Origin of the sequence: Exiguobacterium sp. s168 (assembly GCF_018619035.1) — a bacterium.
Taxonomy (GTDB): Bacteria; Bacillota; Bacilli; order Exiguobacteriales; family Exiguobacteriaceae; genus Exiguobacterium_A; species Exiguobacterium_A acetylicum.
Window position 1 is genome coordinate 1 of record NZ_JACSNE010000024.1, and the last position, 54,476, is coordinate 54,476.

Here is a 54,476-nt window from a genome sequence, read left to right on the forward strand (position 1 = left end):
GTCATTTTATCGGGTGACCACTCAATCATCATAAAAGAGGGCTTTTTTTAATTCAAGGCCTCAGAAATCTTCCTAACAGGAATGCTCCTCACTTAATCTATTATAAAGCGTTCGCCTTACCATCATGATGGTCAAATACGTAGACTCAACACTAGATGTAGGGATAGTCATTGATTTTATAGTTTTTTGATTTTAAGCGTTTAGATTTGTTCCTGCGGAAGCTATAATACATCCGATTAAGAAGCTAAAAAAGCCACCATTAATATCCTACATTAACTCTTGTATACCTTCTCTTCTCCTTTCTCACTTATTGTATCAAAGTTTTGTACGACCAAGGGGGTGAATTCTTCCTGCTTTATGAAATTGCTTTTTATCTATATCCCTATTAACAAAGAAGAAATACAAAACGCCTTTTTCTTGTTGTATCCATTAACATGTTAAGATGTCCCCACGTTGATTTTATTCACTATTCTACAAACAGATCTTTCAACCATCCGACAATATTTTAAGAAAGTCTTCTTCAAAATGCTTGACTCCATCTTCATCCACTAAAAAGAAGATGTGATTCTTAGGGGGATCATCGCTAAGTGATACATGAATCCACTTGTTTCATTTACTTTTCATTATTAGGGTATTCTAGGTAATTTGTTGGATCGACTATCGTTAGAACGTAGTATCCGGTTTATTTTCTTAATAGCCTTCTTCGTCTGAAATATCTCCCGAATCAATATCGATCCCCCGCCTATTCATGCATTGAACTTAGATGTCCCAAAGTCATTGAGTTAATGTTCCTGTGACTATACATCACTGATACTATTTAAGATATGACGCAAATAGACATTTTTATCAAGCTACCGTAATTCTTACCAATAGTCCTCATAACTTAAAGCGTTATAACAATGGGATCCGCATGTTCAGAGTTGATTTATCTGTTAAATTTTTCTCGTATGTCGTATTTTTTATACATTTCCCCTTTTCTTATCCAACTTAGTTTTATGAAATGACGGTTTGTCAAATTAAGCGCAACACTCCTTCGGAAAAGACCTCATATGCAGTCTTTCCAATCCAAACACTTTCTTGGTCGATTGTTGATTCTAGAAAGTGCGTGATTTAATTCTGTCTTGTTGATCATTCCGAAGTTGGTTCCCTTTGGGAAGAACTCACGGAGAAGACCATTGGCATTCTCATTGCTGCCACGTTGCCATGAAGAATAGGGATCCGTGAAGTACATTGGGATACCAAGAGAGTCCTGTATCCGTTCGTGACAGCTGATCGAGCGGGCATCGCTGCGATTCTTGAACTCATGGAACGCATTCCAGCGACTGACTTCCGCGGAACGATCAAGCTCGCTTTTTCAATCGAAGAAGAAATCGGTTGTCGTGGTGCAGAATTGATGGACGCGTCCTTTTTAGAGGACGTCGACGCAGCAATCGTCTTTGATCGCCGCGGTACACGCGACATCGTTACAGGGTGTCACGTCGAGTTTGATTTTTGTGAGACAGCTTTTGGTGCATGTTTTGAGCAAGCCGGTATGTTGAGTGATATGCCGAATTGGCGAACGACACGGTACGGAGGAAGCAGTGATACGAAACTATTCGCACTACGAGCTATTCCAGCTGTCAACTTGTCCGTTGGTTATCTGCACGAGCATACGGATTTTGAACAGGTTGATTTCGCGGCGACGCTCGAAACCGTCCGTTTGGTCGAAACATTACTTCATCACCGATTGCTCGAGCGCTATTTCGCTGAGCAGACAAAAAATCCAACTCTAGGCGGATATACCGAGTAATGGATTCCAAATATAGTAAAAAGGAGAGGTGAGAGGAGACGATTCAATGTGGATCATTCTGGGTTTACTGGCGATTGGATTTACGGCACTGAATATTATCTTTTATGTGATCGGTAAGGACTATCGTTTTCTGATGGTGCTCGGACTAAGTTTGACGGCACTGACGCTGTGCGCGGAATACCGACTCGTTGCGGAATTCGTGGCACGGGAGGACTGGGCAGCGTTACAGGACGTCGTACCGGGCATGGAGCGGGCACTGTGGGTATTGACGTTCATCTCGATCGGATTAAATGTATTGCCGCTACTGTTAGACTACCGAAAGAATCGATCTCGTTAACGAACCGAAGAGGAGCTGAATCCTGATGAGCTATACATTTTCACCGCTGACACAACGACAGGCGGAACAGGTCGCCTACGAGTGGCAATATGACGGGGCGTTTGCATTTTATGATATGCCGAATGACGAAGAAGATTTAGTAGAATTTCTCGATCCAGCAAAGCGGACGGAACATTATTTTGCTGTGTTGGATGGGGAAGAATTGGTTGGCTATTATGTATTTGAACCAAACGCAGACGTCGTTGACGTCGGGCTTGGCATGCGGCCGGACTTGACCGGGCGAGGAAATAGTACGGCATTTTTAGAAGCCGGTCTTGCGTTCATCATGGACCGGTATGCACCTAAACAAATCGAATTAGCTGTCGCGACATTCAACGAGCGGGCGATTCGCTTGTATACGAAAAGTGGCTTCCTTCCAGTAGAACGGTTCCAACAGGCGACGAACGGTGGAAGCTATGAATTTTTGAAAATGCGTTTATCGATAGGAGTGATATCATGACAATCGAACAACGATTATTCGAGGCAGCGACGAATTTGATCAATAGCAGATATCCGAATGGATGGGGTGGGGCAGCAGCGATGGCGACCGATGACGGTCAAATCTTGACGAGCGTGGCGCCAGAAGTATTGAACGCTTCGACCGAGTTATGCATAGAAACCGGAGCGATTCTTGAGGCACACAAACTCAATTGCCGCATCACGCATACGATGTGTGTCGTTCGGGATGACGAACAAGCATCTTTTAAAATTTTGACGCCGTGTGGAGTCTGTCAGGAACGATTGAATTATTTTGGACCGGACGTCCTAGCGGCAGTGACGAACTCTGAACAAACCATTCTGTTTAAATCACTCCAAGAGCTTCAACCCTATCATTGGTCACACGCTTATTCGACTGAAACGTAAATGATAAGAGGAAACGTATGTAATGAGAAGGAGATGATCAGATGGTACGTTGTACGAATTGCCAGTATAAGTTCAAAACAAAAGAAGTGCTTGCTGTCGGATTTGCGAAACATGGGAAAGCATGTCCGAACTGCGGCGTGAAGCAATACATCTCGAAAGACTCGCAACATTACTTATCGCTCGGATACGTCAGTCTCTTGTTCGTCTTGATCCTACCGTTCGTCATCAAACTGAGCGACAAAGAAGAGACGATCTGGTAAAGCATTACGCGCATGCCTGAAAACGACAGGGTGCGCGTTTTGTCTTATACTCGGGGCAAAGGAGCTGGGAAACATGCAAACCGTATACGATGCAACCGTACAAAACGCAGCGGGCGAGACTGTTTCATTAGGTGACTATGCTGGACGAGTCCTCGTGATCGTCAACACGGCAAGCAAATGTGGGCTCGTCAAACAACTTGGCGAACTGCAGGCATTGTACGATAAATATGACGAGCAGGGAGTCACGGTGCTTGGCTTTCCGTGCGATCAATTCAATCAGCAGGAGTTCGCGAGTCAGGAAGAGACGATGCAGTTCTGTCAGCTGAACTATGGCGTGACGTTTCCGATGTTTCAGAAGATCGACGTCAATGGACCGGACGAGCATCCGCTTTATACGTTCTTGAAGAAAGAACAGTCCGGCTTGCTGTCGTCGAAAATCAAATGGAACTACACGAAGTTTTTAATCGATCGCCAAGGACGTGTCGTACGTCGGTTCAGTCCGGTCGATTCCGTCCAGTCAGTTGAAAGAACGCTATCTTTGTATTTATAATCATAGTAACCGTCCGGCGCGAGCCGTTGGGCGGGACGAACGAATACCCTACCTTTGGCGAGGTAGGGCTTTTTTATGTCATTCAGCGTTGAACGAATCAAATGAATACGTGACAATCGCATCACTTCGTTTATGTCCGAGGTCGATCAAGACTGGTGGCCGGGGAGACAAGACATGAAAATCCTGTTCGAACGCCCGGAGCCAGTAATGGATCCAGTCTTTTGTAGGATCGAGTCCCATCATTTCACGTGCGAACGTCAGTAGCTTTGAATCGGTCAGCGTCAGAAGTGGAATCGGATTGATCTCGACATCTTCTTTTAGTTCATAGAGGTCCGGTGAACGAAGCAGAATCGCATCCGCTTCGAAGGTCAATCGGAAGTAATTGCAACTGTAGTCACCAACGATGACCATCGTCTCCTCCGTATGCCCACGGAAATGAAATATCAATCTGTTACCATTTGCGACATCCATCAAGAACTGATCGAGTCCGATGTTGTAATCCTCGCGAAACTGCAGTTTTTCAAGCGTGATTTCTTGCATGATTTAGCCTCCTGTCCGAGTTTGTCGCTCTTCTATCAAAACGGTTTGGCGCGTTGCTAGGCGAGACGAACTGATTAATAAGACGATACCGAGTAACAATAACGAGATCCCGAACCAAGCCGTGCCACTTAACTGTTCGCCGAGGACGAACACACCGAGCAAAGCAGCCGTCAATGGTTCACCGAGCGAGAGCGTGACGGCAGTCGACGACGGTACGTTCGATAGCCCTTTTGCGAATAACCAGTAAGCAAGCCCGGTCGCAACGACGCCGAGATGGAGGCTGATTCCGGCACCACGTGACGTGAACAGCCAGGAGAGATCGAATAAGAAGAGTAAAGGTGACAACAGAACAGCGCTCGTCGTGAAAATGACGGCAACGACCGACAGCGGCGCGTGTGTCTTGACGAGGTCTCGACTGACGAATGTATACCCGGCAAACGATAGTCCGGCACCTAGTGCGAGGACGATTCCGATTGGATCAATTGCGACCGTTCCTTGATTGTTCAGAAGCAACAGACAACCGGTGATCGATAATCCGGTTGAAGCCCACCACAGCAACGCCGGACGTTTTTTTAGGAACAGCCACTCGATACATCCGGAAAAAATCGGCGCGCTACCGATCGCGACGACGGTACCGACGGCGACACCCGTCATTAAAACAGCCGAGAAGAACAAGGGCTGGTAAGCTGCCATGCTGACGGCAGCAAGTAAAATCGTCCGCAGTGGCCAGTCGCGTAACGTCAGCGTTCCTTTGAAGAGAACGAGACAGAGTAAGAACAGTCCGCCGACAGCCAGACGAACGGCACCAATTGCAATCGGGTGTGCATCTTCTGGCGCAAAGGCTTGTGAGGTCCCCGTCGTACCCCAAAAGATCGCAGCAAGTAATATGAGCAACATCGATGATGATTTAGACATGAGTCACCTCTTCGAATGCAATTTTTTTAATGATATTAGAACGAGAATACCACAGAAAGAGTAAAATGGAATACACCAAATAATTGAAAAAATGGTATGGTGTATAGGGTAAAATCGTATTATTCACGAATGTGAAGGTGAAAAGGATGGGGACCCATGAAACAAATGAACCAAATCGAAGCAATACTTGACGTCTTAACACAAAAAATCAATCACGGATCGACCTTCATTCAGCGGCGATACGACACAGGAGTCGCTCAATTCAATCTGAATGATCCGGTGACGGAACAGGCGATTCAGTCGTTTGAAAAACAGTTCAAGTTAACGTTACCAAGTGAATATAAGACATTCCTTCGTTTACATGACGGAGCGGAGTTGTTCATGATTCAAGGTCTTGGCATCGAACTCTATCCGCTTGAAAAAGTCATTGAATTGACGATCCAGGCTAAAGAGGACGACCTGATCCATGAAGACTACGATCATTTCTTGATGATTGGCGAAATGAACGAAGGATACGTCTTGATCCATACGGAAGATGCGAAGACGGAGGAGACGCCGTATATGCACTGGATGTTTCATGAGTTGTCGACAGAGGAAACTGACCCAATCGGACAGAACTTCGGCACGTTTCTTGAATATGCGATCATTGCGCAAGGGGATATGTTCTGGGAGTTCAAGGACTTCTCGATTGCAACAGATGCTTATTATGTAGAGGACTACAATTCCGAAGAGGAAGTGAGCAAACCTCGACCAATTCGTTTCGTCGACTCGGTTCGCGTTGAAATCGAGTATCCGATTGCGAAGAAAAATGCTTGTTTCTCGGTTAAGATTTTCGAAGGAAAACAAGAAAAAGAACGTCTTGGCAGTAGCTACGACTCGGATTCGTGTTTTGAAAAAGTGATGCAATCGGTTCGGGAATATCTAATGGCAGAGAGATTTCAGTATTCATCGATCATGGTCTTTCAAAAAGAACACCGATTTTGGCAGAACGATGACGAGACGGGTGACTCGTTGATTCGCAACCATAATCCGCAACGTCAAGGACTGAGCTTCGATGGATATCGTGCTTTCGTCGAGGAGCCACCTCGCCCACTCCCAGGGTGGGAATGATTCAGAAATTTCTTCACACAGAACGGAGTTTTACAGATGAAAAAATGGTTGTTATTCCCCATGATACTTTGTTTGAGCGGTTGTATGATTCAACCGCAAAGTGGGAGTGAGACGAATGAGACATCCTTCAAAGGGACTACGAAAGAGGGACTCGTCTTTGAATACAAATTGACGAACACAGGAGACCATGCATTTGATGTCGTAGCTCGCTCTGGGCATTTGTTGAATGTCATCGTTCGTGAGAGCAAATCAAGGACTGTCGTCTTCGATTCAAGAAAGCAACAGAGTAAAACAAGCCAACAAAAGAAACGCGTCAAAGCATCAGAAACCGTCGTTCTCAAACAAACGGTACAAGGCGGGACAATCGAACCGGGTACATACGATATCGAATATCTCGTTGAGGAGAAAGAACAGTACAGCGACAGTTCTAGTTCAGTAGAGGATATGGAAGAGAAATTAAAATGATTTACGCCTCTGGTGAATGACTTCTTTAATAAATATCTTAGAACCTCATACAGGTTTCAGTACGAATGATGTTATTAGTAACATGAGACGTACAAAAGTGGTCCATGTGAAGCTGGTTTTTATCCGTTAGGCATCTAACGGATGAAAATCAGCTTTTTTGTTTATTAATGATGCTTCGCGACACTGTTCTATCAACTGACGATCAATCAATCCTACGGACCACGCATCCCGTTACTCGTCGCGACGATTGGACGGGAGCGAATGTCTGCGTTACTGGACTTTGTGAATGAGGAAATTACAACAAGCAGGAAATCAAGGGACCAAGCCTGAAATGAAGGACAAAACCTTATTTTTATATATAGAAATTTAATTTCAAAATTAAATAAATAATATTGAATTAAAATTTCTTAATTGTATAATAAAGGGAGGGAAGAGAAAGGGTGAAGCAGATGTTAGATCAATTAGCAACGGAACGTCGGAATGAACAGACGATGCGACTCGATGAAATGACTGTCGAGGATGTCTTACGGGTGATGAACGCTGAGGATCAAACGGTCGCGACGGTCATTCGGGAACAAATTCCCGTCATCGCGGACGTCGTCAAACACGTCATTGCATCATTCAAAAATGGAGGACGCTTGATTTACATCGGTGCTGGTACGAGCGGGCGGCTCGGGATTCTCGATGCGGCAGAATGTGTGCCGACGTTCGGTGTCTCACCAGACATGGTCGTCGGTTTGATTGCTGGCGGCGAACGCGCGTTAATCAAAGCGGTCGAGGGTGCAGAGGATAGTCGGACGCTTGCCGTCGACGATTTGAAAGCGCTCCAGCTAGAAGCACGTGATACGGTGATCGGCATCGCAGCAAGCGGACGGACGCCATATGTCATCGGTGGGCTTGATTACGCGAAGGAAATCGGAGCGGTGACAGCAGCGATTTCTTGTAACACCAATGCGGTCATCAGTCGGCATGCACGCTATGCAATCGAAGTCGAAACAGGTCCGGAAGTCTTGACGGGGTCAACAAGACTAAAGGCTGGAACGGCGCAAAAGCTCGTCTTGAACATGATTTCGACAGCGGCGATGATCGGTGTCGGTAAGGTCTATCAAAATTTGATGGTCGACGTCCAGTCAACGAACGAAAAGCTCGAGATCCGGGCGAAGCGGATGATCAGTGAGGCAACAGGAGTCGATGCTGTAACGGCGGAACGCGTCTTCCATGAAGCGCACGGACACGTCAAGACGGCAATCGTCATGATTCTTGCAAATGTTCCGTATACGGAAGCCGTCGAACGATTACAGCAAGCGAACGGATTCGTCCGAGACGCACTCTAAGGGGGAAACACGATGAAGAAGGAAGAAGTGCTGGCACACGCGATTCTCGAGCGCGTCGGTGGAAAAGATAATCTCCGGCAGCTTGCGCACTGTATGACGCGGGTTCGTTTATCGCTAAAGGATCCGACGCAAGCCAATATCGATGCGTTAAAGCGGATTGATGGGGTCATGGGGGTCATTGATGACGAGACGTTACAAATCGTCGTCGGTCCGGGAACGGTCAATCGGGTAGCCGACCACTTAAGTCGTGAGACGGGACTCGCGATCGGGGAAGAGTCCGTTGATCCAAACTTGACGCCAGAAGAACGAGCCACCGTCGAACGGCAAAAAGTAAAAGCGAAACAACAGTCACCGTTCAAACGCTTCTTGCGCCGAATCGGGAACATCTTCATCCCGCTCATTCCGGGACTCGTTGCTTCGGGAATCATCAACGGCGGTGCGAACTTCGCGAAAAATGCGGGTGTCGATGCAACGCAGACATGGATGCAGATTTTACTCTTGATCGGTGGGACGGTCTTTGCATATCTCGCAATCCTTGTCGGTTGGAATACGGCGAAGGAGTTCGGCGGAACACCGGTGCTCGGGGCGATTGCCGGTGGGATTCTATTCAACCCCGTGCTTGCGGACATCACGATTTACGGGGAACCGCTCGTTCCAGGCAGGGGCGGTTTGTTTGGTGTCATCTTCGCGGCGTGGTTGATGACGTATCTTGAGAAACACATCCGTCGCTTCATGTTCGCATCGATCGACATCATCTTCACGCCACTGTTGACGGTGCTGATCGTCGGATTCGCCTCGCTTTATGCGATCATGCCGGTTGCCGGACTGCTGTCAGACGGCATCATGAAAGCAATCAATGCCGTGCTTGAGGTCGGTGGACCACTTGCCGGGGCAGTACTGGCCGGCTTCTTCCTACCACTCGTCATGGTCGGTCTCCATCACGGACTGACACCGATCCATCTCGAGTTCTTGAACACGATTGGAAATACGCCACTCTTACCGATTCTTGCGATGGCAGGAGCGGGTCAAGTCGGGGCGGCAATGGCGATTTTCGTCAAGACGCGCAATCCGCGCCTGCGTAACATCATCAAAGGTGCGATTCCGGTCGGATTCCTCGGAATCGGTGAACCGTTGTTATACGGTGTTACGTTGCCGCTCGGTCGTCCGTTCGTAACGGCATGTCTCGGCGCAGCAGTTGGTGGTGCCTTCCAAGCAACGATGAAGACGACGGCGCTTGGCGTCGGCGTATCCGGTTTATCATTGACACCGTTGATCGACAACGGGATGTACTTGACGTACATCGGTGGTCTCATCATCTCATACGCGGCAGGATTCCTGTTCACGTACTGGTTCGGTTTTAAAGAAGAGATGGCAGACGGTATTTAAGGTGTTGACCAGCAGTTGAATCCTTCCCAAAAGAAGGAATCAGCTGCTTTTTCTCTAAGTAGAGAAGTGAAGGAGTGAGTCGATGAAAGGATTATCAATCTATTTAAGTGAACCGATCACAGACGAGACGAGCGAGTGGCTACAGCGGATGCGTGTTGTTGGTTTTACGTCGCTCTTTACATCGCTACATATTCCCGAGGACGATTCTTCACTGTACGTCGAACGCTTGCAAGCACTCGGTCGCTTAGCACGTGAGCTCGGTTTCGAACTCGTGGCGGACATCGCACCAGCGTCGCTCGCGACGCTCGGCAAGACATGGGAGACTGCAGCGACGTTAACGGACTGGGGTGTGACGGGACTCCGTCTTGATTACGGTATCAGTCCGCAGCAAATCGCGACGTTATCGAACCAAATGATGGTTGCGCTGAACGCCAGTACGTTAACAGCAGACGAATTGACGGAGATGAAGGCACATGGTCTGCGAATCGATCAAACGGAAGCGTGGCATAATTTTTATCCGCGACCGGAAACGGGACTCGACCGGATATGGTTTGAGGAAAAGAATGCCTGGTTGCAGACGCAAGGATTACGGGTTCAAGCGTTCATACCGGGTGACGAGACACTCCGTGGACCGTTGTTTGAGACGTTACCGACACTTGAAGAACACCGAAATGCGGCACCGTTCGCCAGTTACATCGACTTACAATCGACCGTTGATCGAATTCTTGTTGGGGATCCACGATTGACGGAGGCGACGATCCGGCAATTCGAAGCAGAGCAAGACGGAATCATCGTACTGCGGGCACTCGCGAACGGACAGCAAGCACAACGGGAGACGGAAACGAATCGGTTTGATCCGGCGCGGGATGTCATTCGATCCGTCGAGTCGCGGATGAAGCCGTCGACGATCGATCTAACACCGCAAGATCCGTCTGCCCGTCCGCTTGGAACGATCACGATCGATAATGAAAAATACGGACGATACGCGGGCGAGGTTCAAATCACGAAACGTAATTTGTCGGCAGATGAGCGAGTCAACGTCATCGGACGCGTGATTGAGGCTGATCAACCATTGATCGCACGGCTTGGTCCAGGAAGTAAGTTCCGTATCGAATGGGTGACGCCATGAAGCAGCTCGTTGCGGAACGACTCGCCTATCTGTACCGAGGAGAGCTGTTCACGGTCGTCACGATTTTACCGCTCAGCTGGGTTGGTAATCGTGTCTTTCCACGACTGCAGTTATTTGAGCTCAGTGCATTTTGGATGTCACTGTTTTTGTTTGAGCTGTTGTTGATTCAAGGAGCTTGGTATTGGTATAGCAAGTCAAGGCGTCTGAAGAAGGAAGGAACGTCGATCACCCCGAAACCCGTCGTCCGACGATTACGTCACTGTCGTGTCATCAATATAGGTTTGCTCGTCCTGACAGCGTGTGCGTTCGGAATCGATTGGATGCGTTTCCGATCTGAGCTTCCCGTCTCCGGAACACAACTTGCCTTGTTATTATATGTCTGTGCGATTCTTGAATATATCAATTATTTCCATATCCAACTTATGTACGATAACCGGTCAGATGTGCAATACTTAATACGGAACAGACGTTTGAAACGATCAGCATTGAATAAGGATATGCAACGACTTCGTAAAGTAGTCTAAGGGTTCATAGAAAATAGGAGGGATTGTATGCTCGATATGCTCATTCGTGGCTATCGAAAGTTACGGAAGTTAAGAGGACGTTAATAAGTTTTGCAAAATGGATGGTATGGAGTGTGATGAAAAGTGAAACGAATTGGTTTACTCATCATGTTAAGTCTATTGATTGGAAGTGCGATGCCACTCGATGGACAGGCGAAATCGACGTCAAAGAAGGAAACGATTTGTATTGATCCAGGTCATCAAAAAAAGCAAAACTTAGCAAAAGAACCGGTCGCTCCACGTTCGAAGGTCATGAAAGTGAAAGTGAGCGCGGGGACGAGCGGAGTAAAGACGAAAATTCCAGAGTATAAACTGAATTTACAAGTCGGATTGAAATTAAAAGCTGCATTAGTGAAAAAGGGATATCGGGTACATATGACGCGAACGACACACGATGTCAACATCAGTAATGCAGAGCGTGCAAAATATTGTAATGCGAAGAAAGCTGCCTTAACCGTTCGGATTCATGCAGACGGAAGCACGGATCGAAAGGTAGAAGGAATCTCCGTCTTATATCCAGATGATCAAGTGACGAAGGCGATCAATAAGACGAGTAAAAAACAAGCAACCATCATGTTGAAGCACTTAATTGAATCAACGAAGGCGAAAAAGAGTTACGGAACTGGACTTGTTCCACGAAAAGATTTGACGGGTTTCAATTGGTCGAAGACTCCTGTTGTGTTGATTGAAATGGGCTTTATGTCAAATCCAACAGAAGATCAAAAATTAGCATCTGATAGTTATCAAAAAAAGCTCGTGAACGGGATGGTAAAAGGGATTGATGCGTCGCTAAAATAAAGAGGCAATAAATCATCGATGATTAAAAAGGGGGAAAATTCGATGAAGAATACAAGTTGGTTAAATCCACCGACACGTATCGAACAGGAAACACCATTACGCTTCATGACGGATCCGGATACGGATTTTTGGTGCAATACCCATTATCAGTTCAACCGTCTGACGGGGCATGCACTGTTGCAGGATTCTCCGGAAGGGGAGTTCAAATGCCGGATCGAAGTAAAGTTAAATCCGAATGCGACATATGATCAAGCGGGGATTTTGCTTTATGTGAACGACGATCACTGGGTGAAGGTCTCGGCTGAGTTCATTCCGGATGGTCCATCGCATCTTGGTGCCGTCGTGACGAGCTTTGGGTACTCGGACTGGTCGTGCCGGGATGTCGACGATACGCTGTTTGATGCACCGCTTGTCTTTGAACTCCACTATCTCAATCAAGATGTCACGTTGTATCACGTAACAGGAGAGCACAAAGAGCAACTCCGGATCGCACACTTACATGACGTGACCGATTTGAAGATTGGACCGTATGCGTGTAGTCCGGATGTAGAAGCGGCAGGGTGTGAAGTGGAAGTACTAGATTTCTCATTAGAGACAATCGTTAAATAAAACGCCATAGCAAATGGACCGATGTCAGGCATCGGTCCATTTTTTGATCGTAACTAGAGACTAATCAAAACTTAGCTGCTTGTTCTGGCATCTGTCCTGTATATGACGATTGTGGTCTGAAGATCCGGTTGTCTTGCGATTGTTCGAGGATGTGTGCCGTCCAGCCAATGATACGGCTAGAGGTGAACGTCGGTGTGAACAGTTCTTTCGGAATGTCGAGTCCTTTTAAGACGGCCGCCGCGAAGAATTCAACGTTCGTATACAGTTTTCTACCCGGTTTGTATTCTTCGAGCAAATCAATCGCCGTTTGCTCCATTTGTGTAATCAGGTTGAACCAATCGCTCTCTTGCGCGAGATCTTTTGAAACGACTTTTAAGGCTTCTGAACGCGGATCGCGTGTTTTGTAGACACGGTGACCAAAGCCCATCAGTTTTTCGCCTTTTTCTAACTTGTTCCGGATCCAAGGTTCGATGTTATCGATCGTTCCGATTTCATCAATCATCTCAATGACTTCTGACGGGGCGCCACCATGAAGCGGTCCTTTCATGGAACCAATCGCAGCACAGACGCCAGAAATGATTTCCGATTCCGTCGAGACGACGACACGGGAAGCGAACGTCGAAGCATTCATACCGTGTTCAATTGTTAAGATCAGATACGCCGTCAATGCTTTTATCTCGACGTCACTCGGTAATTGTCCTTTGATCATATAGATGTAATTCGCGACATGATCGAGTTCCGGATTTGGTTCGATGAAGTCAGCACCTTGATTTTTTTGATATTTATAGGCAATGATTGTTGGTAAGAGTGCTGTTACGTGCATCGCTTGATCAATTGTCGGTGGCCAAGCGAAAGCGGGTGTACCAAGTGCCGAGATTGCTGTTCGCATCGTACTCATGACATCCATCTCGTTCGGCAATGTATCGAGAATCGTTTTAACGTAAGAAGGAAGTTCACGGTAGCTCGTCATCTGTTCTTTGAACGTGACCAATTCCGATTCAGTTGGGAATTCACCATTCCAGATGAAATACACGACTTCTTCGAATGAATAGGATAATGCGAGTTCCTTTGCCCAGTGTCCGCGATAAATAAGGTGACCTAACGTTCCATCGACTAAACCGATTTGTGTTTCAGCGGCAATGACGCCTTCGAGTCCTTTTTTGTATTCCATCTTCAACACTCCTTTTCTGATACCTATAGTCAGTATGACTTACAACGACACCAAATCACCAGTTATTTGAATACGTTTCCAAAATTATTCTGAGGTGTTCTATAATCAAAGAAGAAATTATAATGGTTTAATAGAAAATTGTATCTACTATGACGTACATAGTTGAAGAAGGAGTACAGATGAATAAAGCAATGATCATTCGCTTATTGGGATTTTTCTTTGTATTAAATGTTTTTTTAATGATTGATTTGTTCTTTTCGGTGAGCCGAACGATTCTTGAGCCACTGGCATTAGTCGTTGCTTCATTGACCATGTTCATTCCTGTGAAACGGCTCAAGCCACTAGAAGAACAAACGCTGTCGGTTTTCAAATCGAGTATCGCTATCATAATAGGGATGCTCTTGATGAGCGGATTATTCTTACCCATTGTATTCATCTTTGGATGAATAACTATGTTAAATTGCATTACATTTGATAGAGATTTAACTATTGATCCGAAAATTTCACCAGGCGTTATTTAGGAATACGACGTGGAATAGACGTATTTTTGGCTGAGATGCCTGATTTGTTCGACTATGTGAGATTCTAAAGGACTGGTGGAGTCAATGATGTGATCTGCGTAAAAACGGAGTGATTTATGGCTTCCGATCATGACCGCATACTGTGCTCCTTTGAATAGCTCGATATCATTTGCGTCATTCCCGAAAGCAATGTATCCCTCGTTCTCGATACCGAGTGTTTGTAAAGCAGTCCGTTTATTGATGCTGGTTGGACTGATGTCCAATACCTGTTCCGATCCATGGTGGTGTACGATGACATCTATTCGTAGCAGCTCGTTTTCTAAGGCTTTCAGATTATTGGCACTCAAAATGAGCATTTTTATGATGCGATCATGGTGAGCTAGCGGAACGTTTTGTGCCGTCTTAGCCGGATCTAGATTGTTCAGTATAGGATGGTCTTGAGGTCCGTTATATGTATAATCCCAATCACTATCGATTAAATATGTGGCTTTGTGCTTGTCGAGTAATTCCGTGATAAGGGAAAGCTCACGATCGTCGAACGATTTCGACTGAATGATCGTTTGTTCCGATGCGACCAACGATCCGTTTCCGCCGATTAAGATATGGTCGTGGAATGAAGGATGAATGACGGGTAGCATGTCACGGATAGGACGTGCCGAAGCAAAAATTACACGGTGCCCGTCGTCCTCGACTGCGTGAAGCGCCTGTACGATGTCTTGAGACATCGGTTCTCCTTTGAAACATATTGTTCCATCGAGATCAAATACAAAATTCATAAACAACCCTCCAAAAGTCAGTTGATGCACTTATCATAACAAATATTTACAGATAAAATACCAATTCTTTATTTTGAGAAAACAAAAAGACTCCAGTCAATGCTGAAGTCTAATCATTGGTATTTTATGCTAAAAACGTATCTCGCTGGTCCTGACGTTTATCAATCATGATCTGTGCTGCCGGAATGTTAGCAGTCTGCAACACATCAATTGTGTCTCGGGGAAATTCATCACTACCAACGATGTAGAACAACCCTTCCTTGTCCGCTGTCATCGCTTTGACAGCATCGTAGTAAGCGGAGCGACTCTCGACAAAAGCGGGGCTAAACTGCTCGTGCGAAGGAAGCTGAGTTTTGAATAGTTCAGTGCGCGCCGAGTCGACATTCAACGAGTGCATGTGCGGAATACCACTTCTGTCAGCCTGATGTTGCAGGATGATTGGTCGAAACGTTGCCAGACCGACGCCGGCTGACAGTAAGTACACCGAACGATTTTCCCGGCGTAGTGGAATGTTCGAGTGCGTCTTAAACAAAGCAATCTTCTCACCCATTTTCAACTGCCGAAGTGTCTCCTTAAAGACGGAACATTCCGGTTTAATCCGCGTCGTGATGCCGATCGTTCCTTCATGAGGGAGTGTCGAGATCGACATATGCCGAATCAGACTGCGGTTCGGCTTTTCGCCTGCATTAAAACCTTCTAGCGCCATATGCGTATGGGCGCCTTCCTCCCAAATAAAATCATCTGGGCGTTTTAAATGAAACGTATAGGTGTGTTCGCCTTCTTGCGTTACCTGTTCTAGTGGTAGCCAATCGATCTGCATCATTCATTCCTCATTTCTATATAAAGTATCAATACACAGCAATCGGACCATATGGCCCTTCGATGATCTCAAGTCGTGTCTCGAAAATCTCGGATAATAGCGCTTCATCCATGACTTCGGCGACCGTTCCGAAAGCGGCAATTTGTCCGTCCTTCATCGCACAGATGTGATCGGCATATTTCGCGGCAAAATTGATGTCGTGCAAGACGGTGATGATCGTTCGTCCGAACGTATCAGCGACGTGTCGCAGGTACCCCATCATCTGGACTGAGCGAGCGATATCAAGGTTATTAAGTGGTTCGTCGAGTAAGACGTATTCCGTTTCCTGACAGAGTACCATCGCAACATACGCCCGTTGCCGCTGACCGCCCGATAATTCATCGAGATAGCGATTCTCAAGCGACGTCAGCTCGAGAAAATCGATGTATTTCGAGATGATTGTTTCGTCGTCCGCTGTCAGGCGACCTTGTGAGTAGGGGAACCGTCCGAAGCCGACGAGCTGCCGGACCGTCAGCCGCGTTACGAAATGGTTTTCCTGTCGCAAGATCGTGATGATCTTTGCTAAGTCTTTCGATTTACTACTTGTCACATCCATCCCGGCGACTTCAATCTGCCCGGCATCGAGATCAAGCAACCGGCCGATCATCATCAACGTTGTCGACTTGCCGGCACCGTTTGGACCAATCAATGCCGTGAACCCGCCTTTTGGAATCGTTAAATCAATTGGACCGATTCGGACGTCGTCCGTATACGATTTTTTTACTTGTTCGAGTGATATCATAGGGACCTCTTTCTAAGCAACACGACAAGGAAAATCAGACCGCCGAACAGTTCGATGATGACGGAGACGACGCTTGGCGTGTTGAAAATGTGATACATGAAGAAATAAGCACTTGTTAAAACGAAGAAACCAATTGCGAATGCCATCGGGAAAACGTATTTGTGATCGTACGTCGCAGCGACCTGATAACTGAGAGTCGCGATCAAGAAACCGAAGAACGTCAATGGTCCGATCAATGCCGTCGACATTGACATCAGGAGTGAAATCAGGATCAAGAAGTAGATGACACTGCCGCGATGATTGACACCGAACGATGTCGCGACGTCTTTTCCAAGCGCGACGACGTTCAGTCGTCTTGACGAGAAGTAGAGCAACAGACCAACGATGAGGACGACCGGAATGACAATCGGGAAGTAAGATGCGTCGGCATTCGTGACCGAACCGAATAATCGTGCTTGTAAGATATCGAATTCGGACGGTGCAAGCATCTTTCGCATGAATGACGATAGCGAGTTCAGACCAGTGCCGAGAATGATTCCGACGAGCAACATCAGCTGCAGGTTCGCGTATTTTCCGGACAACAACCATCCGTATAATAAGAGGCTCATCGCGAGCATGATTGCGACCTGTGTCAAAAAGGCGCTCGTGCCGGTAAAGCCGACGAGTGCTCCCGCACCGAAGAAAAAGATCATCGATGTCTGGATCGTCGAGTAGAGAGCATCAAAACCAAGCAGGGACGGTGTGATGATCCGGTTACTCGTGACCGAATGAAAGGCGACGGTCGCAAGACTTTGGCAAATTGCCGCGATCGCCATCGTGATGACGGCGGTGATCCGGCGTTCGACGACCGGCCAAAAGGACGGAGAATCAAACGGAACCGGGTTATTGTAGAGCAAGAGACCGATCGTACTGAGCACTCCGCCGCTGAGGAACAGGATGAGGAGAATCCAGTAGCGGCGCTCGAGTCGTTTCGACTGAAACGCAGACGCCCGGCGATTGGTTTCACGTGTAACGCTCGGTTGAATTCGTGTATGTTCCTGTTGTTTAATCACGGTACTCACCTGACACCTCCAGTCTTCCGTCGACGTAACAGAATGATGATGAAGACGGCTGCTCCGACCGTTCCGAGAATCAAGGAGACCGGCAGTTCAAACGGACGGATGATCGTGCGTGAAATCAGATCACTGATTAAAATCGTCGCCATCCCAATCAGACAGACCCACGGCAGATTACTACGGAGATTGTCACCGCGAAACATCGAGACGATGTTCGGAACGATCAAGCCAAGGAACGGTAGGTTGCCGATGACGGTCGCGACGACACCGACTGATAGGGCAATCAGCCCGGTCGCGATCAGCATCAGTCGATTGTAGTTGACGCCAAGGCTCGTCGCAATGTCTTCGCCGAGTCCGACGAGCGTCAAGCGACTCGCGAGAAAGAAGATACAGACCGTGACACCGATGATGATCCAGAGGTATTCGTAGCGACCGATCTGGACGGACGCGAACGAGCCGACGAACCAGCCTTCGATCGCTTGGCTGGCACGGAAGAACAACCCGAGAAACGTCGATATCGCGGAGATGACGGCTCCGAGCATCAGTCCGATGATTGGAACAATCAACGATGACCGCAATCGGACCGAACGGAGAAACCAGAAGAAGACCATCGTTCCGATGAATGCAAAAAGAATAGCACCGCTCATCCGCATCATCAACGATGGTGCCGGAACGAGTAAGTAAACGGCTAACAGTCCGAGTCCCGCCCATTCGATCGTTCCCGTCGTCGTCGGTTCAACGAGCCGGTTTTGCGTGATCAGTTGCATGACGAGTCCAGCCATTGCCATCGCAGCACCCGTCAGCATCAAGGCAAGTGTCCGCGGAACACGTGTGATCCAGAACATATCGAAATCGTTCGCGGCACTCCGCAGTTCGTAGACACCCGTGAAGAGAGACGCGGTTGCGAGCGCTAAGACGAGACATAAAGTAAAGACGAACGGCTTCGTCCAAACGACAGAAAAGGAAGGTCGAGCGGGTGGCTCAACTCTTCCATTCATTTGTTGCTGTGCGTGTGCCATTACTTCTCGAGCGCTTTCGCGATGTCAGTGAAGAATTCCGAGTACGTCTGGATCGATTCATTCAAGTACGTATCTTTTGGTGCGTAGACGATATTGTCGTCTTTGATTGCTTTTGTTTTCTGCAGGGCAGGCGCGCGGTCGATGACGTCTTGCGCCGGCACGGCACCTTCAGCGTTTCCAAGTGGTGCGTCGCGGTCAAGGACGAGTAACCAGTCCGGGTTACTTTGAGCAATCGCTTCGACCGAGACTTCGTCCCCTTGGTCGTTGCCCGATTTTTGTTTGACTTCGAGGGCTGGTTTCCAGTCGAACAGATCATACATCGGTCCGAAGACACGTCCACTCATCGGAGCCGAGAATCCGATATCGCCGCCTGAGACGATGACCGACATGACGCTGTCCTGTCCGTTATACGATTTTTTAACGTCTTTGATCGATTGCTCAAGCGTCGTGACGAGCTGATCCGCTTCTTGTTTCTTATCGAAGATTTGTCCGAGTGTTTCAGTCGTATCTTCAAGTCCTTTGACGAGTAACTCACCTGGCGTACCGGAGTCTTCCGGTAAAGCGATGTCAAGATCGATGACAGCGGCGTTCGGGACGAGTTTTTTGATGTCTTCGTAATGATCAGCGAAACGCTGGCCGACGATGACGACGTCTGGATTGACACCAGCAATCGCTTCGAGATTCGGTTCGAAGTGCATGCCGACATCGACGATATCCTTATCTTTCGCATACGGTGACTCAGCCGGAAGTAGTCCGACTGGTGCTGCTGCGAGTTCGACGTCCCATGCGGCAAGCGTCTCGAATGTCCGGTTGTCGAGTGCGACGACCTTCTTCGGATCAACCGGGACGTTGACCGTTCCATGTGCGTCCTTGATTTTGACCGTCTTCGGTGCTTCCGCGTCCTTCTTCGTGTCTGCTTCTCCTGCGTTCCCGCATGCCGCCAGTAAGACAGCAAGCGAACTCACGACGAGTGGTGTTTTCCATTTCCCCATGATGATTCAGCTCCTCTTGTTTAATTTGATAAAGCATAAATCACGGATTAAGTAGCAGATGGATTATGTAGTTCTATCTGAGTCATCTGTTCTCAATAAGTGATAATGATTATCATTGTCATGTTCATTGAGAATGATAGCAGACGATTTTAGAAGACGCAATGCTCATTTCCAGTCAAATGGCTGTCCGAATTTTTACCTTCTATAAACTATACGAAAATAAAAAAATGATAATCTTTCTCATTTAGGACTAGAAATAGGACCATCGAACGTTTTTACAAAAACAGGTTTAAACGATAGTCAAAAGAGAAAGTGGTAATAAATGTAACCTTTTTGTTTTTCAAATCAGAGACGCTACAGAAGATGACTTCGAAATGAGGTGCTGTATGAATCAACCATTTGAAGACTTGAAGATGTATCAAAATTTTGATGAATTGGCGGATGATGTTCTCGATTTCGCAAAAGAGATTCTACCGGACCAGATGCTGTATTTATCAGCAATCGAAGCAGGACAACAACGGATGTTGAAGATCGCGAACGATAAAGCAGATATCCCGATGGTGGAAGGCATGCAGATTGAACTGAACCAATCGTTATGTAAGCTGATTGATTTCGAGACGAGACAGCCGGTCGTGCTCGAAGATATTCCGAATGCGGAACAACTGGGCGACTGGCGAAAGGGTTTGGAGGAGGCTCACGTCCGCTCCTACTTGGGTATTCCAATCGTCTTGACGAGCGGGGAGACGTTCGGCACATTATGTGCAATCAATAATCGGGTCAGCTTGTATGAACAGAAGAATGTTCAGCTATTGCAACGGATCGTCCGACTCTTCTTGTACTATTTGGAGCTTGAGCGTCATGCTTGGAAGGACGCGTTGACAGGACTGCATAATCGACGGTACTTAACGAAGCAGTTCGAGGAGCATCCCGGGCAAACTGGGGCCGTCTTCTTCCTTGATCTCGATGGCTTTAAGCAGGTCAATGACGTCTATGGACACGAGACCGGGGACATCGTCCTGCAAGAAGTCGCACAACGCTTGCGACAGTTCGTCCGCGAACAAGATGATGCGATGGCCGTACGTCTAGGCGGTGATGAATTCATCCTCCATTTCGGTCATTCGGATTCAAGGGCAGGGTGGGAACGACTCGCAGAGCGGATCGTCACTGCGTTAAGTGAGTGGGAAACGGACTACCGCGTGTCGACGAGTATCGGGATCGTGATGTATGACACTGCGTTCCGTCCAGAGTTGCATGCCTTATTACAACAGGCGGATGTTGCGTTATATGCCGCTAAGTCGTCTGGGAAGAATACGTATCAGTTCTATGAGATGGCGAAGAAATGAACGGAATATCAAAAGACCTGACGCTTCTGAATCCCTTCAGAAACGATCAGGTCTTTTAGTTGCCATGAAGACGGTAGACGATCCGAATGATGTACTTTTTTGGAAGCTCAGGGTATTTGAGGCATAACGTCTCGACGCATGTCACGGGATCTTCATTCTCTAACAAGCGGATGGCGTCCTTTACGACTGGATCATGTGGTTCGGTGACTTCGGAAGCTTTAACAGTGGAGTCGCTCGATTGATGAATCAGATAAAACAATAGCGTATGTACAGATACGAGCACGACTTTTGTCGCAAGCGAGATTGTAATGGACTCCACGTAGAGATCCATCCAGAGTAAGACGCTCAAACTGACGGAACCGTTCACGACAGCAAACAGTATGTTCGAGAAACGACGCTTAAACAGTCCGCCAAGCGCACGCATCATCCCGTCAAAGACGACGCTGACGACCAGGCTAGCGAGATAGAAACATACGAGAAACACCAGACAACCAACGAACGAATCGTAGGACACATCTCCGACGTAGAAAATCAGTCCATCGATCATCAGTAAAGGGAGCACTAAGAGCAGACTGAGCAACACAAGCGAGACGGAGGAAACCAGTCGTGACATCCTATCATCCTTTCCGTGCAATTGATTTCGTTAAACAAGAAACGCAGCATACAAACTAGGGTACCGCTTAACACAGCTGATTACAATTATTGACATAAAAGAGGCGTACACAGAACGTTGCTCAGTTCAACGTGGAAATCCTGTCAAAAAGCGTCTTTTCGTCCAGTTAACATCTGGATTATCCATTGACAATCCTTCCCTTTCCCTCTTACAATTGAAAATGATTATCAATACAAGTTGGGAGTTCTGTCTACCATGAACGTTAACCGTAAAAAATTACTGATTTCTACCGTCTCGATCCTGTCTTTGACATCATTATTGATCGGCTGCTCGAATCCGGGCGAGTCGACAGGAGAGCGAAAAGATAAAGATACATTGACGCTCGCGTGGCCACGCGACGTCGGAACGATGAACCCGCACGTCTACAACCCATCACAACTGTTCGCGCAGTCGATGATCTATGAGCCACTCGTCCACTACGGTGAAGGTGGAAAGCTCGAGCCTTACTTAGCCTCATCTTGGAAGATCTCACAGGACGGAAAGACGTATACGTTTACGCTTCGTGACGGCGTCAAGTTCTCGGACGGTTCGACGTTCGACGCAGCAATCGTCAAAAAGAACTTCGATGCGATCCTCAAACAAAAAGCCTTACATAGCTGGCTTGGCTTCATCACGAAAATCGAGAAGACGGAAGCCGTTGATGCGAAGACATTCCGCTTAACATTATCTGAATCCTATTACCCGACGATTCAAGAGCTCGCGGTCGTCCGCCCGGTCCGTTTCCTCGGAGAAGCGGGATTCCCGGAAAACGGCGATACGTCGAAGGGTGTCAAAAAGGAAGTCGGGACAGGTCCATGGATGCTCGACGAATACAAACCGGATCAGTATGCGACGTTTAAGGTCAATAAAAACTACTGGGGTCCGAAACCGAACATCGATCACATTAAGGTCGACATCATCCCGGATGCGGAGACACGTGTCTTAGCACTCGAAAAAGGACAAGTTGATCTGATTTACGGTGAAGGGGCGATCAGCATCGATGCCTTCAACCAGTTGAAGACGGATAAATCCTACAAGACAGAGATGTCCGAACCAGTCGCGACGCGTCTTCTCGTCTTGAATACGAAAAATAAGCGTCTGTCTGACGAACGCGTCCGCCAGGCGCTCCAGCACGGGTTTGATAGAGCCGCTCTTGTCGAAGGCATCACGTCGGGTATAGAAGCACCAGCTGACTACCTGTTGCCACCGAACATGCCGTACACGTCGAACCTGAAAGTGAAGCAACGGGATTATGACGTCACGGAAGCGAATCGTCTTCTTGACGAAGCAGGTTGGAAACTGCCGAAAGGTGAAAAAGTCCGCGTCAAGGACGGTCAACCGCTGCAAATCGGGATGATGTATGATGCGGCCGAGCAGGTCCAAAAGGCGATGGCCGAAACGTTGCAGTCGGAATGGTCGAAAATCGGCGTCGAGCTGAAGACGGAAGCTGTCGAATTACCGGATCAAGTCCAGCGCTTCAAGGACAACCGATTTGACATCAACTTCTACAGCAACTTCGGTGCACCGTATGATCCGCATACGTTCGTGAACCTGATTGATACGGATGGCTTCGGCTTCAAAGAAGCGATTTCGGCTTATCCGAATAAAGAACAACTGTTGCAAGAGATCAAAGATGTCTTGAAGACGACAGACGAGACGAAGCGTCAGAAGATGTACGCCGACATTCTGCCATCACTCCAAGATCAAGGGGCATTGATTCCGATTTCGTACTTGAAGAAGATGGCGGTCTATCAGTCGGACGTGACGAACTTCCAGTTCCCGGCGAACCGGGATGAGAGTCCATTTGCCCGAATCGGAATTAAGTAAAGGAGGGATGACATGGGGGTCTTCCTCGTCAAACGCATATTATCCGTCATCCCGATTTTGTTACTTGCTGTCTTGATTCTGACAGGGTTGATTCATTTGTCACCAGTTGATCCGGCACAGGCCTATCTATCCGCTGCCCATATCCAACCGACGGATGAACTGCTCGCTGCCAAACGAGCAGAATTCGGACTCGATCAACCGTTCTACAAACAATACTTCGATGCCGTCATCCGCTTGGCGCAGCTCGATTTCGGCACATCGTATCTTTCCGGCAAACCGGTCCTAGAAGATGTCTTGCTTCGCTTACCACCGACGGTCGAGCTAGCAGTGACGAGTCTGCTGCTCGCACTCGTCGTCAGTATCCCGCTCGGGTTCCTTGCTGGGATCAAGAAGAATGGCTTCTTTGACCAACTCAGTCGGGGGATCGCATTCATCGGTGCCTCGATCCCGTCGTTTTGGCTCGGGTATCTGTTCATCTTCTTCTTTGCCGTCCAGCTGGATTGGTTTCCAGTCGGTGGAACGGGAAGTGTGATGCACTTGATCTTACCGGCATTGACGCTCGCCTTTCCGTTGATTGCCCTTTATACACGATTGCTCCGTGGCAGTGTGATTGAAGCATTGAACGAACCGTATGTCTTGTTTGCCCGGACACGTGGATTAAAGGAAGGACGGATTCTTGGGAAACACGTTCTTCGGATGGCGATTCCGCCGATGATCACGGGTCTTGGAATGAACCTCGGAAAGTTGCTGACGGGAACGATCATCGTCGAGACCGTCTTCTCGTGGCCAGGCTTCGGTCGCTACTTCATCGAAGCGATCTTTGACCGGGACATGCCGGTCATCCAAGGATACGTCTTTCTCGCGGCCCTCGTCTTCATCGGTAGCAGTTTGCTCGTCGACATCATTCAAGCTGTGCTCGATCCACGCCTAGCGAAAAAAGGAGGGACGGTATGAATACTCCACTTCCAGCAACGATGATCCGGTCGCGGTATACGCCGCTTCTTTATCTCTGTGCCCTCGTCTTAATCGGTATGGCAGGCATTGCGTTGTTCGCGCCATGGATCGCGCCGCATGATCCGAATCTCGTCGACTTGACGCAAAAGCTCCATGGTCCGTCGTCAGCCTATCCGCTCGGAACCGACCAGCTCGGACGCTGTCTCTTATCGCGCTTGATTTACGGCGCGCGGATTTCACTCGGCTGTGCCGTGTTGATTTTCATCGCCTCACTTGCGATTGGACTGTTCGTCGGAACACTTGCCGGTTACCGTGGTGGCTGGGTCGACCAACTCTTGATGCGTCTGTGTGATGGTGTAATGGCATTTCCGAGTCTGATTCTCGTCCTCGGTCTCGTCGGTATCTTCGGTCCAGGTCTCAAGCAGGTCATCATCGCCTTGATGCTCGTCCAGTGGGTCTACTACGCGCGGATGTTCCGCGGAATGGTCATGACGCTGAAGACGGAAGCGTTCATCGCCGCTGCTCGCGTCAATGGTTCGTCTTCGTGGAAGATCATTCGGACGCACATCCTGCCGAACATCTTACCGCCGCTGCTCGTCATCGGAACGCTTGAGATGGGCTGGGCGATCATGGATATCTCGGCGATGTCGTTCCTCGGGCTTGGTGTTCAGTCACCAACTGCCGAGTGGGGAGCGATGATTCACGAAGGAAAATCGTACATCCGGACGAATCCGGAATTGATGATTTATCCGGGACTTGCAATCATGCTTGTCATCATCAGCTTTAACCTAGTAGGAGAACAGTTAGCAGAACGATTCGGTGTGTCAAAAACGATGAAATGAGAGGAGGTGCCCGTATCGAACCGATCTTAGCTGTCGACGGTCTGACCGTCCATACGAAACAACAAGTAACATTGATCGAAGATGTGACGTTCTCAATTCAAGCTGGACAGATTCTTGGTCTTGTCGGAGAGAGTGGTTGCGGAAAAACGGTGACGAGTCTCGCCTTGATGCGTCTACTCAATCCACAGACGACAGACGTCACCGGCGATATTCGACTGAACGGAACATCAATCCAATCCTTATCAGAACGCGCTGTGCGAACGATTCGGGGCGGTGAGATCGCCTTCATCATGCAAAATCCGATGAGTGCCTTCACACCGGTCTACTCGATCGGGCACCAGATGATCGAGACGATTCAGACCCATAGGCGTTGTTCAAAACGTGAAGCGAAACAACAAGCGATGACGGCACTCGAAGAAGTCAATCTGACGGATGCCGCCCGGTTGCTCAAAGCTTATCCGTTCGAGCTGAGTGGCGGGATGTTGCAACGGATCATGATCGCCTTAGCTGTTGCCCTGCGCCCAAGCGTTTTGATTGCCGACGAACCGACGACGGCACTCGATGTCTTCAATCAGAAGACAGTTCTTGAGTTACTCGAACGGATGCGCGCGACCTATGGAACGGCGATGTTACTCATCTCACACGATCTCGGTGTGATCGCCGAACTCGCAGACGATGTTCTCGTCATGCAGCAAGGACGGATCGTTGAGCAAGCAGATGTCTTTGATTTGTTCGATCGACCGCAACATCCGTATACACAGTCCCTTCTTGCACAGCATCTAGGAAGGGAGGCGTTCGGATGAGTTTACTACAGATCGATCAAGTCTCACACGTCTATAAACGCCGGTTTCGACCAGCACAGACCGTCTTACATGATGTGTCGTTGACGCTTGAAGCGGGACGTTGTCTCGGACTACTTGGGTCGAGTGGTGCCGGGAAAAGTACGCTCGGACGACTGTTGCTTGGGCTCGAACGCCCGTCAAGCGGTACGATTTGGTTCAACGGTATCGACCGGCATGCGACAAAACGACCGTTTCAAGGAGATGTCCAAGTCGTCTTCCAAGACTCGTTTGCTGCTGTCAATCCAAAGCTGACGGCTGCCGATATTATCGCCGAACCGCTTGATAACTTCATTCGTTTAAAGGGTGAAGCACGGCAACAGCGTCTCGTCACGCTTATTGAACAAGTCGGACTTAAGGCATCGGATTTGACGAAATATCCGGCGCAGTTCAGTGGCGGGCAACTGCAGCGGATCGCGATTGCGCGAGCGATTGCTGCTGAACCACGTCTGATCGTGTTAGACGAAGCAGTCAGTAGCCTCGACATGGTCAACAAACGATTGATTCTCGCACTGTTAGCTGACTTGAAGCGGCTGCACGGTCTAACATATGTCTTCATCACCCATGACATTAAAGCTGCCGAACAACTGTGTGACAGCTTTGCGATTTTGGAGCAGGGACGTCTCGTCGGGCATTACCCGAGTTTAGCAGCGTTCGATGCTGCGACGGATCCTGCCGTCGAACGGATGCGCCAAGCAAAACTTGCCGTGCATCCAAGGCAACGAACGATTCGAAAGACACAAGCAAACAAAGGATAACGGACGGCTGAACGGCTCCGTTATCCTTTTTTGTTGTAAAAGAGGATCAATAAGCCGTTTTTCGGAACCGAAGAGCTGACCAGCCGAGTATGAGAAGAATCCAAACGAGACAAGAAGCGACACCAATCAGATGGGACGAAGAAAAAAACGACGTGTGCGATGGGAGCGACAGTAGCGCGCCAGGCGTGAAAAATAATACGTCTGGCATTAGCGAAGGTAGTGCGACGAGTATCAAGGAAACGACGAGCGACAGGATGCCGATCGGAACAGCGCGTCGCAAGAAAGTGCTGATCAGTAGTGTCAGACTGACGACGAATAACGTCCAAAGACTAAAATCGAGGATGATACGTAGTGCAAGCATCGGTGAGAGAAATCCGAACCAATAGACGGTCAAACAGTAGGACGTGAGGGCGCCAATCAGCATCCCGAATAAACTAATCATCCCGTGACTGAACCATTTCGACAGGAGATAGACATTCCGAGAGACAGGGCGCGTCAGAATGAAATCCTGCATACCGGTTTGTCGGTCTGAAGCGAGCAGTCCCATGAAGCTCATGATCAGGACGATCAAGCCAAGCTGATTGAATTGCCCATGGATTGTTGCGCTGAAGACATCAAGTGGTTGTGGAGCAGGACGATTCGGATCAACGATGATTCCGTCCGCGTTTCCGACGTGTGCGAGCAAGACATCCATATACATCAACAGCAACGGTTGTGTCACCCCGAGGGCAATGAAGAACAGCGGTAACCAAACGATCTTCCATTCTTTCCATGCTTCCAACCACTCGGTCCATGTCAGCGTATAAAAGGTCCTCATACGTCTGCCACCATGTCGAGGAATCGTTCCTCGAGTCCGATCGGTTGATAGGCAATCGAAGAAATCGACCATCCCTGTTGAATCAGAGTGATCGCTAACTGTGAGAGATCAAGCGGCTGCTGTGCGGAGAACTGATAGCAGCACGGGTTGATTCGATCAATCTCGACTCGTGGAAATCGTGTCCCAGAAAAAGACGGGGCAGCTGTAAGCGTCTCGACTTGAATCCGATATTGATCCACGTTGCGTTGATTATCGAGCGGCCCCAGCAATTTTCCGTGTTTAATGACGAGGAAGCGATCGCAACACGTCTTTGCGTCTTCTAAGAGGTGCGTTGAGACGATGATCGTCATCCGTTTTTTTAAGCGAAGAATCAACTGATTGATATCATGTCGACCACTCGGATCTAGGGCGGAAGCCGGTTCGTCGAGAATCAAAAATATCGGTTCATGTAAGATGGCTTGGGCGATTCCGAGACGTTGGCGCATCCCGCCGGACAAGCGTTCGATGACTTCTGCTTGTTGATCGTGGAGTCCAACTTCATTTAGAACGTCCGGAATCCGCTTATTTAACGTTGCGCGATCGAGACCTGACAAGCGACCGAAAAAACGTAATGATTGTTCGCACGTCATCCAAGGCTTAAAGTCGGTCTGTTGTGATAAGTAGCCGATCGATTGCTGGTGTTGACGGATGGAGCGCGAAGACATCGTGATGGAACCACGGTCACTCTCGATCATGCCGCTCAGACATTTCAGGAGTGTCGTCTTTCCGGCACCATTCGGACCAATCAGTCCAAGACATTCATGTTCGTGAATCGTAAAGGAAATATCGTCTAGGATAAGACGTCGTTGAAGTGAAAGCTGGAGATGAGAAATCTGAATCATGTTGTCATCCTCCTTCCGAGGACGAAGTAGAGAATCGAGCCAATCGGCTGGACGAGGAGAATGATCAATAACCAAGTAGTCGGTGTCGCGATCCGGTCCTTCCGTCTAAACCAATCGATACAGGCGCAGCTGAGTAGAATCAGGTTGATGGAGATGTAAATCAATAATAGGGGCAGGAATTGTTCCCAGTCGATTTGTGATAAGGCAGAGAAATCTGTGTTCATGAAAAACCCTCCTTTTCTATTACCATTATCAATAATGAAAATAGAAAAGTCAATGCCATAGACGAATCATCGTTAGTTCTCAATCAGTTAGAGCTATGATAAACTTCTCTTATCAAAATTTCCCAAATGAGATTTGAATCAAATAGTTTAAATGAAAGACGAACTATCAAACGAATCATGATTTTAAGGAGGCTTATATGCAGATTTATCAATTCAAAAAAGAGGTTGGTAAGAAGATCACGAAATTTGATTCGAACTTTGTGATGTCGCGAATCATGCAAACTGAAAAAGTGACGCACATCGGATGCATCCATTTAGAGAAGGATGGCGTGGTCGGTTATCACCAGGCTGTCGTGCCGCAACTTCTATTAATTGTAGAGGGTGAGGGCTTTGTAAGAGGGGAAACGGATGACTACATAAATGTTCAGTGTGGGGAAGCCGTGTTTTGGAAACAAGGAGAATGGCACGAAACGAAGACGGATACGTGTTTAACAGCAATCGTGATTGAAAGTGAAGAACTCGATACATCATCTCTCGTTTCCGTATGACGAAACTAAGCTTGATACATAAAGAGGCTGACTCAAAAAAAGAATGATTCGCTTTCTCACGCGAGACACAAGCCAGTTTTCCTGCTTCATTCAAGCAGGAAAGCGGGTCTTGTTTGTCTCTGACAGCGCAAAAATGCGCTTTTCCTGTAGAAGTGGTGTGTAAAGCATCATTCTTTTTATCTTTGTAGAGACTAAAGTTTACGTCAGCCTCTACTCTGATTCCGTACACCATTTTTCTAATTCTTCGAGGCATAGATGTAACCGGGCAGTTATCATTTCTCGATTCCCCATCTGTTGCGTTGTTTTATGAGTGAGTTGAGGCTGATGTAGAATGTCGTAGTGCTCATACGCTTCTTGCGATATCCATAATGTATATTCATCCAGTAATCGTTGAATTTGAGTGGTGCGTTCGTCTCCAACCACGTTAGAGCAATAACCGCTTATGAATCCGTCAGCGATTTTGTTAAGAACATAACTTTTTTCTTTATACGCTTGATTTATGTATCGTGGTGCATTTGAAAAGGCTGGTAGCAGAAATTTGTAACAAAAAACAAAGTAAGCTGCATATTTCAAATCAAAGTCCAATCTTGGAAACGGGTCAATGATTGCAATGTGTTCATCACTTAAAATTAAATTTTCTGGGGTTACGTCTTGATTGACGAGAGAGATGTTTTGAACCTGAGTTCGTCTATTCTCAATTAAAACATGAATATGTTTACCGACTTTTTCTTTATCAAAGCAAAGACTAGAATGAATGAGCGTATTCAAGGCGGTCAAGACGTGTTCATTTTCTTCCTGCCATAATTCATCTATGTTTCTTAAATCGCTACCGTATAGAGTCTTCCCGTTCCAGTGCAGTTCTCCGAAGCCTGCAATAGAGCTTTTATGGTTATGTATCTTGTGATAAATTCGCCCTAATTTCGTACCGTAAGAATGGGCTTTATTCTGATCGAGTAACAATAAATCTGTTCCACGACCCATGAACGTTTCTACTGTAAATACTGTGTCATCTTCAATAAAATACTGATAAAAGTCAGGACAGATATTTTGCTCACTTGTATTGGCATGTAAATAGTAAGCTTTCGTTGACTCATACTCTGTAGTCAGCTCTTGTTTATCAATCTGTTGCAACTCCCCATAAGCCTCATTCTTTTTTAGTCGGATCACAAGGTCTTGATCCTCTGACCTAGTTACTCTATAAACAGAGTGCCAAGCTCCTTCACCAATCTTTAGTAGCTGTTCTTCTTTTAGGTTCTTGAGATTCCATTTCGTGAATGTGTTGTTCAACGTATCCATTACCGTTGCATCAAGGTCTTCTTTGGTCCGTTTCATGTTCTCCATTTCGCTCCCTAATAAAGTTGTGTCTACGGCAAGATGACGAGTGAGACGGTCCGTTCAGTTGCCTGGTCTTCTGTCTCCAAGTGATGATATTTTTCGAGCAGTGTCCGCATATCCTGTTGAAAATCCTTAAAGGTTTCATCTGTCAGTTGCAGTTTGGCGATCGAGAACGTCGAGTGGTCCTGACCTTTCGTTTGAACGGTCTGTTCGAAGTAGGTTTGGTACTGCTGTAAGACGTACATGAAGTAGAACGAGACGAAATTCACTTTTTCGTCGTACGTTGCACTATTCCAGTCCGCTTCACTGATTTGATAACCGCTCGTGTTCAAGGCATAGATTTTTTCCTCGACTTTTCCGACACGCTGAACGGCGACGACTTTTAATAACTGATCGCCCATCATCGCATTAACTTGCCGGTATAAGGTGGATTGCGGTACATCCGTTAAGCGTTGATTCAGTTGCATGATGGATAAGCCGTCTTCGCGATCGATCAATTCGAGCGCAATCTTAAACCGGACATGATTTTTGAATAAGTTGAAGTTCACGACGTGTTTCACTCCTTCGTTCAATCGATTCTAAAACTATCTTATCATGTTTTTGGAAACATTCTTAAAAATGATAATGTAAAAAGAGGGGATTTAGTGCATCCCTTGAATGATTTATATTAGAGTATGTTTAGAAAGGAGTCGTCATATGAAAAATACAAGTTATCGCTACGGTACATATGCCCTCATTACAAGTTTTTTCTTATTCTTCATCGTTCAACTATTCCAAGCGTATATTGAACTATCACCAGAATTTCTTGGAGAAAACCTTGGAGAGTATGGTTTATCGTTTTTCCCGATAAGTGCATTAATCGTTGGACTTGTCTTACTTATCCACGGTTGGTGGACTGAAGATGAGAAAAAGCAACGTGAAAAGCTAGCTGCACAAAGCCAGGAACAATCGAATGAATCGGTGTGACATCATACCGTTGATACAGAAGACCGGCAACGCATTTTCGTTGCCGGTCTTTATCGTTTCATGTGTTCAATTGTTTAAAACGCTTAATCGCGAACGGTCCGATCGGTTCAATCGTCGATCGTTCCATGATCAATTCACTGAGTACTTTTCCGACTAGGCTGCTGAACTTGAACCCGTGACCGGAAAAGCCGGCGGCGATCGCGATATGCGGATAGTCCGGATGTAAATCGATGATGAAGTCCTCGTCTGGCGTCATCGTATAGAGGCACGGTTTGCCGTGAGTTAAAGTATTGATCGAGGGTATGAACGTATTTGTGAACTGTTGTAAATCAGCCAGATCATCTGTCTCTTGACCGAATGGACGGCGTGGTTGATTCGGATCAACGGGAATGCCACCGTCGTGGCGTCCGATTTTTAGACCGGCTTGAGCGATACTTGGAAAACCGTAATAATAACCGGCGGGTGTATCAAAGGCGAAGGCAGGGAACACCGCGTCATTGAATACCTCTTCCGCTGCTTCGAACCAGGCGAACGTCTTGCGGACCGGGCGGAGCGGTAAGGAGAGTCCAGTTTGTTCGAGCAACGGACCAGACCAGGCACCGGCTGCGACGATCAATGCATCAGCTGAATAGGTGTCTGTTCCGACGGTTACGTCCACACCATGAGCGTGGGCGGTAAGCGTCGTTACTTTCGCATTCGTCCGGATGTCGACACCGTTCGCGACAGCAAGATCGCGGTATGCTTCAATACAATCCTCGCACTTCAACACACCGGACGTCGGTTCAAAACAACCGATATAATCATCGGGCATCGTTAAGCCGGACCAGCGCGTTCTCATTTCGTCAGCTGTCAGGACCTCAAGCGGTAAATCATACTGCGCTGCACTTCTGATGATCGTCTGCACCGAACGGGACGAGCGGTGACCAGCGTTTAAGACTCCGGTGTTCAGAAACAGGCTCCGACCGCTGATCTGTTCCAACTCGTACCATAAGCGTTGCGCGTCTAACGCCAGTGGCACATAAGCTTCACCTTCACCATAGGCATGGCGAATGATTCGTGTCTCCCCGTGGTGGCTCGCTTGATCATGCGGTGGAATGTGAGCATCTAATAATAAGATGCTTTGATCGGTTCTTGAGAGATAGTAGCCGGCTGCCATCCCCATGGATCCGGCACCGACGATGATGACATCATAATGGGACATCTGGTTCGACTCCTTCATATGTAAGTTCACACCAGTATAGAGTGAGAACTAGAAAAGAACAAATGAAAGATTAAATCTCGAAGCGACGGGCTTCTTGTTCTAAGTGCTCTGTTCGTGCGTTTAAATCACCGACGAGCGTATGCAACGTCGTGATCGTCGCAATCATTTGTTCAGACGCAGCGGCAACTTCTTCGTTACTCGCCGTGTGCTCTTCTGCGACAGCGGCAATTTCCGTCAAGGCATTACGGACGAATCGTTCTGCCTGCAAGACGTCTTCCATCTGTTGCGTCATCTGCTGTGTTGCCGTTGAGACGTGCGTGACTTGATCCGTCAATCGTTCGAACGTCGTATCCGTATCGAGGACGATCTGTTCACCGGCTGCTGTTGCTTCGACCGTCGTCTTAAAACTATGTTGCATCTGCTGCGCACTGGCTTCGATCGACGTGACAATCGTTGCGATTTCACTGACACTGCTAGCGACGTGGCTTGAGAGATTCTTGACCTCGGTCGCGACGACGGCGAATCCTTTTCCTTGTTCACCAGCGCGTGCCGCTTCAATCGCGGCATTCAGGGCGAGTAGATTCGTCTGCTCGGAGATTCCGCGGATGATACCGACGAGCGTTTGGATATCTGATGATTGCTGTTTCAGTAAATCAATCTGTTCAGCAGATTGCGTGACGTGCTGATGAATGTGACGCATCTGTTCGACGGAAGCGGACATTTGATCCCGTCCGACTCGTGTCAGCGTTGTCATCTGCTCCGTCGTTCCTTGAATTTCGACACCAGACTGATTCGTCGTTTCAATCAATGTTGCGAACCGATTCATCTCGTCATTCAATGAGAGTGTGACTTGGGTCTGACTTTCCGTCCCAGTTGCGATTTCCGACATCGTATGAGCGATTTGTTCGGAACCGTCAAGTACTTCTGATGTACTTTGGTCGATCGATTGACTCGTCGTCGAGACGAGAGTAGCCGTCTGTTTGATGTCGACGATCATCGTCCGTAACATCTCGTTCATATCACGAATCGAGATCGCAAGCGCATAGATTTCGTCTTTCGAAGCAATCGTCAAATCGGTCAACGTCTGTTTCGCCTGATCTAGTCGTCCCTCGGCAATCAATGCAGCGACTTTCTGTAACGTCTCGAGCGGACGTAACTTTCGACCGAGTACGATGTAAAGCAAGATAAGGGTTATCGTCAACAGTAGGAGCATCAACCCGATGAAAATCGGAGCGTTTTGTTGCAGTAGATCGGTCGTCAGGGCATCGACTTCCTTCGCCGCGATGTCGGTTCCAAGGATACCGATGATTTTCCCGGTCGCATCCTTCAGCGGAACGTAGACACTGATGTACTGGCCGTAGACTGGATCATCAATCACGTCCGTCGTATGTGTTTTGCCCTTTAGGACATCCTGCATATCGGCGACGGTTGCGCCGCTTGCAGGGGCATTGATTTTTGCAGCCTTATCTTTTGGTAAACCATCAATTAATAATCGGACCTTATTTTGGTCGATCCGTGCTGTGTATGTATATAAGAGTCCATTTTGCTTACGTAACGTATCGAGTTCTGTTCGTAACGTTTCATACTGCTCGGACGCGACAGGCGATTGTAGGAATTCAGTGTAAGCCGCCGTGTTGAACGTTTTACTGATGCGCAGTGCATCCTTTTCAGCGGTCGCTTTCAGCGTTGAGACTGCCGTTTGTTTCGTATTGAAGTATAAGGCCAGACTACTAAAAACAAAAAAGGCAATCAAAATCAAACTGATCATTACTAAAAGGCGTGTTCGGATGGAATGGTTCTTGGTTGTGTTCTTCACGTTCAACTAGTCCTCTCAACTCATATTTTCTATCTATAATTCATTTATCGGTCGATAAAATACATATTAAACAGGACCTTTTGACGATATTTTTTATGAAACTGCCCGCAGAAACATTGATTTTCTTAAAAAAGGATTTATCAAGAATGATTCAGGGCACATAATAGTTAGAAAAAAATATAAGTTGAGGGAAGAGGGATTGAGATGGAAAGTGAAGTCGACCATCGAATCAAGGCAAGACATGTATATGAGAATGAATTACGAAGACACGCGGTCAGCACGAAAAAGGCTACCTTCCGATTGATGACCTGTTTGCGTTGTCAATCGAAGATACTGTTGAAACAGGGACATCAGGATAGCCACCAATGTGACGTGAACGTATCTAGTTGACACGAATGAGAGGAGGAGTTGGATGAAACAAGAGCAACATGTCACGCCACATCCTAAAGGTGGCTATCAAGTGAAAGCTGCTGGTGCGACTCGAGCAACCAAACGATTTGCTACACAGAAAGAAGCGATTGCAGAAGGGCGTCGGATTGCGAAAAGTCAGAAGACGGAGCTTGTCATTCATAACAAAGAAGGGCAGATTCGCGAAAAAGATTCTTACGGACATGATCCATTTCCACCACGAGGTTGAGCTATCATATACGACACGTTCTGAGCATCAGAACGTGTTTTTTAATAATCCTCATGTCAAATGTTTTTGACATGAGGATGGAATTTCATTACAGTAGAGATGTAAAAAGAATTTGACACGTCGTGGAGGAATGGACATGAGAAACCACATCAAAGAGCGACGTCTAGCGGCAAAATTATCGCAACAAGAACTGGCTGATCGCTGTCAGGTCAGTCGGCAGACGATCAATGCGATTGAAAACAACAAGTATGATCCGACTTTACAATTAGCGTTTAATATCGCCAAAGTCTTACAGACACAAGTCGATCATCTGTTCATTTCAGAACAGGAGGAATGGGATGTCTAAGAAAAAAACGGGCTTATTTTTAGTAACGCTCGTGATAGTGGCGAGTCTTACAATCATTAGTATGATCATCGAAAACAATGTAACGTTCTTCTCGATTGTTCAATTGGCGATTTTGTTGATCATGTTCTTCTCGTATTTTACGTGGGCACAATCAGGAGAAGACGAGCGTCCTGTGCCAGAAGATGAACTCGGCAAAAAGATTACGACGGAAAGCGGTCTCGTTAGCTACAAAATCCTGATTGTCCTGATTTTTGGATTCATCTGTCTCGATTACTTTTTACATGAATCAGCGAATCTGTTATTGATCGTCTTGTTCGCAATCGGACTGACACTGTTGCCAATCATTGAATTCCTAAAGGCACGGTCCTATCGATGAAAAGGAATGGCAGTCGATCTTCCGCAACGGATGTTAGATACATTACTGGGAGAGACGACTCGTGTAATAGTGCAAGTGCCAATTAACAGCAAAGTTTTAATGGAGAAGGGGAATCACCGTGACGGAATTAGAGTACCGGTTAAGGAAACATATTGCTGAGATGGACTTCGAGAAAGCAGCGAAACTATTTTTGGAGTTAACGGAAAAAGAGCAATTTGACATGATCCTTAGTGTAGGGTTTGAAACGTTTAATATTACTATATACGCCTTTATGAATTATTTAATACAACACCATGAATCAAGTGAGATACATGATCTGACGTCTACATTGATGCTACATCCACTTTGTCATCTCGAAGGAGCTTGTGTCATCGCTTTATTCCATGCAAAAAAGGCAGTCGAACTAGATCCTGATAACATCAACTTGTATATCAGTTTATTGATGTTTGAAAAGCATCCTGATGTCTGGTTTGCGCAATCAGAAGTAGAAGAAGTCTACCGACGGATAAAAGACTTAGAGTCCAGGAACTTAAAGTGAGATCTTAGACAGACCAATCACTCCGCAAAATCGAGTACATATACAAATCATCGAACTGACCACGCGAGTTTTCATATTGACGAAGCAACGCTTCCCGCTGAAAACCAAGCCGTTCAAGCAATTGGTGTGAAGCAGTATTTGCTGGTAAGACAAGTGCTTCGATACGATTTAAAGAGAGCTCCTCAAACCCATATGCGATGACCGCAAGCGCTGCTTCCTTCGCGATGCCTTGTCCCTGATAGGCTGGGCTCAACTCAAACCCAAGTTCTGCCCGCTGATGGCGTTCCACTTGATTCAAGAAACCGCAACTGCCGATGATGACATCGTCTTCTTGTAATGCGATCCCAAATCGGATGCCCGAGCCTTCGCGACGAATCGAAGCGTACCAGTCAATCTCTTCGAGCGCGTCTGCTTCTGATTGAAAGGCGGCGAGTCCCATCTGTTTGACGACGTGTTCGTCTGATAAATAGGCTAGGACACTCGTAGCATCTTCGGGTAACACTTCGCGTAAGACGAGACGATCCGTTTTAAGCGTTGGGAAAGTATGTAACATTCAAAAAACTCCTTTGCAAGAAAATGTAAAAAGTTATTGTGCAGTGTTTAAGGCATATGGTAAGATTCTCCACAACAAGAGCATATCATTTCGTTGACGAGAAAGAGTAATGATTGTCCCTCTGCCTTACAGAAAACCGGGATTGCTGAGAACCGGTAGCCAGATCAATCATGAAGATCCTCTCTGAGAAGTCACGCTGAACCATTCAGTAAGCGTGACCGGGTGTCCACCGTTACATGGAATGCACATGATAGTGTGCAACTTAGTGCTGTCGAGAACGAGTATTCTCGACGGAATATGGGTGGTATCGCGGTGAAGTCCGTCCCTGTCAAAGGGGGCGGACTTTTTTGTATTCTCTTAGTTACCGACAAAGGAACGATCAGACAGGTCGTAGAGGTCTCATTCGCACCAACGAAAGAATATTGTTGAGGAGAAGATCATGATTGCATTAGAAGCATTAAAAGGTCGACTCGTCGACGGTTTGTTAGAGGTCTAAAAAGAAGAAGGTTACGTTGCGCGAGAACGTTTCATCTTTAATCGAGGAGCGACGGACGAACAGCTCGCGCTGTTACCTGAGTGGACGGCAGACGACTATCAGACGTTCTTTCGTCAACATAACGGGGCGAAGCTCTTTCAGCACGAAACGTTATCGTACAACGATGGATTCGAACTTTTTTCGATTGAGGATTGCCTGACGTATAGCGAGATGTGGGAATGTCCCGAAAACTTCTTAGCAATCGGTGCAGGACCAGACGGGGAGTGGATCGTATACGAGATGAATCGACCGGCAGGAAATCGGATCTGGAGTGGGGAATTTCTTAATTTCGAGGAATGGGAAGAAGACACGATGCCGTTCGGCTTTGAGCGATGGCTCGACTACTTGATTGTCGCGCAAGGCACACAATTTTGGGAGTGGTTCCGTTAAGAGAGGGAGAGTATTATTGGATATTCAATTAAAGGCAGCGTCTCTTACAGATGCTACGAAACTTCACACGCTTCAAATCAAGGCGTTTTCAGAGACGCTCGAGCGGTATCAAGATTTTGCGACGAATCCGGCGAACGAATCGATTGATCGTGTCATTCACCGGATCACACATCCAAGTAGTACGTTTCATCAAATCATCGTCGACGGTGACGTCGTCGGCGGGATTTGTGTCGTTGCGAAAGCACCGAGTCGCTACTCCATCAGTCCGATGTTCTTAGATCCAGCCCGTCAAGGTGAAGGAATCGCCCAACGCGCATTACAGCTCGTTGAAGCAGCGTATCCGGCTGCAACGACATGGGAACTGCGGACGATTCGCGAAGAGACACGTAACTGTTATTTCTATGAGAAGATGGGTTACCGATTGACGGGTGCCAGTCAACCGCTCAACGAACGGGCGACACTCGTTTCCTATCAGAAATCGGTTTCGGAATGAGCTTGTTTTGTCGGAAGGAAGAACCACCACAGATTCGTCAATAGAGCGGCAAGGACGGCAAAATTAAACAGATAAAGGCAAAAGAAGAAGACGAACTCACCGGTGTCCTCAAGGTTAGCTATCGGATTATCGACCAGGTACGATTCGTGACTGACGCCGAAGATGAATAAAGGAAAGAAGACATAGAAGTATCGTTTCCAAAAGAATGACGCAGGACCGGTTTGAAACATATGAGCACCTCCTGAAGGAATGTCGCGCTTCTTCCGGTCAGAAGAAGCGTGTGTTCGTTTACGATAAAGATGGTGTCCCGACGACTTCGACGTGGCGCGTGACCGTATCAAACAGACGTGTCCGCGTATCGTTATGAGACAACAGCAACGGCTCACCCGTCTCGTCATAGATGAAGGCAATCGGAATCGAAAAACCACAGTTGCGGTACGAACCATCGGCATGACTCGTTCCGATCATGATTGCTTGTTGCGCCTGACTGATGATGCGCGCTTCACCGGACCACTCAACGTACTGTTCCTCGCTGAACATGCCGACGCCAATCGGGTTGAAGATGAGATCAAGTCCGGATTCCTCGCGTAGTCCGTCGTTTCCTAAGAAGATTTCGCGGCAGAGGACGTATCCATAGCGAAATAACCCGTCGTTTGCTGTTGATGGTGTATAAAGCGGTCCAGCTTCTGGTGTTTTGGCGCGATCAAGCAGAATCGTCCCGGTCGCATCGATGATGACAGCGCGATCGAGATTCGCTTCATCTTTGTAACCGAGGACGATTGCTGTTTTTAACTGTTTGGCAAGGTGTTGCACGCGTTCGATTTCTGCGACCGTACAATAGCCTTCCGGGTAGACAATCAGGTCGACTTCAGGATAAGCGGCGATTTCACGTTCGAATTGCTCGAGCCCGGTCTCGCGTTTCGGTTGGGCGATTAATAATTTCATCAAAACATCCTCTCAGGTATAAATATATCTGAAAAATCAGACTTTACATTCGCCCTGATTTTACCATTAGTGGTAAAATAAAGCATAGCGCTTTTTGATAAATTTTACTGCAAATGAAGGAAGGTCATCAGCTTGAACATTTCAAAAACCATTCTTGTGACACGCCATCTACCGGCGATGAAGGCTTTTTACATAAACCAGATCGGATTTCCGCTCGTCTCGGAAACGAACGAGTCGTTTACGATGCAAATCGGTACGGATCAGCTGACATATCGACAGACTAACGATGTTGATACGCAATACCATATGGCGTTCAACATTCCGGAAAACGTCTTCCAACAAGGAAAAGCGTGGCTCGTAGAACGGACACCACTTTTGATCGAAGATGGACAAGACGAGATTTATTTTGACTTTACGGACTCACATTCCTGCTATTTTTATGATCCAGATGAAAATGTGCTCGAACTAATCGCGCGGCATCAAATCAATCCGACGAAAGAAGATCAAACGTTTGAAGTAACTGATATCCTTGGAATCGGTGAGATGAGTCTGACGGTGAAAGACGTGCTTGAAGTGGGTGAACAGTTAGCGGAGATCGGTGTTCTCGAGCGACGGGAACGTCCACTCAACGGTGCGTCACTTAACTTCCTTGGACCGGTCGCGGATGGAACGCATATCTTGCTCGTCCCGGAAGGACGCACATGGTTGTTCTCACCGAAGACGGCGAAGGTCAGTCCGATCGAGATGGAACTCGACGGCAGTCATCGAGTCCGGCTTGACGCAGCGGGCGTATGGCATCAAAGTACCGTTTCTTCATAATTCATTATTCTAAAAAGTGAGGGAAGTAAGATGAACAAAGCGGTGAATGCGAGTATCGCGTTCGGATTATTGTTGTTCGTATGTGGTTTCTTTTTTCTGTTTGGCTATTTGACCCGCTCAATGCCGATTCAGCAAGGCGGTGACCCGGTCATCTTACCGGTCGCAGCACTTCTCGTTCTCCTACCATTCGTGATCCGTGAAGGCATGCGCGTTTTGATGTATGTTACGTTGACACGTCGACAGGTCGGCGTACTCATCTTATTTGCAATCAGTGGAATCATACTAAGTAGTTGGATTGAGGTGCAGCAGAATGTTGCCGTAATCGATTTCCGTTCCCTCTTTACGATTCATACGTACGTACTGTTCGTTTCGGGCATCATCTTGTTATGTCTCCTATTGACGGGACTCAAACGGATGCGCGTCCGAACGAAAGTGATTTAAATGGAGAAGGACTGAATGACATGGGATACATCTCAGAATTACGCAAACTCGTCGGCACACGACCGCTCGTCTTGGCAGGGGCGTGTGTCATCGTCGTCAACGATAAACAAGAAGTCTTATTACAACTTCGGCAAGATAACGGTTGCTGGGGACTCGCTGGTGGAGCGCTTGAGATCGGTGAGACGCTCGTAGAAACAGCCAAACGAGAATTAAGGGAAGAGACCGGTCTTGAAGCGGAGCATCTCGAATTATTGAACGTCTATTCGGGTGATGCGTTTTACTATAAGTATCCGCATGGGGATGAAGTCTATAATGTGATCTCGGCATTTCTGTGCACTACCTATACGGGAGAAATCGTCCGGGATCCGTCAGAAGTCGCAGAATTACGTTTTTTCGCTATCGATCAGCTACCAGAAAACCTCAATCCACCGGAACGACCGATCTTGATGGAGTATGTTCAAAAACACCGGACAGCGCATCACGTCTCCATTTGAAGTAACAGTTAAAAAACAAGAATCTTGAATGAACTGTTCATTCAAGATTTTTTGTTGCACTGGGACGCGTTTCAGCCTGCTCTTTCCTTGATAATTCGCAAAACGACTTAACGAACTAAGTGATGGGAGAAATATGGCGATGACTAACGAAAAAAAAGGTTCTACCGCTACCGTAATGACAATGTCTGATGAACGAGTACGCAAATACTTCCATGAATCGATTGAAAAACAACGAATCGTACAGGAATTTCGTATGCTCGTAGAACTCGAGCTGACGGTTATCCCGACGCCAAACGTATATGCTGTTGCATTAGAAGATTCGCCGTTCATTGAAATGCAGCGGATCGACGGCGGAGAATTGTTAGAGTTGTTTGATCCCTCCCGAATAACGGATTTTCTTAATGCCTTCGCGATATTACATCAACGGATTCATCAGCATCAATCGCGTGTAGCACCTGGATGGCACGATGTCACCCATCAAAAAATGCGTCATCTATCACCTGCGTTACGCTCGAAGGCGGAACGATTGTTAGAGGCGCTTCACATTCCGCAACAACAAGGATTGCTCCACGGGGACTACCATTTCCAGAATATCCTCGTGACAGCGGATAAAACGTTTGTCGTCATTGATTGGCATGATGCGACCACAGGGCCACCGATCGCGGATGTCGCGCGGACGTTGCTCTTGCTGCGAATAGCAGGTGAAACAGCAGTGCCGGACGAGGTACGACGATACGTCTGTCGCGAATACCTCGACCGCTATCAAGCTGTTTCGTCAATCCAGCTATCGAATCTTGCAGACTGGTTACGACTCATGGTCATTCTTAGGACGCTTGAACAAATCCCGGATGCTGAACAAAGTCGGTTGAAGGAATTGATCAGTCATCCAGACCTCAGCTCATATTTTTTTAATACTTAAGTATATACAGGTAGGAGGAACGCCATTCATGAGAACCATCATCTCGATTCAAGGCGCCATGGCTTCCGGGAAGACGACGCTTGCGCATGCGCTCAAAGACTCTTACCCGGAGTTGCATGAAAACTGGTTTGAATGGTTTCCGGTACATCCGATTGATACGACAGCGAAAACGTCGGAGCAAGTCCGACAAGCAACGGTTCATCGGTTGGCAGTCACCGGAATCTTAGGAAGGGAGAATGAGATATGAATGTAAAAGGGATGACCTATCCCCTCATCGAGGGACAAGACGAAAAACAGGTCTACTGGATAGAAAAAGGAGAATCGGTTCAGATTGGACAGACTTACGAAACGATTCGGTTAGAAAAAACATCACATCAATCCATCCTTGTACGGGAGCAAGAATTGGTGTCAGAAAAAATCGGTAATCGAACGATCCGCCTGACGATTGATGCAGAAAGTCATGCGCCACTCGAATTCGTCGAGTACCAAGCTGGTGTTCAAACCGTGCATGCGTTGTATCGAGCGGATGAAGTCGTGATCACGCGAGGAAATGAGCAGTCTGTCCTATCGATTCATACCGAAACTGTTGATCTATTTTCAATCGAATTGTTGTTGCGAGCATTACCGCTAACCGTCGATTCGACACTTTCGTTCAACGGCTTTAGTGCCGTTTCCGGACGTGAGGTGCCGATTCAGGTTCACCCTCTGCGGAACGAACTATTGACGACTGAGTCAGGCGAACACGTAGAGACGCTTTGCGTTCACGTTACGTTTGGTGAGCGGATTCAGTATTACTGGATTGATCCAGTGAAGCGGGAGTTGTTAAAACAGTCCTCCCAGATTGCCGACGGGGTCTCATTGGAATTTCGTCGATGAAAAAAAGAGCTGACTCAAAAGTTGGTCTCTACAAAGAAAAGGGTGGCAGAATGATGATCTGCCACCCTTTTCTCGTAAAAATGACGCGTCACACGCCACTCCTACAGGAAAAAGCGCATTATGCGCTGTCAGAGACAAACAAGACCCGCTTTCCTGCTTAAATGAAGCAGGAAAGCTGGCTTGTGTCTCGCCTGAGGAAAGGGCGTGAAAAGACGCGCCATTTTTTTGAGTCAGACCCATTTGTTATAGCTGAAAATGATGTTGCATCGCTTCGAAAATCCGCTTACTTGCTTTCGTATCGTCAAACGCATAGATGTGACTGAGATGACGTTTGAACTTTTTAGGCATTTTCGATTCGCGTAGTGATTCCATCAAGGCGTCTCTTGTTTCGATGACGTCTCCTGGTAACAAATCCGTCGATTCGCCGGCGTTATCTTCGCCAACTAAGACAGGTGGGCGGTAGTAGATGACCTTTTTGTGCATCAAGGAAAAATCGAGACCGACACTCGAATAATCGGTAATCAACACATGATGATTTTCAAGTAGCTCCTTGACTGTGAACGCATCCTGACTGATGACATCGACGAAGTCCGAGTGGAACAAGTGGCTGAATTTTTGGAAATTGCGATGAAGGTAGAACGAGACTTCAACCTTGTTGTCCATCACTAAGCCTTTCAACCGTTCGTCCGTGATTAACGCTTGAAACTCCCGGTAATAGTCGCTTTCCATGAACTGTTCGTCTGGATACGTATCGAGTTTCGGTCGCCACGTCGGCATGATCAATAGCTTTTTCCGGTTTTTATATCGCTTGAGCCAACGTGATCGTTCCGTGATCAATTGATCGAATCGGGCGAGACCCGTCACGATGATTTCGTCAGGATGAAAACCGTAATCTCGAGCGATGAGTTGTTTCTCCCGCTCCGAAGAGACGACGAATAAGTCGGTAAATGGATGCGGCATCTTTTTTCCATAAAGATGACTGACATCTTTTGAACCGATGACACCGTGTTGCAAGAACAGCTTTTGTTTCGTTTGCATCATCGCCTCGGTGTGATAGGTAGCGAATGGTAAGGCATAACTTGAAGAATGAGTATGACAGAGAATGTCTGCTGCTTGGACGACCTCGATGTTCTCTGGTGATTTGTAGAACACGATATGGTTCTCATATCCGACAAGATTTTTGAGGTCCGGACTCGATCGACTGATGATGTAGAAGATATTGAAGCGCTTCTGATGCTGGTCAACGAGATACTTGAAGAAAATCATCCCATTATCTTGTGCTTTATCCGGATATTCAAAACAGATAATCGTCTTCTTATTTGGATCCAGTCCAAGTAACGGTTGAGGGTCCGCGTAATACTCGACGGTCTCGACCGGCACCGGTATTAGACGCATCGCAAGTCGTTCCGATACGGTTGAATAGGGGCGGACCAACACGTCATGTTGCTCATTAAGCGATAACCAGTGCTCATCGTTCAAGAGTTCCGGGTGATTTTTGAAGTGACGAATCCGCGGTGTGAAACCAGAGATCGGCATCTCACGAATCGAAAATCCGAACAATAGGTCGTAGATGTTTACATTAAGGGTTTCGTAGTCATACTGGTCACCAAGTAATTGATTGACAAGTTCTGGTTCGATCACGGCTTCGACTTCGGTTCTGAAGCGACAGGCGTCGACTGGTGTGACGCTGAAGCGATTAATCGGCAGGGCGATTTTTTGTTCCAGATGTCTGAATTTAATGAAACAACTCGGCTGTTCCACTTCGAAATACTTCGAGTGAAACGAAAACTTCAATAGAAGGACGTCGTCTTGACGAGTGATGCCCTCAAATAGGACGTCTTGATCATAAAAATTCATGATGGACGGTTTTTTGTTATAGATCAGACTGAGCTCATCGTCTTGGTCGATGAAAATGAAATAGGAATGTTTCCCTTGTTTGATGTAACTATTCGGTGCGATGACTAGTGGCTCCGAAAGATGTTTGAACGAGATCGGTGTTCCGGATTCATCGACGAATTTAACAGGATGATTCTTTTTTTTGAAGATATCGAGCAATGTATCAATCGATAGCACAAAGGCTGTCTCTATTTTTTGGAGTGGTATCAGTTGTTCATTGATCGCTAACTGTAGGCTTTGGTGCGGAAGATTCTCGATCAAAAACGTATGATCACGACAGGTGATTTTCATTGGTGCATGGCTTCCTTTCATACTCTGATTCAATCGTTCTTAAACTACATCACTTACCATATAATATCTTCCGATTTCTGCAAAGATGTAGATTGATTGAAACCACTGCAGTATAGTCTACTGGCTGAAGGATATTGGGAAAAGACAGACGTTACCGTATCTTCGACAGATCATTGGTTGCAGAATCATGACAATGATTGGATATTATGCAAAACTGATTGACTTTGTTCGTAAAAAAGGAGATAGATAGAAACTGTATTGGTAAATGCGACTAGTATCGCAAGAGGTTTATGAAAAAGCAAAGTCGGCTATATATATAGGTTGAACTCACAGAAAAAAACAGGGATCAATCTTGAAGGGTGAAGGGGAGTAATGACAGATGCTGTATACGGTAACATCGACATTACCACCAAAACACGGTGGTAGAACGAAGTCGTTATTGAGTCGAATCGCACTCATGGAACAAGAACTTGGCGCCGGTTCAACAATCGTTACGACGAACTACAATGCCAACTACATGGAAGTCTACGAATTGTTCCGAACAGAAGAGAAGGTCGGTCCGAAAGTACAATTTGAAAATATCTACGATTGGCTATCAGATTACAAATTGTTAGGTATTCCAACGACTCGTTTTCGGAACAAACCGATCATCAAAGAAACGGAGCACGAAATCGAAGGATTGAAAAGCGTCGAGAAAAAAAACAGTGACGCCGTTCGTTATTATGATGAGGAAGATGAGTATGTCCTCTACCGTAAATTTTACCCTGAAACGCAAGTCGTCGAATTTGAGGATTTCATGACGAACGCTTCCCGTAAAAAAGTCGAGCGCTGGGAATATAACGTCTACGGTCAATTGCACCGGAAGACGATTTATTCGCCGGTCCATCATGGAAAGATGATGGAAGAGCTATATGATTCGGAAGGCAATGTTTATTGTAAGAAGTTCTACAATGAAATGGCGCGCCCGAAGCTTATCTTGATTCAGTTATACCGGAATGGCAGAATGTACAAAGCGTTCAAAAAAGAGAAGGATTTGTTTGAATACTACTTCAACCGTCTGTTTAAAGATGGCGACGTCTTATTCGTCGATGCTCGTTTACTCGATCGCTCGATTCTCAACATCAAAGCAGCCGTCAAACGGGTCATGGTCATCCATAACTCGCATCTAGACGGATCAAACGTCAAAGGATCGTACGCGACGATGTTCTCAGAGTCCGATAAAGTGACACGTTTCATCAGCCTGACGAATCATCAAAAAGAAGACATCTTAGAACGGTATAATATCCCGGAAGAGAAGATTTCCATCATTCCGCACTTCATCGTTCCAGAACAAGCGCAACGACGCGAACAGGTCAAAGATCAATTCTGTTTCATCGGTCGATTCGGTCTGCAAAAACAGATGGATCATTTAATCAAGAGTTATGCACTTTTCAAACAGTCGGGTCACGCGACGAAACTCGTCCTTTACGGCATGGATGAACAAGGGCAACTCGCGATGATGGAACGCTTGATCGAGGAGCTCGGTTTACAGGACGATATCGAAATCCACGGTTTTACGTCGAATCCGGCAGAAGTTTTCCGTGAATCAAAAGCCTCGTTGTTAACGAGTGAATTTGAAGGATTCGGGCTGACGGTCATGGAAAGTATCAATGTCGGCTGTCCGGTCATCTCCTATGATGTGAAATACGGACCACGCGAAATCATCGCCCATGGCGAAAACGGATATCTCGTTCCAGCCAATGACATGGAAGCCTTCGCACAAGCGATGGTACAACTCGTCGAACGACCACTCGAGCGGGTCGAGACGAAGCCATCCCTGTACCTTGAGACGGCTGTAAAGAATTATGGACGATTACTAGAAGAATTGAACAACTAAATCTACTACTTGAACGATGAAGAGGATGAACGATATGAAAAAGATCACGAAAGCCATTATTCCAGCAGCAGGACTCGGAACACGTTTCTTGCCTGCGACAAAAGCAATGCCAAAAGAGATGTTACCGATACTTGATAAACCAACGATTCAGTATATCGTCGAAGAAGCCGCAAAAGCCGGCATCGAAGATATCATCATCGTCACGGGTAAACATAAACGAGCCATCGAAGATCATTTCGATAACCAAAAAGAACTCGAGATCACGCTCGAGAACTCTGGGAAGACGGAATTGCTCGAGAAAGTTCAATTCTCAACGAACCTCGCGAATATCTTTTATGTCCGCCAAAAAGAACAAAAAGGTCTCGGACATGCCATTCTGACGGCAAAACAATTCATCGGGAATGAACCGTTTGCAGTCTTACTCGGGGACGATATCGTCGAGTCAGACAATCCGGCAATCAAACAATTGATGGATGTCTACGAACAGACGGAAAAATCGGTCATCGGTGTACAAGAAGTCCGTCCGGAAGATACGCATCGTTATGGCATCATTGATCCGGTCTCACAAGACGGACGACTGTATGATGTAAAACAATTCGTCGAAAAGCCAGCACACGGGACAGCACCATCAAATCTTGCGATCATGGGACGTTATGTGCTGACACCGGATATCTTTGATTACCTTGCGAATCAAGGAGAAGGGGCAGGCGGCGAAATTCAATTGACGGATGCGATTGAACGCTTGAATGCGGATAGCCAAGTCTTTGCGTATGATTTCGAAGGCAACCGCTATGACGTCGGGGAGAAACTCGGCTTTGTCAAGACGACGATCGAATATGCGTTGAAAGATGCAGAGATGAAAGATGAGCTTAAAGCTTTCATTAAATCATTAGACATCTAAAAAGGTGAACCACTCTGAAAAACTTCAGGGTGGTTTTTTAATGAATACTTCAGGATGGTTTTCGCGCATTACATCAGGTTGTTGTTGTAAAATGAGGAGGACAACGACGGAACAGGTAAGGGGCGAACGGACATGACGAAACGATCCATCCAAGATGCTGCTTTTTTAGGCAAACGAAAACAAGTAATGCGGTATATCGAACGTGGTGACGATCTGAACGAACTGGATGAAGAAGGGTTTACGGCACTTCATTGGGCGATTCAGGAAGGATACTTGCGGATCGTCGAATTGTTGCTCGATCATGGCGCGGATGTGAATCTTCCAAATCAAGACGGGATGTCACCGCTGCATATCGCGCTGTATGATCAAAAGACGGACATTGCATTGCTATTGATCAAACGGGGTGCCCATCATGATTTAAATGAGTACGGCTTCTCAGCGCTTCACTTAGTAGCGGGGCGATCCGGCAATAAAAAAGTCTTACGGAAACTAGCGCAGAATGTGGAGTTGTTACATCAACGGACCGATGATGGAGCTGGGGTGACGCCGCTACATTACGCAGCGCAAGAAGGCAAGGCTAAAAAAGTCAAACTGTTACTTGAAGCGGGAGCAGAGGTTGATGTTATCGGATTAGACGGTTTCACACCGCTGTATCTGGCAGTTGGGAATAATCATCCGAAAGCGGTCAAAGTACTCCTAAAGGCGGGAGCCGATATCGAGGCGGAAAACGTCGCAGATGGTGATACGGCAGTCCTTGCTTTAGCGAGTGCTTACGGTTATGAACGGATTGTCCGTTTACTTCTCTCTTATGGAGCCGATCCACTCCATCGAAATGAAGACGGGCGGACAGCACGTGGTGCAGCACTTGATAATGACCACCATCAGATTGCGGAGATTTTAAGACAAAAAGAGATTGATGCATTGTCTGAGGAAGAAAATAAGTGAGCGATTGACGACAACAGGAAACATCTGCGGAGGCTTCCTGTTTTTATTTTTAAAAGGACTTTCAAATCGCTTTGTCAAAATAGAGATAGGAGAACACTTATTCGTCATCGAAAGGAAGGATACATCATGAACGCAAAAGATTGGATGGTATGGAATTTAAATGAAGTGAGAAGAAGAAGCATCAAAGTCTGGTGCTCGATTCCTGAAGATAAGCTGAACTGGAAACCGGATGAGAACGCCATGACGTGTTTGGAAATGATTCGTCATGTGTTAGATAGCGAGTATTATTATTACTTAGCCTTACAAAATGGAGGCAGTCTATCGTCGTATGAGTCTCCGTTTGAAGGGCGTGACTTCGTATCAGTGCAAGAGGAGCTAGACTTTGCGGAGGTCTATCGGGAGGAATTCATGACATATGTCGGGCGACTACCGGAATCAGATTTAGCGATGGTCCAGATTGATCGTTCCGAATCAGGTTATGTCCGTTCGCTTGGTGATATGCTGTTACGAATTGCTTATCATGAAGCAGTGCATACAGGACAGCTACTCGATTATTTGAGAACAGCAGACATTGAGCGTGTGCGGGTTTGGGACTAAGGTAGGTGAATGAGAAAATAATGGTAGTACTATGAGCTACCGATGCTAGGGGGATGAAATTCTTGAATATACGTTTAGCCACGTCCAAAGACATGAAGGTAATAGCAAAAATTTACGTTGATACGTGGAGGACGACATACGCCGGTTTAGTACCCGATGTATATTTGAAACAACTCTCGGTTCAACGAGCTGAACAAAAATGGACACAGTTTTTGAACGATTCCTCACAAGATACGTTCCTATATGTGGTATTGAACGAACAGGGAATCACAGTGGGATTCGCAGCAGCTCAGATTCATGCTGATGATGGAGTACGGATAGGAGAGTTATCTGCCCTCTATATATTACCTGAAGCGCACGGCTTAGGGATCGGCAAAAAATTGATGGCGACTATCGCTGCTCATTTCCTGAAAGCAGATGTCTTCTCGATGCTGGTTTGGGTAATGAAAAAGAACGAGTCGGGACGAGCATTTTACAAACGACTCGGAGGTAAATACATAGATCATCGCCAGAGTCGTTTTGGGAATGTCACGGTTAAAGATGAAGCATATGAATGGCTGGATATTACCACGCTTGTCCGTCATCAGAATTAAAAACAAGGAGGAAGTACGATGCATCTGTACTTCCTCCTTATATGAATCACAGACTCCATTTCATTAGTAATCCAGCTTGTGTCAAACCGCCACCAAATCCATATAATAGAAGCAAGTCACCCGTTTTGATTTTCCCTTCGGTAACACCTATATCTAAAGATAAGGGAATGGATGCAGCGGAGGTATTTCCGAAATGGATGAGACTGTAAAGCGCTTTATCAAAAGGAACATTACTTTTTTCGCAAATCGATTGAATCATGCGTAGGTTTGCACTGTGCGGAATGAACCAATCGATTTGATCCAAAGTCATCGATGCCTGATCCACTACTTGTTTCATTCCACGAGGAACCGTGCTGACCGCCTACTTGTAAACTTCGCGTCCATTTTGGATGAGTTTATTAGTGGGAATGATAGGATCTTCGAACAAGTGATTTGACAAGTTCGAGCAATAGAGACTGGCTCCTTTTTCCCCTTCCGAGTTCAAGTAGAATGAAATAAAGTCAGACTGGACTTCATCGCGTTCCACAAGAACCGCTCCACTACCATCTCCAAATAAAATGCATGTGTTTCGATCGGCATAGTCAGTGATGTTAGAGAGTGTTTCTGCTCCGATGACGAGAATTTTTTTATGAAGACCAGATGAAATTAACCCGTTCGCCAGGTGTAATCCGTATGTAAATCCTGCACATGCGGCGTTCAAATCAATTACACCTGCATGATTGATACCGAGTTTTGCTTGTACCAATGATGCAGTACTTGGTGTCTTAAAATCGGGTGTCATCGTACAGATGATGATCATATCAACATCTTGAAATTCTGTATTGTAACGCTGTTTTAAATTCATGGCTGCTTGATAGGCAAGATCACTTGTCGATTCAGTCTGACCCGCGATTCTTCGTTCTTTGATGCCTGTTCGTTGCACTATCCATTCATCATTTGTTTCTACTAGTTTCTCTAAATCATGGTTCGTCATGATTTGATTTGGAACGTAAGAGCCGATTGCTGTTACTCGAGCATGATATGCAGTCATAAATGGTTCCTCCCTGTAAAAAGATGTTATACTTGGTTTTAGTACTAGGTACTAATTTAAGCGAATTTTCTTTTAAACACAAGGAATATAACTTATCGTACACATCATCAATTCGATTAGATGAAAAAAAAAGCGGTCTTTAGCGGATGCTCGAAAGGAGTAAGGAAGGATGATTGGAATCAGCATCGCCACCACATGGGAGTTCGACGCGACGATTGCATATTTTCATGTCTCGCCTGAAGAAAGAATCTTCTATCCGTATGGTGAATACTTTACGCGCGAGATGAAAGGGGAAACGCTCTTGTTTTACAGCACAGGCGTTCGAAAAGTAAATGGCATCGGAGCGAATCAATATATGATCCTCCGTTTCTCATTGACGAAGGTCATCGTTGCCGGAACGTGTGCCGGGATTGACCCGAGGTACGACGTACTTGACATCATCGTTCCAGATCGTGCCGTTCAATATGATTGTACGGTCAAAGAGATTGAACCACTCATTAAACCGTCATTCATCGTCAATCTCGACGTCTCAAAATATGGCAACGACTTTCATCTCGGAACGATCGGAACGGCTGATCGCGCTGTCGTCATGTGGCGAGACTATATCGAACTGCGAGATAACGGTCTGACGATTGCCGATACGGAGGCGGGGGCTGTCGCGTACATCTGTCAGAAAAATGCTGTCGAATGTATCATCATCAAAGGCATCTCCGATTTTCCGACAGAAGAGAAGAACGAGGGTGCTGTCGAAGCAAACGTCGAACAGATGCGGATCTATATCGAGAACACACCGAAAGTCATGCGACGGATTTTTGACGACTACTTGCATCGATTTCTAATGTAATTTGCACCCGATGCATTTCTTTACATATTTTCCAAGTTTCTTACGGCAATATAGTTCATTGGCATTGTATTTTTTGAAATATGTTCTATCATAGTGAATGGAAACGTTTTCTCGAAATGGTGAGTACATACCGAACTGTACAAGAAATGCGCTGCAATCATCAGGTTTCGTAGGTGTAGAAGTAGATGGAGGGACATAGAAGCATGTAAGAATGGAAAGTATCTGGTCAGAAACGGATTGATATTGAAAGCCGGTTTCGTCCAGAAATCGAAGGGCTACGCACGGTAGCTGCCTTACTCGTCGCAATGTATCACATTTGGTTCAATCGTGTCTCAGGTGGTGTCGATGTCTTCTTCGTCATCTCGGGTTTTTTAATCACGACATCAATCATCTCGACGATCAACCGGACAGGAGAGTTCAAGTTCCTTCCGTATGTGACAAAGTTGCTGAAACGACTGTTGCCATCGGTTTTATTCATCTTAGGTGTCGTCTTGGTATTAAGTACGTTTTTATTACCAGCATCGATTCTCGGTAAAACGATTCGTGAAGTCATCGCCTCGATGTTCTTTTATCAAAACTGGCAACTCGCCGTCTCAAGTACTGATTACTTGGACGCGACGCAAATGAAGTCACCCGTCGAACATTTTTGGGCACTATCGATCCAGTGGCAGTTTTATATGATTTGGTTCGTCTTGTTTTCGTTCATCTTATGGATGATGAACAAATATCAGATTCGGTCAATTAAAGCCGTCCTCAATGGTCTGCTTGGATTCTTGTTCGTCACGTCACTCGCGTACTCGATCTACCTGACTGAAGTCAATCAGCCATGGGCGTATTTCATTACGCCGACACGGGTCTGGGAATTCTCCTTAGGCAGTTTGTTATGCGTGAACTTATCGGCGATCCTTATTCCGAAAGGGGTGGCAACGATCATTGGCTGGATTGGTCTGATCGGTTTGCTGACGACCGGCGTCCTGTTTAATGTCTCGCAAATGTTCCCTGGTTATATCGCACTCTGGCCGATGACATGCGCCTTGATGATCGTGTTATCAGGGACGCAAGAGACACGGTTCGGATTAAAACGATTCCTCGGATCTAAACCAATGGTCAAACTTGGGGGGATTGCCTTCGGGATTTATCTCTGGCACTGGGTACTGCTTGAGTTCTATCGCTACAACGTCCAACAAACACCTGGCCTGCTCGTCGGCACATTGATTATTGTCTCGTCGATCGGCTTATCGTATCTGATGACGGAATGGATTGAAAAACCGATCCGGACTTCAACCGTCAATCGGACAGCGTTCAAGAAATTAGGTGCGCTGTTGACGGTCAACGTTTTGTTACTCGGATCATTACTCGGATTCGCTTATATGGAAGAGCAAGAGCTGAAACAAGCCGTTAGTAAGGATAAATATCCGGGTGCCTTAGCGATTGAACAGGCACTGTCTGTACCGAAGCAAGACCCATTCCCGTCATATGCGAACGTCTTCAATGACTTACCCCTCGTCCATACGGATGGTAGCAACCAAGGGCTACAAAAGACGGAAGCGAAGGTCGGCGAATACGGGAAGACGAAGGAGTATAAAGCAACGATCGCACTCGTCGGTAGCTCGCACTCAGAGCAATGGTTCGGTGCCTTACATGAAGCAATCAAAGGGACGGACATCCGTTTACTCAACCTGACGCGGTCAGGAACACGTTTTTCAACCGGATATGAACCGGACTCCCTAAAAGGGATCTGGAATCAGAATGTCTTGAACTACTTGAAAGATGCCGATGTTGATTTGATCATCTCACACGTAACAGCAGATGCTTCAAAAGACAGCATCCATCAACAAATGGTCGACCAGATGCAGTTCGTCAAGGACGAGTATGGAATCGAAGGTCTAGCACTCCGGGACAATCCACGATACGATTTTAACGTACTCGAGGCACTGGAGACGACAAGCATCGCTGACACGACGAAACAGATGAACGCACAACCGAATCAAACGGATGAGGCGTATTGGAAACAATTCGAAAAAACGAACCAGTCGCTCCATAAGCTGGATTTGACGCGTTACTTCCACGTCAAAGGCGAGTACCGTCCCGTTATCGGCAATGTCGTCATCTATCGCGATAACAGCCATATGACGAATACGTATGCGGAAAGTTTTGCTCCGATGTTCAACAAAAAGCTCAACGAGGTCCTCGCAGAAAAATTAGCAACGGACGAATAAAATATGTAAAACGAGGCTGGGACATAACTCAGTTTCACAAACGAAAGGCCCTCGAAACGTGTAGTCGTTTCGAGGGCCTTGTTCTATGACGAAAAA

At 46.7% G+C, this 54,476-nt stretch carries 63 protein-coding genes, 2 pseudogenes and 1 other annotated feature; of the genes and pseudogenes, 42 read left to right on the forward strand and 23 right to left on the reverse strand.

Features of this window, described 5'->3' with window-relative positions; genetic code table 11:
* Positions 1-1,011: 1,011 nt before the first annotated feature.
* Positions 1,012-1,279, reverse strand: a pseudogene (locus KNQ15_RS12745) (IS30 family transposase); the annotation flags it as partial.
* Between KNQ15_RS12745 and KNQ15_RS12750 the strand changes: the two are divergent.
* The 6 genes from KNQ15_RS12750 to KNQ15_RS12775 all read left to right on the forward strand — a co-directional run bounded on the left by KNQ15_RS12750 (position 1,262) and on the right by KNQ15_RS12775 (position 3,839).
* Entirely contained in the window at positions 1,262-1,789 is a 528-nt protein-coding gene (locus KNQ15_RS12750; protein WP_341087652.1) for a M20/M25/M40 family metallo-hydrolase, read from the forward strand. The pseudogene KNQ15_RS12745 and the gene KNQ15_RS12750 sit on opposite strands and share 18 nt — an antisense overlap.
* A gap of 46 nt (positions 1,790-1,835) precedes the next feature.
* Positions 1,836-2,126 (forward strand): hypothetical protein, encoded by a 291-nt coding sequence (locus KNQ15_RS12755; protein WP_214729710.1) that lies wholly within the window; start codon positions 1,836-1,838, stop codon positions 2,124-2,126.
* 25 nt (positions 2,127-2,151) lie between these two features.
* Positions 2,152-2,625 (forward strand): GNAT family N-acetyltransferase, encoded by a 474-nt coding sequence (locus tag KNQ15_RS12760; protein ID WP_214729711.1) that lies wholly within the window; start codon positions 2,152-2,154, stop codon positions 2,623-2,625.
* Complete coding sequence (locus KNQ15_RS12765) at positions 2,622-3,029, forward strand: cytidine deaminase (RefSeq protein ID WP_029341405.1); 408 nt, start codon at positions 2,622-2,624, stop codon at positions 3,027-3,029. Before KNQ15_RS12760 ends, KNQ15_RS12765 begins: the two co-directional genes overlap by 4 nt.
* Positions 3,030-3,070: 41 nt before the next feature.
* Complete coding sequence (locus tag KNQ15_RS12770; RefSeq protein ID WP_029341406.1) at positions 3,071-3,289, forward strand: hypothetical protein; 219 nt, start codon at positions 3,071-3,073, stop codon at positions 3,287-3,289.
* Between the two features lie 73 nt (positions 3,290-3,362).
* Positions 3,363-3,839: a glutathione peroxidase gene (locus KNQ15_RS12775; RefSeq protein WP_214729712.1), complete on the forward strand. Its 477-nt coding sequence runs from the start codon at positions 3,363-3,365 to the stop codon at positions 3,837-3,839.
* Between the two features lie 78 nt (positions 3,840-3,917).
* Here KNQ15_RS12775 and KNQ15_RS12780 read toward each other — a convergent pair whose 3' ends face one another.
* Positions 3,918-4,379: a hypothetical protein gene (locus tag KNQ15_RS12780; protein ID WP_214729713.1), complete on the reverse strand. Its 462-nt coding sequence runs from the start codon at positions 4,377-4,379 to the stop codon at positions 3,918-3,920.
* Between the two features lie 3 nt (positions 4,380-4,382).
* Positions 4,383-5,294: an EamA family transporter gene (locus tag KNQ15_RS12785; RefSeq protein WP_214729714.1), complete on the reverse strand. Its 912-nt coding sequence runs from the start codon at positions 5,292-5,294 to the stop codon at positions 4,383-4,385.
* Positions 5,295-5,450: 156 nt separating this feature from the next.
* Between KNQ15_RS12785 and KNQ15_RS12790 the strand changes: the two genes are divergently transcribed.
* From KNQ15_RS12790 to KNQ15_RS12825, 8 genes are all read left to right on the forward strand, one after another.
* Positions 5,451-6,404 (forward strand): SMI1/KNR4 family protein, encoded by a 954-nt coding sequence (locus KNQ15_RS12790; protein WP_251137689.1) that lies wholly within the window; start codon positions 5,451-5,453, stop codon positions 6,402-6,404.
* An 84-nt stretch (positions 6,405-6,488) separates the two neighbouring features.
* Positions 6,489-6,869 (forward strand): BsuPI-related putative proteinase inhibitor, encoded by a 381-nt coding sequence (locus tag KNQ15_RS12795; RefSeq protein WP_214729715.1) that lies wholly within the window; start codon positions 6,489-6,491, stop codon positions 6,867-6,869.
* Positions 6,870-7,318: 449 nt separating this feature from the next.
* The gene (murQ, locus tag KNQ15_RS12800) at positions 7,319-8,203 is read left to right on the forward strand and encodes an N-acetylmuramic acid 6-phosphate etherase (RefSeq protein WP_214729760.1); all 885 of its coding nucleotides are present in this window, start codon (positions 7,319-7,321) and stop codon (positions 8,201-8,203) included.
* 12 nt (positions 8,204-8,215) lie between these two features.
* Positions 8,216-9,589 (forward strand): PTS transporter subunit EIIC, encoded by a 1,374-nt coding sequence (locus tag KNQ15_RS12805; RefSeq protein WP_214729716.1) that lies wholly within the window; start codon positions 8,216-8,218, stop codon positions 9,587-9,589.
* An 82-nt stretch (positions 9,590-9,671) separates the two neighbouring features.
* The gene (locus tag KNQ15_RS12810; protein ID WP_214729717.1) at positions 9,672-10,718 is read left to right on the forward strand and encodes a DUF871 domain-containing protein; all 1,047 of its coding nucleotides are present in this window, start codon (positions 9,672-9,674) and stop codon (positions 10,716-10,718) included.
* The gene (locus KNQ15_RS12815; protein ID WP_214729718.1) at positions 10,715-11,242 is read left to right on the forward strand and encodes a general stress protein; all 528 of its coding nucleotides are present in this window, start codon (positions 10,715-10,717) and stop codon (positions 11,240-11,242) included. The genes KNQ15_RS12810 and KNQ15_RS12815 overlap by 4 nt, the downstream gene beginning before the upstream one ends.
* A gap of 123 nt (positions 11,243-11,365) precedes the next feature.
* Positions 11,366-12,079 carry an N-acetylmuramoyl-L-alanine amidase gene (locus KNQ15_RS12820; protein WP_353048920.1) on the forward strand — a complete coding sequence of 238 codons (714 nt, stop codon included), beginning with the start codon at positions 11,366-11,368 and terminating at the stop codon, positions 12,077-12,079.
* Between the two features lie 42 nt (positions 12,080-12,121).
* The gene (locus KNQ15_RS12825; protein ID WP_214729719.1) at positions 12,122-12,688 is read left to right on the forward strand and encodes a DUF1349 domain-containing protein; all 567 of its coding nucleotides are present in this window, start codon (positions 12,122-12,124) and stop codon (positions 12,686-12,688) included.
* 64 nt (positions 12,689-12,752) lie between these two features.
* On the opposite strand, the gene KNQ15_RS12830 is transcribed toward KNQ15_RS12825, so the two are convergent.
* Positions 12,753-13,859 (reverse strand): citrate synthase/methylcitrate synthase, encoded by a 1,107-nt coding sequence (locus KNQ15_RS12830; protein ID WP_214729720.1) that lies wholly within the window; start codon positions 13,857-13,859, stop codon positions 12,753-12,755.
* 179 nt (positions 13,860-14,038) lie between these two features.
* Here KNQ15_RS12830 and KNQ15_RS12835 point away from each other — a divergent pair, with 179 nt between their 5' ends.
* Entirely contained in the window at positions 14,039-14,305 is a 267-nt protein-coding gene (locus KNQ15_RS12835) for a hypothetical protein (protein ID WP_214729721.1), read from the forward strand.
* Positions 14,306-14,376: 71 nt separating this feature from the next.
* On the opposite strand, the gene KNQ15_RS12840 is transcribed toward KNQ15_RS12835, so the two are convergent.
* From KNQ15_RS12840 to KNQ15_RS12865, 6 genes are all read right to left on the reverse strand, one after another.
* Entirely contained in the window at positions 14,377-15,156 is a 780-nt protein-coding gene (locus tag KNQ15_RS12840) for an HAD-IIB family hydrolase (protein ID WP_214729722.1), read from the reverse strand.
* A gap of 124 nt (positions 15,157-15,280) precedes the next feature.
* Positions 15,281-15,976 carry a dihydropteridine reductase gene (locus KNQ15_RS12845; RefSeq protein ID WP_214729723.1) on the reverse strand — a complete coding sequence of 232 codons (696 nt, stop codon included), beginning with the start codon at positions 15,974-15,976 and terminating at the stop codon, positions 15,281-15,283.
* A 28-nt stretch (positions 15,977-16,004) separates the two neighbouring features.
* Positions 16,005-16,757, reverse strand: coding sequence for an iron ABC transporter ATP-binding protein (locus KNQ15_RS12850; RefSeq protein ID WP_214729724.1), 753 nt, complete (start codon positions 16,755-16,757; stop codon positions 16,005-16,007).
* Positions 16,754-17,809: an iron chelate uptake ABC transporter family permease subunit gene (locus KNQ15_RS12855; protein ID WP_483299356.1), complete on the reverse strand. Its 1,056-nt coding sequence runs from the start codon at positions 17,807-17,809 to the stop codon at positions 16,754-16,756. Before KNQ15_RS12855 ends, KNQ15_RS12850 begins: the two co-directional genes overlap by 4 nt.
* Before the next feature lie 5 nt (positions 17,810-17,814).
* Entirely contained in the window at positions 17,815-18,810 is a 996-nt protein-coding gene (locus tag KNQ15_RS12860) for an ABC transporter permease (protein WP_214729762.1), read from the reverse strand.
* Between the two features lie 20 nt (positions 18,811-18,830).
* The gene (locus KNQ15_RS12865; RefSeq protein ID WP_050677096.1) at positions 18,831-19,823 is read right to left on the reverse strand and encodes a siderophore ABC transporter substrate-binding protein; all 993 of its coding nucleotides are present in this window, start codon (positions 19,821-19,823) and stop codon (positions 18,831-18,833) included.
* Positions 19,824-20,209: 386 nt separating this feature from the next.
* Between KNQ15_RS12865 and KNQ15_RS12870 the strand changes: the two genes are divergently transcribed.
* Positions 20,210-21,166, forward strand: coding sequence for a sensor domain-containing diguanylate cyclase (locus KNQ15_RS12870; RefSeq protein ID WP_214729726.1), 957 nt, complete (start codon positions 20,210-20,212; stop codon positions 21,164-21,166).
* A 55-nt stretch (positions 21,167-21,221) separates the two neighbouring features.
* Here KNQ15_RS12870 and KNQ15_RS12875 read toward each other — a convergent pair whose 3' ends face one another.
* On the reverse strand, positions 21,222-21,779 hold the full coding sequence (locus tag KNQ15_RS12875) for a hypothetical protein (RefSeq protein WP_214729727.1): 558 nt from the start codon (positions 21,777-21,779) through the stop codon (positions 21,222-21,224).
* Positions 21,780-22,034: 255 nt separating this feature from the next.
* On the opposite strand from KNQ15_RS12875, the gene nikA reads away from it, so the two are divergent.
* Genes nikA through KNQ15_RS12900 form a run of 5 tightly spaced genes read left to right on the forward strand, consistent with a single transcriptional unit; the run spans position 22,035 to position 27,038 of the window.
* The gene (gene nikA / locus KNQ15_RS12880; RefSeq protein ID WP_214729728.1) at positions 22,035-23,645 is read left to right on the forward strand and encodes a nickel ABC transporter substrate-binding protein; all 1,611 of its coding nucleotides are present in this window, start codon (positions 22,035-22,037) and stop codon (positions 23,643-23,645) included.
* Between the two features lie 12 nt (positions 23,646-23,657).
* Positions 23,658-24,599 carry a nickel ABC transporter permease gene (gene nikB, locus KNQ15_RS12885; protein WP_214729729.1) on the forward strand — a complete coding sequence of 314 codons (942 nt, stop codon included), beginning with the start codon at positions 23,658-23,660 and terminating at the stop codon, positions 24,597-24,599.
* Positions 24,596-25,441 (forward strand): nickel ABC transporter permease subunit NikC, encoded by an 846-nt coding sequence (gene nikC, locus KNQ15_RS12890; protein WP_370688682.1) that lies wholly within the window; start codon positions 24,596-24,598, stop codon positions 25,439-25,441. Before nikB ends, nikC begins: the two co-directional genes overlap by 4 nt.
* On the forward strand, positions 25,438-26,244 hold the full coding sequence (locus KNQ15_RS12895; protein WP_214729730.1) for an ABC transporter ATP-binding protein: 807 nt from the start codon (positions 25,438-25,440) through the stop codon (positions 26,242-26,244). The genes nikC and KNQ15_RS12895 overlap by 4 nt, the downstream gene beginning before the upstream one ends.
* Positions 26,241-27,038 carry an ATP-binding cassette domain-containing protein gene (locus KNQ15_RS12900; RefSeq protein ID WP_195865282.1) on the forward strand — a complete coding sequence of 266 codons (798 nt, stop codon included), beginning with the start codon at positions 26,241-26,243 and terminating at the stop codon, positions 27,036-27,038. Before KNQ15_RS12895 ends, KNQ15_RS12900 begins: the two co-directional genes overlap by 4 nt.
* Before the next feature lie 46 nt (positions 27,039-27,084).
* Here the strand turns inward: KNQ15_RS12900 and KNQ15_RS12905 are convergent, their stop codons facing one another.
* Genes KNQ15_RS12905 through KNQ15_RS12915 form a run of 3 tightly spaced genes read right to left on the reverse strand, consistent with a single transcriptional unit; the run spans position 27,085 to position 28,960 of the window.
* Entirely contained in the window at positions 27,085-27,855 is a 771-nt protein-coding gene (locus tag KNQ15_RS12905; protein WP_214729731.1) for an ABC transporter permease, read from the reverse strand.
* Complete coding sequence (locus KNQ15_RS12910; protein WP_214729732.1) at positions 27,852-28,736, reverse strand: ABC transporter ATP-binding protein; 885 nt, start codon at positions 28,734-28,736, stop codon at positions 27,852-27,854. Before KNQ15_RS12910 ends, KNQ15_RS12905 begins: the two co-directional genes overlap by 4 nt.
* Positions 28,733-28,960, reverse strand: coding sequence for a PLDc N-terminal domain-containing protein (locus KNQ15_RS12915; protein WP_214729733.1), 228 nt, complete (start codon positions 28,958-28,960; stop codon positions 28,733-28,735). Before KNQ15_RS12915 ends, KNQ15_RS12910 begins: the two co-directional genes overlap by 4 nt.
* A gap of 197 nt (positions 28,961-29,157) precedes the next feature.
* Between KNQ15_RS12915 and KNQ15_RS12920 the strand changes: the two genes are divergently transcribed.
* Complete coding sequence (locus KNQ15_RS12920) at positions 29,158-29,508, forward strand: cupin (protein ID WP_214729734.1); 351 nt, start codon at positions 29,158-29,160, stop codon at positions 29,506-29,508.
* Positions 29,509-29,718: 210 nt separating this feature from the next.
* Here the strand turns inward: KNQ15_RS12920 and KNQ15_RS12925 are convergent, their stop codons facing one another.
* Together KNQ15_RS12925 and KNQ15_RS12930 are read right to left on the reverse strand one after the other, a co-directional pair.
* Positions 29,719-30,840, reverse strand: coding sequence for a hypothetical protein (locus KNQ15_RS12925; RefSeq protein ID WP_214729735.1), 1,122 nt, complete (start codon positions 30,838-30,840; stop codon positions 29,719-29,721).
* Positions 30,841-30,872: 32 nt separating this feature from the next.
* Entirely contained in the window at positions 30,873-31,391 is a 519-nt protein-coding gene (locus KNQ15_RS12930) for a transcriptional regulator (protein WP_214729736.1), read from the reverse strand.
* A gap of 148 nt (positions 31,392-31,539) precedes the next feature.
* Between KNQ15_RS12930 and KNQ15_RS12935 the strand changes: the two genes are divergently transcribed.
* A complete protein-coding gene (locus tag KNQ15_RS12935; protein ID WP_214729737.1) occupies positions 31,540-31,809 on the forward strand; it encodes a hypothetical protein in 270 nt (89 codons plus the stop codon).
* 58 nt (positions 31,810-31,867) lie between these two features.
* Here KNQ15_RS12935 and solA read toward each other — a convergent pair whose 3' ends face one another.
* Both solA and KNQ15_RS12945 read right to left on the reverse strand, forming a co-directional pair.
* The gene (gene solA, locus KNQ15_RS12940; RefSeq protein ID WP_214729738.1) at positions 31,868-33,010 is read right to left on the reverse strand and encodes an N-methyl-L-tryptophan oxidase; all 1,143 of its coding nucleotides are present in this window, start codon (positions 33,008-33,010) and stop codon (positions 31,868-31,870) included.
* A gap of 70 nt (positions 33,011-33,080) precedes the next feature.
* On the reverse strand, positions 33,081-34,826 hold the full coding sequence (locus tag KNQ15_RS12945) for a methyl-accepting chemotaxis protein (protein WP_353048921.1): 1,746 nt from the start codon (positions 34,824-34,826) through the stop codon (positions 33,081-33,083).
* Positions 34,827-35,238: 412 nt separating this feature from the next.
* On the opposite strand from KNQ15_RS12945, the gene KNQ15_RS12950 reads away from it, so the two are divergent.
* The 4 genes from KNQ15_RS12950 to KNQ15_RS12965 all read left to right on the forward strand — a co-directional run bounded on the left by KNQ15_RS12950 (position 35,239) and on the right by KNQ15_RS12965 (position 36,723).
* Positions 35,239-35,463, forward strand: a complete 225-nt coding sequence (locus KNQ15_RS12950) for a DUF2188 domain-containing protein (RefSeq protein ID WP_214729739.1) — start codon at positions 35,239-35,241, stop codon at positions 35,461-35,463.
* 136 nt (positions 35,464-35,599) lie between these two features.
* A complete protein-coding gene (locus tag KNQ15_RS12955) occupies positions 35,600-35,809 on the forward strand; it encodes a helix-turn-helix transcriptional regulator (RefSeq protein ID WP_023468028.1) in 210 nt (69 codons plus the stop codon).
* Positions 35,802-36,185 (forward strand): hypothetical protein, encoded by a 384-nt coding sequence (locus KNQ15_RS12960; RefSeq protein WP_214729740.1) that lies wholly within the window; start codon positions 35,802-35,804, stop codon positions 36,183-36,185. Before KNQ15_RS12955 ends, KNQ15_RS12960 begins: the two co-directional genes overlap by 8 nt.
* 118 nt (positions 36,186-36,303) lie before the next feature.
* Complete coding sequence (locus tag KNQ15_RS12965; protein ID WP_214729741.1) at positions 36,304-36,723, forward strand: hypothetical protein; 420 nt, start codon at positions 36,304-36,306, stop codon at positions 36,721-36,723.
* A gap of 4 nt (positions 36,724-36,727) precedes the next feature.
* Here the strand turns inward: KNQ15_RS12965 and KNQ15_RS12970 are convergent, their stop codons facing one another.
* A complete protein-coding gene (locus tag KNQ15_RS12970) occupies positions 36,728-37,276 on the reverse strand; it encodes a GNAT family N-acetyltransferase (RefSeq protein WP_214729742.1) in 549 nt (182 codons plus the stop codon).
* Positions 37,277-37,360: 84 nt separating this feature from the next.
* Positions 37,361-37,606 (forward strand) — a binding site (T-box leader).
* A gap of 376 nt (positions 37,607-37,982) precedes the next feature.
* Between KNQ15_RS12970 and KNQ15_RS16845 the strand changes: the two genes are divergently transcribed.
* Entirely contained in the window at positions 37,983-38,201 is a 219-nt protein-coding gene (locus tag KNQ15_RS16845; RefSeq protein WP_251137690.1) for a hypothetical protein, read from the forward strand.
* 16 nt (positions 38,202-38,217) lie between these two features.
* Positions 38,218-38,694, forward strand: a complete 477-nt coding sequence (locus KNQ15_RS12980; RefSeq protein WP_214729743.1) for a GNAT family N-acetyltransferase — start codon at positions 38,218-38,220, stop codon at positions 38,692-38,694.
* On the opposite strand, the gene KNQ15_RS12985 is transcribed toward KNQ15_RS12980, so the two are convergent.
* Both KNQ15_RS12985 and KNQ15_RS12990 read right to left on the reverse strand, forming a co-directional pair.
* Positions 38,673-38,924: a hypothetical protein gene (locus tag KNQ15_RS12985; RefSeq protein WP_214729744.1), complete on the reverse strand. Its 252-nt coding sequence runs from the start codon at positions 38,922-38,924 to the stop codon at positions 38,673-38,675. The genes KNQ15_RS12980 and KNQ15_RS12985 overlap by 22 nt on opposite strands.
* Before the next feature lie 58 nt (positions 38,925-38,982).
* Positions 38,983-39,639, reverse strand: a complete 657-nt coding sequence (locus tag KNQ15_RS12990) for a carbon-nitrogen hydrolase family protein (protein ID WP_214729745.1) — start codon at positions 39,637-39,639, stop codon at positions 38,983-38,985.
* 132 nt (positions 39,640-39,771) lie between these two features.
* Here KNQ15_RS12990 and KNQ15_RS12995 point away from each other — a divergent pair, with 132 nt between their 5' ends.
* From KNQ15_RS12995 to KNQ15_RS13020, 6 genes are all read left to right on the forward strand, one after another.
* Complete coding sequence (locus KNQ15_RS12995; protein ID WP_251137691.1) at positions 39,772-40,458, forward strand: glyoxalase; 687 nt, start codon at positions 39,772-39,774, stop codon at positions 40,456-40,458.
* A 30-nt stretch (positions 40,459-40,488) separates the two neighbouring features.
* A complete protein-coding gene (locus KNQ15_RS13000) occupies positions 40,489-40,899 on the forward strand; it encodes a hypothetical protein (protein ID WP_214729746.1) in 411 nt (136 codons plus the stop codon).
* Positions 40,900-40,919: 20 nt separating this feature from the next.
* Positions 40,920-41,393, forward strand: a complete 474-nt coding sequence (locus KNQ15_RS13005) for an NUDIX hydrolase (protein ID WP_214729747.1) — start codon at positions 40,920-40,922, stop codon at positions 41,391-41,393.
* Between the two features lie 139 nt (positions 41,394-41,532).
* Positions 41,533-42,312, forward strand: coding sequence for a phosphotransferase family protein (locus KNQ15_RS13010; protein WP_214729748.1), 780 nt, complete (start codon positions 41,533-41,535; stop codon positions 42,310-42,312).
* Between the two features lie 28 nt (positions 42,313-42,340).
* Positions 42,341-42,559: a hypothetical protein gene (locus KNQ15_RS13015; protein WP_214729749.1), complete on the forward strand. Its 219-nt coding sequence runs from the start codon at positions 42,341-42,343 to the stop codon at positions 42,557-42,559.
* On the forward strand, positions 42,556-43,188 hold the full coding sequence (locus KNQ15_RS13020; protein ID WP_214729750.1) for a DUF3108 domain-containing protein: 633 nt from the start codon (positions 42,556-42,558) through the stop codon (positions 43,186-43,188). Before KNQ15_RS13015 ends, KNQ15_RS13020 begins: the two co-directional genes overlap by 4 nt.
* Before the next feature lie 243 nt (positions 43,189-43,431).
* On the opposite strand, the gene KNQ15_RS13025 is transcribed toward KNQ15_RS13020, so the two are convergent.
* Positions 43,432-45,375 (reverse strand): CDP-glycerol glycerophosphotransferase family protein, encoded by a 1,944-nt coding sequence (locus KNQ15_RS13025; protein ID WP_214729751.1) that lies wholly within the window; start codon positions 45,373-45,375, stop codon positions 43,432-43,434.
* 379 nt (positions 45,376-45,754) lie between these two features.
* Here KNQ15_RS13025 and KNQ15_RS13030 point away from each other — a divergent pair, with 379 nt between their 5' ends.
* The 5 genes from KNQ15_RS13030 to KNQ15_RS13050 all read left to right on the forward strand — a co-directional run bounded on the left by KNQ15_RS13030 (position 45,755) and on the right by KNQ15_RS13050 (position 50,287).
* A complete protein-coding gene (locus KNQ15_RS13030; protein WP_214729752.1) occupies positions 45,755-47,251 on the forward strand; it encodes a glycosyltransferase in 1,497 nt (498 codons plus the stop codon).
* A 34-nt stretch (positions 47,252-47,285) separates the two neighbouring features.
* Complete coding sequence (gene galU, locus KNQ15_RS13035) at positions 47,286-48,152, forward strand: UTP--glucose-1-phosphate uridylyltransferase GalU (RefSeq protein ID WP_035408354.1); 867 nt, start codon at positions 47,286-47,288, stop codon at positions 48,150-48,152.
* 132 nt (positions 48,153-48,284) lie between these two features.
* The gene (locus KNQ15_RS13040; protein ID WP_214729753.1) at positions 48,285-49,097 is read left to right on the forward strand and encodes an ankyrin repeat domain-containing protein; all 813 of its coding nucleotides are present in this window, start codon (positions 48,285-48,287) and stop codon (positions 49,095-49,097) included.
* 126 nt (positions 49,098-49,223) lie between these two features.
* Positions 49,224-49,694, forward strand: coding sequence for a DinB family protein (locus KNQ15_RS13045; protein WP_214729754.1), 471 nt, complete (start codon positions 49,224-49,226; stop codon positions 49,692-49,694).
* Between the two features lie 62 nt (positions 49,695-49,756).
* Positions 49,757-50,287, forward strand: coding sequence for a GNAT family N-acetyltransferase (locus tag KNQ15_RS13050; protein WP_214729755.1), 531 nt, complete (start codon positions 49,757-49,759; stop codon positions 50,285-50,287).
* 46 nt (positions 50,288-50,333) lie between these two features.
* On the opposite strand, the pseudogene KNQ15_RS13055 reads toward KNQ15_RS13050, so the two are convergent.
* Positions 50,334-51,317, reverse strand: a pseudogene (locus KNQ15_RS13055) (beta-ketoacyl-ACP synthase 3).
* 169 nt (positions 51,318-51,486) lie between these two features.
* On the opposite strand from KNQ15_RS13055, the gene KNQ15_RS13060 reads away from it, so the two are divergent.
* Together KNQ15_RS13060 and KNQ15_RS17050 are read left to right on the forward strand one after the other, a co-directional pair.
* The gene (locus KNQ15_RS13060; RefSeq protein ID WP_214729756.1) at positions 51,487-52,161 is read left to right on the forward strand and encodes a 5'-methylthioadenosine/S-adenosylhomocysteine nucleosidase family protein; all 675 of its coding nucleotides are present in this window, start codon (positions 51,487-51,489) and stop codon (positions 52,159-52,161) included.
* Between the two features lie 266 nt (positions 52,162-52,427).
* Positions 52,428-54,380, forward strand: a complete 1,953-nt coding sequence (locus KNQ15_RS17050; RefSeq protein ID WP_353048922.1) for an acyltransferase family protein — start codon at positions 52,428-52,430, stop codon at positions 54,378-54,380.
* Positions 54,381-54,476 lie beyond the last annotated feature (96 nt).

Excerpts from the sequence above, each read along its gene's own strand:
- KNQ15_RS12755 (WP_214729710.1), top strand. The coding sequence starts at position 1,836 with ATGTGGATCATTCTGGGTTTACTGGCGATTGGATTTACGGCACTGAAT.
- KNQ15_RS12760 (WP_214729711.1), top strand. The coding sequence starts at position 2,152 with ATGAGCTATACATTTTCACCGCTGACACAACGACAGGCGGAACAGGTC.
- KNQ15_RS12765 (WP_029341405.1), top strand. The coding sequence starts at position 2,622 with ATGACAATCGAACAACGATTATTCGAGGCAGCGACGAATTTGATCAAT.
- KNQ15_RS12770 (WP_029341406.1), top strand. The coding sequence starts at position 3,071 with ATGGTACGTTGTACGAATTGCCAGTATAAGTTCAAAACAAAAGAAGTG.
- KNQ15_RS12775 (WP_214729712.1), top strand. The coding sequence starts at position 3,363 with ATGCAAACCGTATACGATGCAACCGTACAAAACGCAGCGGGCGAGACT.
- KNQ15_RS12780 (WP_214729713.1), bottom strand. The coding sequence starts at position 4,379 with ATGCAAGAAATCACGCTTGAAAAACTGCAGTTTCGCGAGGATTACAAC.
- KNQ15_RS12785 (WP_214729714.1), bottom strand. The coding sequence starts at position 5,294 with ATGTCTAAATCATCATCGATGTTGCTCATATTACTTGCTGCGATCTTT.
- KNQ15_RS12790 (WP_251137689.1), top strand. The coding sequence starts at position 5,451 with ATGAAACAAATGAACCAAATCGAAGCAATACTTGACGTCTTAACACAA.
- KNQ15_RS12795 (WP_214729715.1), top strand. The coding sequence starts at position 6,489 with ATGATTCAACCGCAAAGTGGGAGTGAGACGAATGAGACATCCTTCAAA.
- murQ (WP_214729760.1), top strand. The coding sequence starts at position 7,319 with ATGTTAGATCAATTAGCAACGGAACGTCGGAATGAACAGACGATGCGA.
- KNQ15_RS12805 (WP_214729716.1), top strand. The coding sequence starts at position 8,216 with ATGAAGAAGGAAGAAGTGCTGGCACACGCGATTCTCGAGCGCGTCGGT.
- KNQ15_RS12810 (WP_214729717.1), top strand. The coding sequence starts at position 9,672 with ATGAAAGGATTATCAATCTATTTAAGTGAACCGATCACAGACGAGACG.
- KNQ15_RS12815 (WP_214729718.1), top strand. The coding sequence starts at position 10,715 with ATGAAGCAGCTCGTTGCGGAACGACTCGCCTATCTGTACCGAGGAGAG.
- KNQ15_RS12825 (WP_214729719.1), top strand. The coding sequence starts at position 12,122 with ATGAAGAATACAAGTTGGTTAAATCCACCGACACGTATCGAACAGGAA.
- KNQ15_RS12830 (WP_214729720.1), bottom strand. The coding sequence starts at position 13,859 with ATGGAATACAAAAAAGGACTCGAAGGCGTCATTGCCGCTGAAACACAA.
- KNQ15_RS12835 (WP_214729721.1), top strand. The coding sequence starts at position 14,039 with ATGAATAAAGCAATGATCATTCGCTTATTGGGATTTTTCTTTGTATTA.
- KNQ15_RS12840 (WP_214729722.1), bottom strand. The coding sequence starts at position 15,156 with ATGAATTTTGTATTTGATCTCGATGGAACAATATGTTTCAAAGGAGAA.
- KNQ15_RS12845 (WP_214729723.1), bottom strand. The coding sequence starts at position 15,976 with ATGCAGATCGATTGGCTACCACTAGAACAGGTAACGCAAGAAGGCGAA.
- KNQ15_RS12850 (WP_214729724.1), bottom strand. The coding sequence starts at position 16,757 with ATGATATCACTCGAACAAGTAAAAAAATCGTATACGGACGACGTCCGA.
- KNQ15_RS12860 (WP_214729762.1), bottom strand. The coding sequence starts at position 18,810 with ATGAATGGAAGAGTTGAGCCACCCGCTCGACCTTCCTTTTCTGTCGTT.
- KNQ15_RS12865 (WP_050677096.1), bottom strand. The coding sequence starts at position 19,823 with ATGGGGAAATGGAAAACACCACTCGTCGTGAGTTCGCTTGCTGTCTTA.
- KNQ15_RS12870 (WP_214729726.1), top strand. The coding sequence starts at position 20,210 with ATGAATCAACCATTTGAAGACTTGAAGATGTATCAAAATTTTGATGAA.
- KNQ15_RS12875 (WP_214729727.1), bottom strand. The coding sequence starts at position 21,779 with ATGTCACGACTGGTTTCCTCCGTCTCGCTTGTGTTGCTCAGTCTGCTC.
- nikA (WP_214729728.1), top strand. The coding sequence starts at position 22,035 with ATGAACGTTAACCGTAAAAAATTACTGATTTCTACCGTCTCGATCCTG.
- nikB (WP_214729729.1), top strand. The coding sequence starts at position 23,658 with ATGGGGGTCTTCCTCGTCAAACGCATATTATCCGTCATCCCGATTTTG.
- nikC (WP_370688682.1), top strand. The coding sequence starts at position 24,596 with ATGAATACTCCACTTCCAGCAACGATGATCCGGTCGCGGTATACGCCG.
- KNQ15_RS12895 (WP_214729730.1), top strand. The coding sequence starts at position 25,438 with ATGAGAGGAGGTGCCCGTATCGAACCGATCTTAGCTGTCGACGGTCTG.
- KNQ15_RS12900 (WP_195865282.1), top strand. The coding sequence starts at position 26,241 with ATGAGTTTACTACAGATCGATCAAGTCTCACACGTCTATAAACGCCGG.
- KNQ15_RS12905 (WP_214729731.1), bottom strand. The coding sequence starts at position 27,855 with ATGAGGACCTTTTATACGCTGACATGGACCGAGTGGTTGGAAGCATGG.
- KNQ15_RS12910 (WP_214729732.1), bottom strand. The coding sequence starts at position 28,736 with ATGATTCAGATTTCTCATCTCCAGCTTTCACTTCAACGACGTCTTATC.
- KNQ15_RS12915 (WP_214729733.1), bottom strand. The coding sequence starts at position 28,960 with ATGAACACAGATTTCTCTGCCTTATCACAAATCGACTGGGAACAATTC.
- KNQ15_RS12920 (WP_214729734.1), top strand. The coding sequence starts at position 29,158 with ATGCAGATTTATCAATTCAAAAAAGAGGTTGGTAAGAAGATCACGAAA.
- KNQ15_RS12925 (WP_214729735.1), bottom strand. The coding sequence starts at position 30,840 with ATGAAACGGACCAAAGAAGACCTTGATGCAACGGTAATGGATACGTTG.
- KNQ15_RS12935 (WP_214729737.1), top strand. The coding sequence starts at position 31,540 with ATGAAAAATACAAGTTATCGCTACGGTACATATGCCCTCATTACAAGT.
- solA (WP_214729738.1), bottom strand. The coding sequence starts at position 33,010 with ATGTCCCATTATGATGTCATCATCGTCGGTGCCGGATCCATGGGGATG.
- KNQ15_RS12950 (WP_214729739.1), top strand. The coding sequence starts at position 35,239 with ATGAAACAAGAGCAACATGTCACGCCACATCCTAAAGGTGGCTATCAA.
- KNQ15_RS12955 (WP_023468028.1), top strand. The coding sequence starts at position 35,600 with ATGAGAAACCACATCAAAGAGCGACGTCTAGCGGCAAAATTATCGCAA.
- KNQ15_RS12960 (WP_214729740.1), top strand. The coding sequence starts at position 35,802 with ATGTCTAAGAAAAAAACGGGCTTATTTTTAGTAACGCTCGTGATAGTG.
- KNQ15_RS12970 (WP_214729742.1), bottom strand. The coding sequence starts at position 37,276 with ATGTTACATACTTTCCCAACGCTTAAAACGGATCGTCTCGTCTTACGC.
- KNQ15_RS16845 (WP_251137690.1), top strand. The coding sequence starts at position 37,983 with ATGTGGGAATGTCCCGAAAACTTCTTAGCAATCGGTGCAGGACCAGAC.
- KNQ15_RS12985 (WP_214729744.1), bottom strand. The coding sequence starts at position 38,924 with ATGTTTCAAACCGGTCCTGCGTCATTCTTTTGGAAACGATACTTCTAT.
- KNQ15_RS12990 (WP_214729745.1), bottom strand. The coding sequence starts at position 39,639 with ATGAAATTATTAATCGCCCAACCGAAACGCGAGACCGGGCTCGAGCAA.
- KNQ15_RS13000 (WP_214729746.1), top strand. The coding sequence starts at position 40,489 with ATGAACAAAGCGGTGAATGCGAGTATCGCGTTCGGATTATTGTTGTTC.
- KNQ15_RS13005 (WP_214729747.1), top strand. The coding sequence starts at position 40,920 with ATGGGATACATCTCAGAATTACGCAAACTCGTCGGCACACGACCGCTC.
- KNQ15_RS13010 (WP_214729748.1), top strand. The coding sequence starts at position 41,533 with ATGACTAACGAAAAAAAAGGTTCTACCGCTACCGTAATGACAATGTCT.
- KNQ15_RS13015 (WP_214729749.1), top strand. The coding sequence starts at position 42,341 with ATGAGAACCATCATCTCGATTCAAGGCGCCATGGCTTCCGGGAAGACG.
- KNQ15_RS13020 (WP_214729750.1), top strand. The coding sequence starts at position 42,556 with ATGAATGTAAAAGGGATGACCTATCCCCTCATCGAGGGACAAGACGAA.
- KNQ15_RS13025 (WP_214729751.1), bottom strand. The coding sequence starts at position 45,375 with ATGAAAATCACCTGTCGTGATCATACGTTTTTGATCGAGAATCTTCCG.
- KNQ15_RS13030 (WP_214729752.1), top strand. The coding sequence starts at position 45,755 with ATGCTGTATACGGTAACATCGACATTACCACCAAAACACGGTGGTAGA.
- galU (WP_035408354.1), top strand. The coding sequence starts at position 47,286 with ATGAAAAAGATCACGAAAGCCATTATTCCAGCAGCAGGACTCGGAACA.
- KNQ15_RS13040 (WP_214729753.1), top strand. The coding sequence starts at position 48,285 with ATGACGAAACGATCCATCCAAGATGCTGCTTTTTTAGGCAAACGAAAA.
- KNQ15_RS13045 (WP_214729754.1), top strand. The coding sequence starts at position 49,224 with ATGAACGCAAAAGATTGGATGGTATGGAATTTAAATGAAGTGAGAAGA.
- KNQ15_RS13060 (WP_214729756.1), top strand. The coding sequence starts at position 51,487 with ATGATTGGAATCAGCATCGCCACCACATGGGAGTTCGACGCGACGATT.